We start from the raw sequence: 57,671 nt of genomic DNA, 5'->3' as shown, positions 1-57,671 counted from the left end.
TTGGACAGCTCGCGCCGCCCCGGGCCTTTTGCCGGTCGTGAGGTGCTCGAACAGTGTGGTCGCAGGCCGACAGTCGAGCAGTTGGCGGAGTTTTGGACGTCCCCGGCGAGTCACCCGAGTACGCGCGAAATCAGCGGTCGCTCGGTCTGCGCGCATCCGAAGAGGCGAGCATTGCCGCAGCCAGCTCACGCATTTCAGCCTTACGGATCTTGCCCGTGACAGTCATCGGGAACTCCTCCACGACGTGCACATAGCGCGGGATCTTGAAGTGCGCGAGCTTGCCGGTGCAGAACGCGCGGACCGCGTCGGCGTCCAATGGTGTTGTGCCGTCCTTCATTCGGATCCAGACCATCAGCTCTTCGCCGTATTTCGGGTCGGGGACGCCGACCACCTGAGCGTCGAGGATGTCCGGATGGGTGTAGAGGAACTCCTCGATCTCGCGCGGGTAGATATTCTCGCCGCCGCGGATCACCATGTCCTTGATCCGCCCGGTAATGGCCAGGTATCCGTCGTCGTCCATGACGCCGATATCGCCGGTATGCATCCAGCGGGCGGCGTCGATGGCCTCGGCGGTCTTCTCCGGTTCGGACCAGTAGCCGAGCATCACCGAATAGCCGCGGGTGCACAGTTCGCCGGGTACACCGCGCGGCACCGTCAAACCTGTTGCGGGGTCGATGATTTTGACCTCCAGATGCGGTCCGACCCGGCCGACGGTCGCGGTGCGGCGGTCGATGCTGTCATCGCGGCGGGTCTGCGTCGAAACCGGGGAGGTTTCGGTCATGCCGTAACAGATGCACACCTCGCTCATCCCCATGCGATCGATCACGCGCTTCATGACCTCGACCGGGCAGGGTGATCCGGCCATGATGCCGGTGCGCAGACCGGACAGGTCGACATCGGTGCCCGAATCCAGTTCCGTGAGCATCGCGATGAACATGGTCGGCACACCGTAGAGCGAGGAGCACCGCTCCGCCGCGACCGCGTCCAAGGTCGCGACCGGATCGAACGAGGGTGCCGGAATCACCACGGCCGCACCATGACTGGTGCTGGCCAGGTTGCCCATGACCATCCCGAAGCAGTGATAGAACGGCACCGGCACACAGATCCGGTCCTGTTCGGTGTAGCCGCAGAGTTCGCCGACGAAGTAGCCGTTGTTGAGGATGTTGTGGTGACTGAGCGTCGCCCCCTTGGGGAAGCCTGTTGTGCCGGAGGTGTATTGGATATTGATGGGGTCGTCCATGGACAGTGTCGCGGCGATCGCCGCAAGTCGCTCGGCATCAATATCGGTCCGCGCCACCGCATCCCATTCGGGAGTGCCGAGCACCAGCACCTGCTCCAGACCCGGGCATGCCGGGCGGACCTGCTCGATCATGGCAACATAGTTGGAGGTCTTGAACTCCGGCGCGGCGATCAGCAGACGCACTCCGGCCTGGCGCAGTACATATTCCAGTTCGCTGGTGCGGTAGGCCGGGTTGATATTGACCAGGATCGCACCGAGTTTCGCGGTGGCGTACTGGGTGAGGAACCACTCCGCGCAATTCGGCGCCCAGATGCCCACACGGTCGCCCTTGCCGATGCCACGCGCCGAAAGCCCGGTCGCGAGTGCGTCGATCGCGGCCGCGAGTTCGCGATAGGTCCAGCGACGACCGGTTGGACAGTCCACCAGCGCTTCCCGGTCTGCATAGGCGGCGGCCATGCGATCGAAGTCGTCGCCGATAGTGTCGCCGAGCAGCGGAGTTTCCGCGGTGCCGGAGGCGTAACTCGGGAGAGCGGACATCACCGAACCCCCTGCTGCCGCAGGATGAACCGCTGCACCTTGCCACTGGGCGTCTTGGGCAGTGCGTCCACGAAATGCACCTTGCGCGGATAGGCGTGCGCGGCAAATTTTCGTTTCACCAGGGCCTGCAATTCGGCCTCGAGTTCGGCGTTGCCCTCGAATCCGTTGCGCAGCACCACGAATGCCTCCAGCACCTCGCCGCGCAGTTCATCGGGCATGCCGACCACGGCGGCCTCGACCACCCGCTCGTCCAGTACCAATACGCTCTCGACCTCGAACGGGCCGATGCGGTATCCGGCCATGATGATGACATCGTCGTCGCGGGCCGAGAAGTGGAAGAAGCCATCCGCATCCTGTGATCCGGCATCACCGGTCAGATACCAGCGGCCGTCGGCGGTGTAGCGCTGCGCGGTGCGTTCCGGAGCGTCGAGATAGCCGAGGAACCACAGCAGGGGGCTGCGTTCGGTATCGATGGCGACCCGGCCCAACTCGCCGATCGGCGCTTCGACATCGGCAACGTCGGCGAGCACCGCACAATGCCAACCCGGCATCGTTCGCCCCATCGAGCCCTCTGGCGCGTCCACCCGCAGCGCATCGTGCCAGGAATTGCAGATGAGCATGCCGTGTTCGGTCTGCCCATAGTGGTCGCGAACCGCGCCGCCGAGGGTATCGATCGACCAGGTCACCACATCCGGGGTCAGTGGTTCGCCCGCCGATGAGGCCCGCCGCAGCTGGAGACCGGATGGGGCAGCGGCGCTATCGGCGCGCAAGGCGCGGTAGACCGTCGGCGCGGCGGTGAAATTGGTGACGCCGAACCGTTCGAGTACCTGCCAGGTCAGCGGTGCGGAAAATGCGGCGTGCAGCAGCAGACTGCGGATACCGGAGGCCAGCGGGCTCAGGATCGCCCAGTACAGGCCGTACGCCCAACCCGGGTCGGCGGCGTTCCAGTAGACGTCGTCGGCGCGGACGTCGAGCGAGAACTCCTGGTACGCATGGAATGCCGCGAGCGCACGCACCGGAATCGGCACGCCCTTCGGAGTGCCCGTTGTGCCGCTGGTGAACAGCTGAACCAGCAGCCCATCGCCACCGACGGTTGCGGCAGCGGCTCGCGGGTCGTCAGCGGAATGCTGCGCGAGCAAATCCGCGAACCTCAGCGGTGTCGCCGCCCGTACCTCGGCGTCGCGGCCCGCAATAGGCGCCTGCTCCTCGGCGACATGCCCCGGGACTGTCGCAGTGGCATCCTCGGCAGCCGAACTCGCTATCGGCTTTTCGGCCGAGTCCTGGGCTGCGACGGTCGCTGATGTCCGACCGTCCCCCGCGATGATGACCCGCCACGTCGGCTCGGCCGGGATGTCGTCACCGGGGACGAGCTTGCTCGCCTGATCCGCGTCCGCGATGACGAGCGCGGCACGGCTGGCCTCGAGGCGGAAGGCGATGGCAGGCGGGGCGAAGGCGGTGAACAGCGGAACGTGCACCGCGCCGCGGCGCCAGATGCCGAGCAGCGCCACCACCAGATCCGCGGACTTCGACATCAGTGTGGCGACCCGGTCACCCGGTTCAATGCCGAGGTCGGCGAGGGCGGCGGCAAAACGCTGAGAGCGTTCGCGCAGCTCACCGTAGGTGAGGTCCGTTGCGGTCAGATCGGGGTCGACGATGGTGAACGCGACCCGGTCGGCGGGATGCCGGTCGCACAGCAGATCCGCCGCGCTGGCGTCGGGTCCGTCGTAGGTCTCCAGTAACTGGCGCACGCGCGCGCTCAGGTCCGCAGTCATCTCGCCTCTCCTCATCGGTGATCCAGGCCACCTCGATGTCCAATAGGATGTGGGTCACATCACGTCCGGCACTACCCCCGAAAAGGGGTGAGTCTTTTGACCCACACCAACGCTCTGCTGCGCCCGCGCGACGGTGACGCGCTGCGCTCCGAGATCCGCTGGGTGGCGACCAAGGCGGGCGTGCCGGTGGTATTCGGCGGCGAGGTGCACGATGACGCATTGCTGCTCACCGAATTCGTCGGCACCGTTACCAACGGTCTGCGTGGACTCACCGTGCTGCGCACCTCCGGACTCGGCGGCCGGGTCATGGATATGCGTCGCCCGGCCTCGGTCGCCGACTACCGCAATGCCTCCTCGATCACCCACCACTACGACGGCCCGGTCTTCGGTGAACGCATCCGATCGGTCGTCGCGGTCCCCGTGGTGGTCGACAACCGCTCGCGCGCGGTGCTCTACGCCGCCAACCGCGGCGGCACACCGCTCGGCGACCGCACCGCTGATCTGGTCGTCGAGGCCAGCCGCCGCCTGGCCACCGAGATCACCATCCGCGACGAGGTCGACCGCCGCCTGCGCCTGTTGGAGATGACGACCCCCGCGCCCGATACCGCACCCGCCATCGCCGAGGAACTCCGCGATATCAGCGCCGAACTCCGCGGCGCGGCGCGCTCGGCCGCGGATGAGCAGCTCCGCGAACGCCTGCACTCGATCTGCGAACGCCTCACCCGGGTCCTGGTCGGCGACCCGCCGCCGGACGCCCCACGCCTATCCCGCCGCGAACTCGATGTGCTCTCCCAGATCGCCCTCGGCTGCACCAATCAGGAAGCCGCCCAACGCCTTTCCCTCGGCACCGAGACGGTGAAGAGCTATCTGCGCAACGCGATGACCAAACTCGACGCACACTCGCGCCACGAGGCCGTGGTCACCGCCCGCCGCCACGGTTTGCTGCCCTGACGGGGCTTTCGGCGCGCACAACATCACGGCGTGAAATTCTCGGGGTGGAAATCGATTGACATCGGCACGCGCGCACCGCTTATCGCGCGGTTGCGTGCCGGGCTCGCGGCCGGGCCGATGGCGGCATCGCTGCGTGCGGGTCCGATACGCCGGAACACCACGGGCCGACCTCGTCGGACACTCCGGCGGTGAACCTGTCGGGAATCGAGCCGTCGGATATTGGGCCGCATGACGCGGTCGGCATCACGGCAACGATCACCGATGACCGATTGACCGGTATCGACCCACCTTCCGGCAAACAGAAGTGGGTGGCAACGGCCCAGCCTGCGGCCCAACAGCAAGCCCATCTCGACGCTGGACAAGGGCCGTGGGCTATTGGTCGGTTGGCAGGGCGAATTCGGCTCGATGCTCGTCGATTTCCAGAGCACCCTGCTGAAGTCGGCACCGTGGGGCGCACTGATCCCCGGCAAGAACGGCACCTTCGCCATCATCCCGACGGCGTGGCCGCCGCAATGCGACGTGGTCAGCGTCCGCCGGTGCAAAACCCTTCGGGGGTGTACTGGCAGGGACGCTCGTCGCGTCCTTTGTACTGTCCATGGTTGCTGCTGAGGGCGCGCTGCCCCTCGCGACCGGAGTCCCGATCATGCGTATCTCGATCCGCGGCCACTCTGACTACGACGAGTTCTGGCGTACCAAGATCACATACGACCAGCACCGCGCCACCGATGAGAGTTGAGGCCATCACTCGACGCACCGTCCCGAGCCCAGCTGCTGTCCGCACAGTCACCTACCCGTCAGTCAATGTACCGTTAGTTAACGATATATTCATCGACGGGTTGATATCTGTTCATTCGGGTGCGACACGCGGATGAGCGCCGCGGCGAAGCTCAGCCGTCGTCCTGGTCTGCGAGCAGATCCGGACGCCGTTCGCGGGTCCGAGCCAGCGACTGTTCACGTCGCCATGCGGCGACCTTGGCGTGATCTCCGGACAGCAGGATCGGCGGAACATCCAGACCGCGCCAGGAGACCGGGCGGGTGTAGCTGGGACCTTCGAGCAGTCCATCGGAGAACGAATCCTCTTGGTGGGATTGCTGATTGCCGAGCACGCCGGGGAGCAGGCGGACCACCGCCTCGGCCATGACCAGGACCGCGGCCTCACCACCGATGAGGACATAGTCGCCGATGCTGACCTCCTCGACGCGAACCCGGCGGGCGGCATCGTCGAAGACGCGTTGATCGATGCCTTCGTAACGGCCGCAGGCAAATACGAGGTGTTCCTCGCTCGCCCAGCGTTGGGCGGTGGCCTGGGTAAAGGGCACACCGGCGGGCGTGGGCACCACGAGCAGCGCGTCGGCGGGGCATACCTCGTCGAGGGCGTCGCCCCAGACGGTCGGCTTCATGACCATGCCCGGCCCGCCGCCGTATGGCGAGTCGTCCACGGATTTGTGCACGTCATGGGTCCAGCGACGCAGATCGTGCACGTCGAGCGAGATAAGCCCCTTGTCGATCGCCTTGCCCAGCAACGCCGTTCGCAGCGGCTCCAGATACTCCGGAAAAATCGTGACGACATCGAGTTTCATGCTGCCCCCTGCTTCTGGCGGGAGATACCTATTGATCGCACCCATCGATGCGGGCGCACGCCGCTACTCGGGATCGAGCAGGCCTTCGGGCGGATCGATGACGACGAGGTGATCGGTCAGCGAGACGGTCGGCACGATGGCCGTGACGAACGGAATCAGAATCTCCCGGCCGTCGTCCGCGGCACGCACCGAAAGCAGTTCACCCGCGGCCGAATGCAGTACCTCGGTGACCTCGCCGACGACGGTGCCATCGGTGAGCTGGACGGTCAGGCCCTCCAACTCGTGGTCGTAATACTCGTCCGGATCCTCCGACGGCGGCAGATCCGCACTGTCCACGACGAACAGCGTGCCACGCAGCGCATCGGCGGCGGTGCGATCGGAGACCCCGACCAGCTGCACGAGAAGTCGGCCCGAATGCTCTCGGGCCGACTCCACGGTGAACTCACGCACTTCGTTGGACCGCGCCGCCCGACCGCGCAGCCGCACACCGGGTGCGAAGCGCGCGTCAGGATCATCGGTGCGTACCTCGACGACCAGTTCGCCGCGCACACCGTGCGATTTGGCGACCCGGCCTACGACGAGTTCCATCTAGGCGTCGGTATCGACCACGTCGACCCGGATGCCCCGGCCGCCGATACCGGCAACGAGGGTGCGCAGCGCGGTCGCGGTACGACCGCCGCGACCGATCACCTTGCCCAGGTCCTCGGGATTGACGTGCACCTCGACGGTGCGTCCCCGGCGGCCGGTGATCAGCTCGACGCGGACGTCATCCGGATTGGCGACAATGCCGCGAACCAGGTGTTCAACGGCATCGGCCACGACAGCGGACATTACTCGGCAGCCTCGGTCTCGGCGGCCTCGTCCTTCTTGGCGGCCTTCTTCTTGGGGGTGACGGCCTCGGCGACCGGCTCGTTATCGGCGGCGGCCAGCGCGGCGTTGAACAGGTCCAGCTTGGACGTCTTCGGAGCCTTCACCTTCAGGGTGCCCTCGGCGCCCGGCAGGCCCTTGAACTTCTGCCAGTCGCCGGTGATCTCCAGCAGGCGCTGCACGGCCTCGGTCGGCTGCGCGCCGACACCCAGCCAGTACTGCACGCGCTCGGAGTTGATCTCGATCAGCGACGGCTCTTCCTTCGGGTGGTACTTGCCGACGTTCTCGATGGCGCGGCCGTCACGACGGGTGCGGGCGTCGGCGATGACCACGCGGTACTGCGGGTTCCGGATCTTGCCGAGGCGGGTGAGCTTGATGCGAACAGCCATGTGCTGATCTGCCTTTCAGTGGTTGGTCACGGCACAATTCAGCGACCCGCACGGTCTGCGAGCCCGGTTTTGCGCTTGGAGTGTGTGACCGCCGCGCGGTACGTAACCGGAGACGGGCTGACACTTGTCCAGGAGGACGGTGGTCCATTCTGCCAGACCGGCCACCCTCCCCTGAAATCGCGATGTCAGGAAGCGATCGGCCCGGCGAGATTGCCCCGAGGCCGCCGCTCGACTCGGCGGCGACGCGGCCCTGGAATTGATCGCGCCCGGCCTGGTGCGGGCCATTGTCGACAGCATCCGCATTGTCGTCAGCGGTATCGCGCACCTGTCCAGTCGACGGCCGAGCCCCACCGCGCGCAGTTGCGGGCGGCCACGCCTCAGCGCAGGTCCGCAGTGTTCACGGTGACCGAAACGGGTCCTGGAGCAACGACCGCTTCGCCCGCCGCAGCGTATACCTCCTGACGGTATCCGCTCTCACCGAGCCGATAGCCCCAGAAGCGCGCTGGCTGGTCCTCGGGCAGTTCCACAATCCACAGGTAAGGGACCCGCGCGGCCGCGTATGCGGCGATCTTCGTGTCGCGTTCCTCGCGGCTATTGCCGGGAGACCACACCTCCACGGCAAGCACCAAGTCCTCCGGCGCGAAGCTGGTGTGGTTGATGTCGACATTCACCACAGCGATATCTGGAATGACACCGGTGCGGAAGGCCGTACTGATCCGTACGGCTACTGCAGGCAGAACATGCAAATCCGTCCGCCCCGCAGTCCGCAACGCATCGCGCAGCAGAATCGCCAACTCCAACGACGCATACTGATGCGGACCGCCGGGCGCCGGCGTCATGTAGAGGTACCCCAGGATGAGTTCGAGTCGAGATCCATCGGACGGCTGCACTTCAGCCAGCCAGTCTTCCACAGTCGTTGGCCCCAAGGGATGAATCATCGCAACCTCGGCGCTCATCGTCATATCCCGTCCGATCTCCGTCGCATGAGACCACCAATACGAGCATCACCATGCAACTTCGTGTGGTCCACTGTAACCCGGCCACCATCACCACTGGCGATATCGCAGCCCCGGCCGATCAGTGTGGCACTCGCTGATTCACGGGCTGGGCGCAGTGGCGGCGACTGCTTTCATGAACCCGCGTCGACAGCCGACGGTGGCGGACACCGGTCCGAGTGCCCGAGCTCGAGCAGCATCCGCGGGATCCCGCTGAGTCCAGACCCGGCCTCTCGGGCCGAGACCGCCCTAGCGAACCAGTGGCGCGAGCGTGCGTCCCGCGAGATCGACAGCGCCGGGTTCGTGACCGGTGGTCACCAGATTGACGATGAGGCCCTGGACTCCACTGTCGAGCACCCGGGTCTGCAGTTGCTCGGCGACTTCGGCGGGGGTGCCGACGAATTGGCGGTCGGCGATGGTCTGCTTGCGTTCGTTCTCGGAGAGGGTGGACAGGTCGACGCCGATGCCGCGCAGCATATCCTGCTGTTGTTTGCGCACACGGTCGCCGTCTTCATCGATCATCAGGAAGCAGAGGAAGCTGACTTCCAAAGTCGCCGGGTCGCGACCGATTTCGGCGCAACGCTGGTGCAGCGCCGCCATCTTGCGCGGGAGTTCGGAGGCGTTGGCGACGATATTGATGTGATCGGCGAAGCGGGCCGCAAGCGCGAAGGTCTTCTTCTCGCCGCCGCCACCGAGCAGGATCGGCAGATCGTTGCGCAGCCGGGGCTCGTTCATGGCGTTATCGGTGTGGTACCACTTGCCGTCGAAGGTCGAATGTTCGCCGCGCAGCATCGGTGTGATGATCTGCAGCGCCTCGTCGAGGCGCTGGAATCGTTCGGTAAAGGTGCCGAATTCGAAGCCGTAGGACTGGTGCTCGAGTTCGAACCAGCCCGCGCCGATACCGAGTACGGCCCGGCCGCCACTCACCAGATCGAGGGTGGTGACGGTCTTGGCCAGCAGCGCGGGATTGCGGTAGGTGTTGCCGGTTACCAACGCCGACAACTGAACTCGTTCCGTGGACGCGGCGATGCCGGACAGCGCGGTGTACGCCTCCAGCATCGGATCACTCGGCACACCGAGACCGGGCAACTGGTAGAAGTGGTCCATTACGAAGACGGTGTCGAAGCCAGCGGCTTCGGCCTCCCTGGCCTGCGCCACCACAGTCGGAAACAGTTCGCTGACGGGCCGACCATAGCTGAAGTTGGGCATCTGATAGCCGAGGCGAATGGTCACGGAACCGACCATACGCGCCCGCTGCCGCGAGTTCCGGTTCTTGCTCGTATCAACCCGCTGACCTGGGCAGCAGCACGTCCGGACCGGCCGTCACACGAGCTGTCCTACAGTACGCCCACCCGACACGCGGCAGTGGTCACCGGTGGCCGGTGACCGGGTTGCGGCGCTTGACGACCCGGCCCCGCAGGACGACGTACTGGGGATCGGTGAGCGCGGCCGGGCTGATACGTGGATCCTCCCGGTAGACAACGAAATCCGCCGGTGCACCAGCTTCGATGCCCGGTCGGCCCAACCAGCTGCGGGCATTCCAGGAGGCGGCGCCGAGCGCATCGTGTTCGGACAGCCCGGCCCCGGACAGCGCGGCGATCTCGTCGGCTATACGGCCGTGCCGAATGGAGGCGCTGGCATCGGTGCCCGCGAAAATCGGCACACCCGCATCGTGCGCATTGGCGACCGTGCGGCGGACCCGCGCGTGCAGATCACGCATATGCGCGGCGTAAATGGGGAATTTGCCTGCACTGGCGGCGATTTCGGGGAAGGTGTCGATATTGATGAGGGTCGGCACCAGTACGGTTCCGTGTTCGACCATCATCTCGATGGTGTCGTCGGTGAGGCCGGTGCCGTGCTCGATGCAGTCGATACCGGCATTGATCAGCCCCGGCAATGCGTCCTCGCCGAAGACGTGGGCCGTCACCCGCGCGCCATTGGCGTGTGCGGCGTCGATCGCCTCCTTCAGGATCGCGTCGCTCCACAGCGGCCGCAGATCGCCCACCGACCGGTCGATCCAGTCCCCGACGATCTTCACCCAGCCATCACCGAAACGAGCCTGCTCGGCGACGATATCCGGCAGATCGCGCTCATCGTCGACCTCGATGCCGAGCTCGCGGATATAGCGCCGCGGTCGCGCGATATGGCGGCCAGCGCGGATGATCCGCGGGAGTTCCTCGTGCTCGTCGATGAAGCGCGTGTCGACCGGTGAACCCGCGTCGCGCAGCAGTAGCGCGCCCGCATCCCGCTCGGTTTCGGCCTGTGCGATCGCCCCGGCCCGGTCCTCGTATCCCCCGCCGTACCGGACCCCGACGTGACAATGCGCATCGACCAGCCCCGGCACGATCCACCCCGCGTCGCAGAGGGTTTCGGCCCCCGCGACCGGCTCGAACGACACCACACCGTCGCGCACCCACAGGTCACGCACCTCGGCATCAGGGAGAACCACACCTCGCAGATGCACAAGCAACCTCCTCGACGTCGTCGGCCGCCTCCAACCTAGCGCCGACATCCATTGACGGTCACCTCGTCCGCCCGCACAACATTTCAGTCGGCGCAGACCGCGTTGGCATCCGTGCCGTACTCCTGCGCGCCGGGCACCCGGCCGTGCCGGACGAATTCATCGCCGCAGACCGCGCCCAAGTCCGGTGCCGAGCCGCGCGCAGCACGACCTACCCTGCGCCGCAACAACATTGGCTGCGGACCGGAGTGCTACTTCTTGGGGAAGTTCAGCTTCGAGATATCGAAACCCTCGAGCCCGGGCGGCAACTGGTCCAATCCGGCGGGCATACCGGACAGATCGGGCATACCGGCAGGCATGCCCGGCATCCCCGGGAAGCCACCGCGCACCTTCGGCGGCGTCGGCCCGCGGCCACCCTTCTTGCCCTTCTTGCCCTTCTTCGCATTGGCCCGCCGCGACCCGGGCAGGCCCATCTGGCGGCCCATCATGGTCATCATCTTCTTGGCCTCGAAGAACCGGTCCACCAGCTGGTTGACCTCGGACACCTGGACGCCGGAGCCATTGGCGATGCGCAGGCGGCGGGATGCGTTGATGATCTTCGGGTTCGCGCGTTCGGCCGGGGTCATGCCGCGAATGATCGCCTGCACCCGGTCGAGCTGCTTATCGTCGACCTGGGCGAGCACATCCTTCATCTGACCTGCACCGGGCAGCATGCCGAGCAAATTTCCAATGGGCCCCATCTTGCGGATGGCGAGCATCTGATCGAGGAAGTCCTCGAGCGTCATCTCGCCGCTGCCGATCTTGCGGGCGGCTTCTTCGGCCTGCTGCTGGTCGTAGACCTGTTCGGCCTGTTCGATCAGGCTGAGCACATCACCCATGCCGAGGATGCGCGAGGCCATCCGGTCCGGATGGAAGACATCGAAGTCCTCGAGCTTCTCACCGGTCGAGGCGAACATGATCGGCGCGCCGGTCACATTGCGTACCGACAGCGCCGCGCCACCGCGGGCGTCACCATCGAGCTTGGTGAGCACCACGCCGGTGAAGCCGACGCCGTCGCGGAAGGCCTCGGCGGTGTTGACCGCGTCCTGGCCGATCATGGCGTCGAGCACGAACAACGTCTCGTCCGGTTGCACGGCATCGCGAATGCCAGCGGCCTGTGCCATCAACTCGGCGTCGATGCCGAGGCGACCGGCGGTATCGACGATGACCACGTCGTACTGCTTGCTGCGGCCCTCGGCGACACCGGCCTCGGCCACCGCGACCGGATCGGCCGCCGAGATGCCGAGCGGATTCTCGCCGCCACCGACGGAGGTGCCGGGATGCGGTGCAAAAACGGGCACGCCCGCACGCTCACCGACGACCTGGAGCTGGGTGACCGCGCCGGGGCGCTGCAGGTCGCAGGCCACCAGTAGCGGCTGATGTCCCTGCCCCTTCAGCAATTTCGCGAGTTTGCCCGCCAGGGTCGTCTTACCGGAACCCTGCAGACCGGCGAGCATGATCACCGTCGGCGGGTTCTTGGCCAGCGTCAGCCTGCGGGTTTCACCGCCGAGGATGCCGACGAGTTCCTCATTGACGATCTTGACGACCTGCTGGGCCGGATTGAGGGCGGCCGAAACCTCGGCACCCTTGGCCCGCTCCTTGATCTTCGCGATGAAACCGCGCACCACGGGCAGCGCGACGTCGGCCTCGAGCAGGGCGAGACGGATCTCGCGACAGGTGGCGTCGATGTCGGCCGGTGACAGACGCCCCTTACCGCGAAGATCCTTGAGGGCACCGGTAAGCCGGTCGGACAGGGATTCGAACACCGATCGCGCTCCTGATCTCGTGGGACGTCACTTGGTATCCCAGGGTAATGGGACAGCCCACCAGTTCGCGCAAGTGGTGCACTTTCCAGGGACTATTCGAGTACGCGACGGCGCGGTTTGGCAGTTTTGCGGTAGTCGTGGTTCTCCAGCGCAACCATGAATACCGCCTCGCGGGCGGTCAGGCCCAGTTCCAGGGCCAGGTCGTCGAGCATGGCCCAATCGGTGCCGGTCGGCACATCGCGCGTGGCGACAGTGGTGGCGATCGTCATAGCGGTGACAGCCTGTTGTCCGGACAGGGTCCGGCCGGGTAGCCAGGAGACGACCCAGCGGTCACCGCCGACGCAGCGCGCCATATGCGTGGTCTCATCACTCGTCATCATCGACGCCGAAACGACTTCAATTGCCACCGACCTGCTCCCCTCATGCTCGCGATAGCCAGACGCTCTGATACTAGGGTGCGAGGGGGTCGGCGCCTACACTTTCAGCAAATGATCTGCAAATCCAAATTAGCTCGGTCAGGAGCCCGTGCTCGATCCGGGCGCCACGCCCTCGGGCAGCTTCGGCGCGGGCCGGGGGACCACCGCCAAGATCGCCTTCTCAATGGTCTCGCGGCGCTGCGGGGTGTCCTCGACCAGGTCGAGACCGAAGGCGTCGACCACCGCCGAACCCATGGTCACCACCTTCGCCCACCGCACGTCGGCACGACATTCGGCAAGCGCCGCCGCCAACCTGCTGAGCAGCCCGATCCGGTCCTCGGCGCGCAATTCGAGCACCAACTGGCCGGTCGAGTTGGCCGACCAGATCACCCGCGGCTGCGCCTGCGCATACGGGCTCGGCCGGGCGCCGGTGGCCTCGCGCTCGCGCTTGGCCAGCAGCGCGTGCAGATCCAGATCGCCAGCGGTCGCCCGGATCAGCTCCTGCCGCAACAGCCCGACATCCGGCGGATCACCGAATTTGGGCGACACCACGAAGGTATTGACGGCCGAATCGGCTTCGCCGCCGACGGTGGCCGAGAGCACCCGCAGCGAGTGCAGGGCCAGCACCCCGGCAGCATCCGAGAGCAGGCCCGGGGTATCCGGTGCGATCACCGTGACGGTGTAGATGTACTTGCCCTCGCCGGGCCGCAGATCGACATGCACACCACCGGCGGCGGCTTTGGCCAGCAATTCGGGTGCGATCGGCTCCGGCTCGGGCAGCTGGTCGCCCGCCATCACCAGGCGGCAGCGCCGCACTAGCTCACCGATCAGTGAAGCCTTCCAATCGCCCCAGACCCCGGGGCCGGTGGCCAGCGAATCGGCCTCGGCCAGGGTGTGCAGCAGTTCCAGCAGCTGCACGTCACCATCAAGGGTGTCCACGACGAACTGCACGGTATCGGGATCGGCGAGGTCACGTCGCGTCGCGGTGTCCGGCAACAACAGGTGGTGGCGCGCGATCGCGCTGAGTGTCTGCACATCCGACGGCCACAGCCCGAGCCGCCGCCCGATGTGGGTGGCCAGTTCGGCCCCGACGACGCTGTGATCGCCTGCCCGCCCCTTGCCGATATCGTGCAGCAGCGCACCCAACATCAGCAGGTCCGGACGGGCGACCCGAGTGCTCAGCGCACTCGAATAGGCGACTGTCTCCATCAGGTGCCGGTCCACGGTCCAGGTGTGCAGCACATCGCGCGGCGGCAGGTCCCGCACCGCGCCCCATTCCGGAAGTAGCCTGCCCCACAGGCCCGTTCGGTCCAGCGCCTCGACCGCATCGATGGCGCCACGGCCCGCGCCGAGCAGGATCAACAGGTCGTTGAGCGCATCCTTGGGCCAGGGCTCACGCAGCTCCGGCGCGTCCTCGGAGAGCCGATTCAGTGTCGTCGCCGACATCGGCAACCCCGTCTGCGCCGACGCCGCGGCCACCCGCAGGATCAGTCCGGGATCGCGCTGCGGCCGCGCGTCCCGCGCCAGCACGACCTCACCGGCATGTTCGACCACCCCCTCATCGAGTGGTCGACGCACCGGCATGCGGCGCAGTCGCGCGAGGCCACGACGCGGCAGCGCATTGGCGGCGGTGCGCAGACCGACATCGACGGAGTAGCTCACCGTCCGCGCGGAATCACTGAGGGTGCGGGCGAGGTCGAAGCGGTCACCGATGCGCAGTGCCGCGCCGATCTCGTCGGCATCCTGGGCACGCAGCTGATCACGCGCCCGGCCCGCCACCCGATGCAGCTCCGTGCGAACATCCAGCAACCGCCGGTGCGCCTGCTTCAGACCGCCGCCCGGCACGTCCGGACCGAGCCCTGGCATGGCGTCGGTCAGCTGGGCGATGGCCAGTGCGTCGAGCAGTTGGATATCGCGCAGTCCGCCGCGCCCGTTCTTCAGATCGGGCTCGGCGCGATGGGCGATCGCGCCGCTGCGCTGCCATCTGGTCTCGGCCTGTTCGATCAATTCGTCGAAGCGCGAACGAATTCCGGTCCGCCATTCCCGACGCACCCCACCGATGAGCAGATTGCTCAACTCGATATCACCGACGATATGCCTGGTCTCGAGCATGCCGAGGGCCGCGACGAGATCGCCGGACGCGACGCGCAGCGCCTGCGGAACGGTGCGCACACTGTGATCGAGTTTGATGTGCGCGTCCCACAGCGGATACCACAGCTGATCGGCCACCTCGGCCACCCGCGCCGGATCGACATCGTCGTGCAACAACACCAGATCCAGATCGGAATACGGCAGCATCTCCTTGCGACCGAGACCACCGACGGCGACCACGGCCAGACCGCTGTCGCGGGTGATGCCGAGTTCGGTGCCCTTGGTGGTCAGCCACAGTTCGAACAGATCGACCAGCGCCGAACGCAGGGATTCGGCATCCAGCCGTGGATTTCTGGGCAATCCGCCCTCGAGCAATTGATTGCGTGCCCGGACCAGATCGGCCGCGCCGTTGGAGACATTCGTGCCGCCGTCCTCGGTTACCTGTCCGCCGTTTTGCTCGTGACTACCCACAAACCCACCGCCCATCAAGATGCGTGCGGCCCCGCCCCGACCGGGCAATCCGGTGGGAGCGGGGCCGCCGCTCGATTTCGATATCTGCCTACAGAGCGTCGGTACCGCGTTCCCCGGTCCGGACCCTGATGATCGACTCCACCGGGGTGACCCAGACCTTGCCGTCACCGATCTTGCCCGTGCGGGAGGCCTCGACGATCACCTCGACGACCTTGTCGACCGAGGCATCGTCGACAACGACCTCGACGCGAACCTTCGGAACGAAATCCACGGAGTATTCCGCACCGCGGTAGACCTCGGTGTGGCCCTTCTGGCGACCGTAGCCCTGTACCTCGCTGACGGTCATGCCCAGCACACCCGCCTGCTCGAGCCCGGATTTGACGTCCTCGAGAGTGAACGGTTTGACGATAGCGGTGATCAGTTTCATGTCGTCATGCCTCCTTGACGGCGGTACGTGCCGTGCCACCCACAGCAGCGAAATCGTATGCCGTTTCAGCGTGCTCGGACTCGTCCAGGCCCACCGACTCGGCTTCCTCGCTGGCGCGCAGCCCAATTGTGAACTTCACGATATAGGCAATGATCAGGCTCGCGATGAAGGAGAACGCAAGTACCGCACCGGCACCGACGGCCTGGCGCCACAGCTGGTCGAAACCGCCGCCGTAGAACAGACCGGTCTTGCCCGCACCCGCCTCCGGCGCGGCGACCAGGCCGACCATCAGGGTGCCGATGATGCCGCCGACGAGGTGCACGCCGACCACGTCGAGCGAGTCGTCGAAGCCGAACTTGAACTTCAGGCCGACCGCCAGCGCACACACCGCACCGGCCACGAAGCCGATCACCAGCGCGCCGACCACGTTCACCGAGGAACAGGACGGGGTGATCGCGACCAGACCGGCCACCACACCCGAGGCCGCACCCAGCGAGGTGGGCTTGCCGTCGCGGAACTTCTCCACCAGCAGCCAGGCCAGCATCGCCGCGCAGGTCGCGAGGGTGGTGGTGATGAAGGTCGAACCGGCCAGACCGCCCGAGGTGACCGCGGAACCGGCGTTGAATCCGAACCAGCCGAACCACAGCAGACCGGCGCCGAGCATCACGAACGGCAGGTTGTGCGGCCGGAACGGGGTGCTCGGCCAGCCCTTGCGCTTACCGAGTACCAGCACCAGGGCCAGGCCCGCCGCACCGGCGTTGATGTGGACCGCGGTACCACCGGCGAAGTCGACCGCGAGCAGTTTGTTCGCGATCCAGCCGCCCTCGTGCACGAGGTTGCCGTCGGCATCCTTGACATCGAAGTCGAAGACCCAGTGCGCGACCGGGAAGTAGACGACCGTCGCCCAGATACCCGCGAACAGCAGCCAGGCACCGAACTTCAGACGGTCCGCGACAGCACCCGAGATGAGGGCAACCGTAATGATCGCGAACATCAGCTGGAACGCGACGAATACGGTCGCGGGAATGGTGCCCGCGAGCGGGATACTCACGGCTGCGGTGGTGACGGCGCCGCTGGCATCCTTCACTTCGGCAACCGAATTGCCGCCGATCAGACCCTTGAGGCCGAAGAACTGCGCCGGATCACCGACCACGCCGAATTTGTTGTCGCCGAATGCGGCCGAGTATCCGTACAGCGACCACAGCACGCCGACCAGGCCCATGGCGCTGATGCTCATCATGATCATGTTGAGCACATTCTTCGAGCGGACCATGCCGCCGTAGAAGAACGCCAGACCGGGCGTCATCAACAATACGAGTGCCGAACTCGCCAGCATCCAGGCGGTGTCACCGGTGTCCGGTGCACCGGTAAGGGGAAAAGCCACCTTAATGTCCTCCTCATCTCGGGCCCAGCCGACTCCGGCAAATGGACCTGCAGAGAAGGGTCCTCATTCGGTGTTTCATCCACAGAGCTGTGGTGTTTCACCTGCGTGAACGGATGGAGCAGTTGTGTTGCTACCACGTTTCGTAATGTTCGCCCCGGGTTTCCCGGAGGGTGTGAGGCGGTGTTGCCGGAGGTCGGGATGCGTTTACCGAGGAGTAGATACGGCAAACTTCCGGCTCTCAGCACTCGACCCCCGCTCCCTGATCGGTAGCGGGGGTCGAGCGGGCGCGCACCAGACGGTGCTGCGCGACGGCCTGGCTATTCGGTTCAGCCGAGAAGTGCGTCGACGAATGCGGCGGGTTCGAACGGGGCCAGGTCGTCGGCGCCCTCGCCGAGGCCGACCAGTTTCACCGGCACGCCGAGTTCGTGCTGGACCTGGAAGACGATGCCGCCCTTGGCCGTTCCATCGAGTTTGGTGAGCACCACGCCTGTGATATCGACCACTTCGGCGAAGACCCTGGCCTGCATCAGACCGTTCTGGCCGACGGTGGCATCCAGGACGAGCAGCACCTCGTCGACCTTGGCCTTCTTCTCCACCACGCGCTTGACCTTGCCGAGTTCGTCCATCAGACCGGTCTTGGTGTGCAGGCGGCCCGCGGTGTCGATCATGACGACGTCGACGCCGCGGTCGATGCCCGCGCTGACCGCGTCGAAGGCGACGGCCGCGGGGTCCCCGCCCTCCCTGCCACGGACGGTGTCCGCGCCGACCCGCTCACCCCAGGTCTGCAGCTGATCGGCGGCCGCGGCGCGGAAGGTATCGGCCGCACCGAGCAGCACCCGGCGGCCGTCGGCGACCAGGACGCGGGCGAGCTTGCCGGTGGTGGTGGTCTTTCCGGTGCCGTTGACGCCGACGACCAGCAGGATCGACGGGTGATCGTCGTGCGGGAGCGCGCGGACCGAACGGTCGAGCTCGGGGCGCAGGGCCTCGATCAGCACGTCGTGCAGGACGGCGCGGGCCTGTTCGGTATTGCGGACGCTGCGGACCGCCATTTCCTCGCGCAGGCGCTCGACCACCGCCGCGGTGCTCGCAGTGCCGAGATCGGCGAGGACCAGGGTGTCCTCGACCTCTTCCCAGGAGTCCTCGTCCAGGTCACCGCCGCCGAGCAGGCCGAGCAGACTCTTGCCGACGGCGTTCTGCGAGCGGGACAGGCGGCCACGCAGGCGGACCAGGCGGCCCGCGGTCGGCTCGATTTCCTCGAGCGCGGGGGCGACCGCGGCGTCATCGGCGGTGGGCTCGGGGGCGGTTTCGACCGAAGCTTCCGGGCCGGGCGCGGGAGTCGTCGGTGCGGCGGTGTCCGCAGGTGCGACCGTGTCGACATCCGCTGGGACGGCGGCTTCGGGTTGGGTGGTTATCACGCCCGAATCGACCGAGGTATCCGAATCAGTGGTGGCCGTTGCGGATTCGACCGCACCGTCGGTTTCGGCCGGGGTGGACTCCGCGGTGTCGACATCGCCCTCCGGCAGCGACACATTGGTTATGCCGCGCTTCGGCGCGTCGCGCGGAATCGCCGCGTCGTCGCCGACATGCGGCTGGCCCTCGGTATCGGTTCGCTCGATCGGTGCGGGTTCCGGGCGTGTCGCGGTGGCCGTGGCCCCCTGACTGAAGTTGAAGCCGCCCGAGGCCGTGTATCCACCCGACCGGTCGGTCAGTTCTTTCTCCACGGTGGGCGACGTCAGCGTGACGCGACGGCGTTTGTACAGGACGAATCCAGCGACAAACGCCACCACCAGCACGGCGGCGACAGCGGCAATCAGGATCCAGGCTTCGGAACTCACGTCGACCATCCTTGCAGAACCGGATTCTTCGCATTACCACGCCGTCCTGGCCCCGACACACAACCCCCGAGATTTCTTGTCCTGCGGAACTTCTCGCGAATGGACAATAGGATCGGCGACGTGACCGATCGAAACGTGCTTGGGGGGCCGCTGGAAGAGTGCGGCGCCGATCCTCTCACCGGGTTCTACCGGGACGGCTGCTGCAGCACCGGGCCGGAGGATCTCGGTAGCCACACCGTGTGCACCGTCGTCACGGCTGAGTTTCTCGAGCACCAGGCGTCCATCGGCAACGATTTGAGTACGCCGCGCCCGGAGAACAGCTTCCCCGGCCTGCAACCGGGAGACCGGTGGTGTGTGGTGGCCGTGCGCTGGCTGCACGCCCACGAGGACGGTGTCGCCGCACCGGTGGTGCTGGCGGCCACCCATGAAAACGCCCTGGAAGTGATCTCGATGGACATTTTGCGCAAATATGCCGTCGACGTTCCGGACGATGTGAGCGATCTGCTCTAGCGCTATACCGAGGATCCGCCGTCAACCTCTCGCGACTGCCCCGGCCAGGGCGGCGCGGGCGGTTCGTCGGCGGTGCGCCTTTTGGCGGCAGGCGGCGCCGCAGTAGCGGGCCGGGCGGCCGGTTCCGGTCGGTCGGATCGCGGTACCGCAGATCGGGCAGCGCGCGCCACCTGTTTCGTTACGCGAGTCCGTTTCGTTACGAGGGTTGGGCTCGACATCGGGTTTCGTAACGGTCCGGTTTTCCGGATTCACGCGCATTGCGTCGAGCATGATGGCGGCGGCCCGGATCATCGGGCCGTCCGGGCGCTGACGTCGTTGGATCGCCACGCATCCGGTGAAAATGTCCAGTACGTCGGTGATTTCGATATCGGGGCGGACCGCGCCCTGGCGCTGCGCGGCCGTCAACAGGGCGCCGAGTGCATGGTGGAACCGGTCGCCCGCGCTGCGTAGCAGTGCCTTCGGCCAGCCGTCGTCGGACTGGACGATATCGCAGAGCGCCTGGCTGCGCGGGGCCGAGACGACCACCTCGGTACAGAGCGCGAAGAACGCCGCACCCGGATCCGGCGCGTCGAGATGCGCGGCCGCACCGGCGGCGAGCCGGTCGATGCGGTGTTGCATAACCGCTTCCAGCAAATCGGTTTTCGTGGGGAAATGCCGGTAGACCGTGCCCGCGCCCACCCCGGCACGACGCGCGACCTCGGCCAGGGAGACCGAGGTGCCGTGTTCGGCGAAGGCACGTTGCGCGGCGGCCAGCACCAGCGCCCGGTTGCGGCGGGCATCGGCTCGCGCGGCGGCGCCGGGCTGCGCGGGCGGGGACTGCGGAGCAGACATTTCGTTACGGCCTTCCGTGCCGGGACCTGGCCAAGCGGGTGATCGCACCCATATCGTCCGAATACGGGTTATCCGACCCGATTGTATCGAGCAGAGTCCGATCGAATGAAAAGGCGAGCATGTCCCCTCAGCAGAACCCGATACTGATCACCGGCGCGACCGGCAAGCAGGGCGGCGCCACCGCGCACCGATTGCTGGCCGACGGCGTCGCGGTGCGTGCGCTGGTCCGCGATCCCGACGCGCCCGCGGCGCACGCACTCGCCGACGCGGGCGCCGAATTGGTGACCGGCGACTTCGACGCACCGGAAACGCTGGACGCCGCCGTCGCCGGTGCGCGCGCCGTATTCCTGGTTCCACCAGCCGCCTTCGGTCCGAACGGCTGGGACGCGGAGTTGGAGGCCACGCGTGGCATCGCAGTGATCGACGCGGCCGTACGCGCCGGTGTCGAGCAGATCGTCTTCACCGGTGTCGCCTCGATGACCGATGACCGCTCCTGGGGCATGGCCGGAAAGGGTCGCATCGAGGATGCGATCGCGGCCAGTGGTCTGCGCTACACCCTGTTGCGCCCGGTGCGTTTCATGGAGAACTACGTCCTGCGTGGCAGTCCGGTGGACGGCATCATCGACGGCGTGCACAGGCACCTGTTCCAGACGGACCGGCCGCTGCAGATGATCGCCATCGCCGATATCGCGGCCTTCGCCGCACTGGCCTTCGACGATCCGGACCGCTTCCACGGCCGCACCCTCGAACTGGCCGGTGACGCGATCACTCCCGTCGCGGCGGTGGCGGCGATCAACCGCGCCACCGGCCTCACGGTGCGCTACGTCGAGGCGAGCGAGGCCGAAGCGGATGAACTCGGCGAACAGATCGGCAATACCTGGCGGCTCATCCGCCAAAACGGTGGCTGGCACGCCGACATCCCGGCGCTGCGCGAGATATACCCCGCCCTCACCACGCTCGAATCCTGGCTCACCACAACCGGAGCCGCCCTGATCAAGGCGCAATTCGACAACGACCGCCACGTCGCCGCGCGCTGACCGAACAGCCGCACTCCTGTCGGCGCCTTCCCGCGGACGCAGTGCTGGTGGCCGTGGCAAGCTCCACGGGTGAACGCAGCGGCAGTAGCGCCCAGGTGCAAAGGCCGCAAGCGGGTGCGGCTGTATGTCACCGGCTGCGGCGTACGCTCGATGTGGTGAATCTGCGCGAAAGGTGGACCAACCGCAAGCGCCGCGATCCGATCGGCGCCGAGGTCGACGAGATATTCAGCCCCGCGCGCAAGCACATTCACGAGCGCAAGGAATGGGTGGCGGTGGCCAAGTCGGACGACCGCGAATCCGGCGATGATCCGCTCGTCGACCTCAACTCCGGCGTCGCCACGCTCACCCCTCGGGTGGGCCGATCGGCTCAGTAGTGCGGAAGGTGCGTGTCCGGATCGCCATTGGTGCGGCCGAGCGCGCGGCGGATCCGGGTGAGCACGTCGAATCTGCTAGTGCTGCTGGCGATTCCAGTGCGGCACGCGGCACCGGTGCGGTGGGTGTCGGGGTGGTCGGGACCGAGGACCCGCAGTTGCACTTCGAGCAGTTGCTCGAATTCGACTGCGGCGGTCGCGGTGGCGCCAGCGCGGTGGCGCGCGTGGGCCAGGTGGTAGCGGGTGGCGAGAGTGCGCGGGTGGTCGACGCCGAGTATTCGACGTTCATCGGCGAGTAGCCGCTCGAGCTCACCGACGGCGGCACGGGAATCGCCGGATTCACAACGCCAGCGGGCCAATTCATTGCGATTCAGCAGTGTGTCGGGGTGATCTTCGCCGAGCACCCGGATGCGATCGGTGAGCAGTCCGGCCAACTCCGCCACCGCGGTGGCCGGATCACCGTGCGCGCCACGCCAGCACGCGAGATCGTGGCGGGTGCGGAAGGTGTTCGGATGCTGCAGTCCGTGCACCCGGATGCGATTGGCGAGCACGTAGTCGAATTCCGCAAGGGCGGTGGCGATATCGCCGCTCTCGGCGCGGTAGTGCGCGAGATTGGCTCTGGTGCGCAGTGTGTCGGGATGGTCGGGGCCGAGTACCCGCTCGCGTGCCCGGAGCAGTTGCTCGAATTCGACTACGGCCGCGGCCGGGTCGCCGCTCTCGCCGCGCCAATATGCGAGATTGTGCAGTGAGGTCAGCGTGTCGTGGTGGTCGGCTCCGAGTATCCGGCGCCGGTCGTTCAGCAGTTCCCGGTATTCGGCTATGGCGGTGGCGTAGTGTCCCGCTTCACCGCGCCACCTGGCCAGATTGTGCCGGGTGCGCAGGGTATCGGGATGATCGGGTCCGAGCACACGCAGCCGGACCGGCAGTAGCTCCTCGAGTGCGGCGAGCGCGGCCGTGAGATTGCCGCACTCGCCGCGCCAGAGCGCGAGGCGGTGCCAGGTGTGCAGGGTTTCGGGGTGGTCGGGCCCGAGGATCGTACGTTCGTCGTCGAGCAGCTGCTCGTATTCGGTGATAGCGGTGCCGATCTGACCGCTCTGACCGCGGAAGAACGCGAGACTGTGCCGGGTGCTGAAGGTCTCGGGGTGGTGCGGACCGAGGACCGCGAGTTCATCGCGGAGCAGCTGCTCGTACTCCGCTACCGCGGTGGCGGGGTCGCCGCTTTCCCCACGCCAGTACGCCACGGCATGGCGGGTGCGCAGGGTATCGGGATGGTCGATCGGCAGCACCCGCTGCCGATCGGCGAGCAGTTGTCGGTACTCCGCGACCGCGGTGGCCGGATTACCACTCTCCCCGCGCCAGCAGGCCAGTTCGTGCCTGGTGCGCAGGGTATGGGGATGGTCGGGGCCCAGGATGCGGATCCGGATAGGAAGTATCTGTTCGAATTCGGCTACGGCGGTGAGGTAGTGACCGATTTCGCCGTACAGGTGGGCCAGGTTGTGGCGCGAGAGCAGGGTAATCGGATGGTCGAGGCCGAGGATGCGCCGCTCATCGGCGATCAGCGCCACGAACTCCGCGATGGCGCTGCGGTGATCACCGCTTTCGCCCCGCCAGTAGGCGATGTTGTTGCGGGTGCGCAATGTGCGCGGATGCTCGGGACCGAGAATGCGCGTCCGGTCGGTGAGCAATTGCTGGAATTCCGCGATGGCGGTGGCGTGGTCACCGCTCACCCCGCGCCAGCGGGCGACGTCGTTGCGGGTGATCAGGGTGTGCGGATGGTCGGGTCCGAGCACGCGCTCCTGCTCGGCCAATAGCTGTTGGAACTCGGTGATCGCCCGCACATGATCGCCGCTCTCGGCGTGCAACTGGGTAACCCGGTGACGGGTCTTGAAGAAGGCCGGATCGGCAGTGCCGGAGATGCGCTGCTGATCGACGAGCAGTTGGTGCAGCTCGATAATGGCGGTATCGATATCACCGCTTTCGCTGCGCCAGTAGGCGAGTTCGTAACGAGCGGTGAGCGTGTCGGGATGATCCGGCCCGAGTACGGCGAGTCGATCGGTGAACAGCCGCTGGAATTCGGCGATGGCCTCGGCCGTCTCGCCCTGCTCGCCACGAAAATGCGCGAGGTCGCCACGGGTCCGCAGGGTCGCCGGGTCATCGGCACCGAGCAGCCGGGTCCGGTCGGCGACCAACTGCTCGAATTCGGCTATGGCGGTGGGGAAAGCACCGCTCTCCCCGTGCCAGCGGGCGAGATTGGTGCGGATGGTCAGGGTGCCGAGGGCATCGGCGCCGAGCACCCGGGTGCTCTCGGCGAGTAGGTTCTGATGGTCGATGGTGGCGGTCGCCAGATCACCGCTCTCTCCGCGCCAGAACGCGAGATTGTTTCGGGCGGTGAGCGTGTCGGGGTGCTCAGGGCCGACCGACGCCTCGAACGCCGGAATCCAAGCGGCCCACAGATCGCGATTGTCCGCTGCGCGCGGGGTGTTCAACCGTTCCAGGAATATCAAGGCGGCGGCCGAATCGCCGTAGCCGAGATAGTGCCGCACGGCCGATCGACGGCCGTAATCAGTGATCTGGGGCGCGGGTCGGGTCGAGCGCGCGTCCTGCTCGAGTGCCTTTGCCAGCGCCCGATGCGCGTCCAGGCGCGCCACCGTGTGCCCCGCGGCAATGAGTGAGCGCCGAAACGCATTGTGCGCCAGGCCGAGCATTTCATCCGAGGTGCCCGGGTGACCGCGGCTGACCAGCACCCCGAGCCGAACGACGAGATCACGAATTCGGTTGGTGCTCAACCCGATGCCGAGGAAATCCAGGGCACGTTCCAGCAGTTCGAGCGGCAGGACCGGGCCCGCGCCCGCCGCCACCAGGATGCCGAGCAGCGCGGAAACCGCCTGTGCCGTTGCGGGATCCGCATTGTCGACCACATCGCGAACCCGCCGCCGGACCAGGGCGTCCAGGCCGATCCCCCGGTCCAGATCCGAGGACGTGATATCGGAGTGGATCTCGATCAGCAGCCGGGCCAGCAGCCACCCACCGGTGGGAGTCTGCTGCAGCAGACCGTCGATCCACTCGCGCCAATTGGTGTGCTCGGTGTGGCCGCGGGCCGCCGCGACGGTATCGGCGATATCCGCAGTCGTCGGAGCTGGCACGTCGATGCGCCGCATATGGGCCAGCAGCGGCGAGTTCTCGATGCCGGTTCCCTCGCGGATGCCGACGATGAGATGCACGTGCCCAAGTTCCGGACGACGGGTCAACTCGGCGACCGCGTAGGATAGCAGGGTGCGACTGCCGCGCTTCGGATGATCGAGTCCGTCGACCAGGATGTGCACCGGTTTCGACGGGTCGAGCCGGGCCAGCGGCCGGAGGATCTTGATATCGAACTGGTCGAGTCGGCTGCTGTCCTGTTCGGCGAGGTCGAATTCGACCATGCGCGTTGCGGTTTTGAAGCCGTCGAGCCGCCTGCCGAGCTGCTGCGCCAACTCGGCGGTGAACGATTCCAATGAGCTGGTCACGTCGAGAATCACCGCGGCCGTGATGTATTCGGCCTTGATCGGCAGCGTATCCACCCAGCCGGGCCGGATCAGCGTCGCGAGCAAGGTGGATTTGCCACAGCCCGCCGGGCCGACCACACCGCGCAACCGATCCGCCCCCGCGTCGACCACCTGGGCCAGCCGCTCGCGCAGTGGCTCCGAGACGACCAGACCGTTGATCAGTTGGTCGACGAACCCCGCGGCCGCGCTGCCGCTCACCGCATCCGCACGTCGTGCGACATTGGGCACCAGCCAGAGACCGGGATCGCTACTGGCCGTGCGTATTCCGGAGGTGAACGAGAACGATTGCGGCTCCAGCGCTGGGCATTGGCGCAGCGGTCGCACCAGATCCGAAGGCAGTAGGCTTTCGCCGCCGTGCGGCACCCCCTTGCCGAATGTGGTGATGATCGTTCGAGTGAAACACCCGAAATAGGCGGGTCCATTACCGGTGGCGACCAACAGTTCGACACGTCCGTTCGGACCGGACGCCTCCGGCCAGCGCCGGGCCGCACCGCGCACGCCCTCCCCCGTCTCGCAGGCGTCGACCAGCACGATCAAACCGTCCAGCGTCGCGGCGCTGTTCAGGTGTTCCTGGATTTCCTGGGTCAGATGAAAGGCATTGCGCAGCTTGGGCAGCTGTGGGGAATCGTGGGCGAGCAGATAGAAATTCTCCGAGGCGGTCGTCATGCCGTGGCCGATAAAGCTGATCAGCAGCGTCGCTTGATGATTCGAGGCGATCTCGAACGCATCGTCTACGGCGCGGGCCAAATCGTCGATCGTCGGATCCAACAGCGGCCCGCCGGTGCGGGTCGCCGATTGCCAACCCCCGAGCCCCCGCAGTTCGGTGTAGAGACCGGTGGCGAGTTCGCCGGTGAAACCCAATCTGGGCAGCGCTGCGCACTCCGAGCCGACTACCAGCGCCACCCTCCCGCCCATGTTCGGCAACCTACTCCGCCCGCGCCCGCCCCCGGGCAACAACGGGAAATCGAAAAGGCCACGATCACAACGGCTTTGTGAGCAATTCGGCCCGATCAATCGTTCGACCACCCCGTAACGGCGTGCTTCTACCTCCTGGATGTGCGCCGATTGCCCCGCTCAGCCCGCCGCCGCACCCACCGGGGCCAGATTCTCCCCGCGCAGGCGCTGACTGATCACCTGGGTAATGCCGTCCCCGCGCATGCTGACGCCGTAGAGGGCGTCGGCGATCTCCATGGTCGGCTTCTGGTGGGTGATGACGATCAGCTGACTCTTCTCGCGCAGCTGCTCGAACAGGCCGATGAGGCGGCGCAGGTTGGTATCGTCCAGCGCGGCTTCGACCTCGTCCATCACATAGAACGGCGAGGGTCGGGCGCGGAAGATGGCCACCAGCAGCGCGACCGCGGTCAGCGACTTCTCGCCACCCGATAGCAGCGACAGCCGCTTGACCTTCTTGCCGGGCGGGCGCGCCTCCACCTCGATACCGGTGGTCAGCATGTCCGACGGGTCGGTGAGTACCAGCCTGCCCTCGCCGCCGGGGAACAGTTTGGCGAAGACGCCGACGAATTCGCGTTCGACATCCTCATACGCCTCGGTGAAAACCTGCAGGATGCGCTCGTCCACCTCGGCTACCACATCCAGCAGATCCTTGCGCGCGCTCTTGACGTCCTCGAGCTGGGTGGCGAGGAAGTTGTAGCGCTCCTCGAGTGCCGCGAACTCTTCCAGCGCAAGCGGATTCACCTTGCCCAGGGTGGTCAGATCCTTCTCGGCGCGTTTGGCGCGGCGTTCCTGGGTCTTGCGGTCATAGGGCATCGGCGTCGGCGCACTGACCTGCTCACCGCGCTCCTTGGCCTGCTCGTATTCCTGCCACTCCAGATCCGATGGCGGCAGTGGCACATCCGGACCGTACTCGGCGATCAGATCCGACAGCGCGATGCCGAACTGTTCGGCGATGGTCGCCTCGATCTGCTCGATACGCAGTGCCGCTTGGGCTTTGGCGACCTCGTCGCGGTGCACCGCGTCGGTGAGCTGGGCCAGCTGGGTGGTCAGCGCCCGGGCCCGCTCCTTGACCTGCTCGACCTGGGCGGCGCATTCGGTGCGGCGGCGCACCAGTTCGTCGCGGCGCGCACCCGCTTGGGCTACAACGGATTCCAGTTCGGCGGCGACCTTCGCACCGGATTCGGCGACGGCGGCGGCGACGGCGGCGGCCTGTTTGCGCGCGGCCTGGGCGCGTTCGGCACGGGCCCTGGTCTCGCGTTCGGCGCGGGCCGCGCGGCGCAGCGAATCCGCTTTGCCGCGAACCGATTCCGCACGCTCCTCGGAGGTGCGCACCGTGAGGCGGGCCTCGACCTCCATGGATCGGGCCTCGGCCAGTGCGGCGGCGGCCTCCTCCCGGTCGCGACCCGCCGATTCGGTACCCGCCATGCCCATACCGTCGTCGACATCGGATTCGAGTTCGGTACGGCGCAGCCGTTCTTCGAGATCGGCGAGCGCCGCCAGCGCCTCGTCCCGACCCGATTCGGTTTCCGCGCGCTGACCGGTGAGCCGGTCGACGTCGGCCTGGGCGGTGCGCGCCACCTCGCCGAGCCTGCCGAGCCGGTCGTAGATCACCACCAGGGCCTGATCGGATTCGTGCAGTGCGAGCAACGCCTGGTCGCCGGCATCCTTGCGGTCGGCCTGCTCGGCCAGCGCACCGGAGAGAGCGGCCTCGAGTTCCTCCGCGCGGCGCTGGGCGGCGATCAGATCGGCCTTGGCGGTGTCGATATCGGCCTGGATCTCCAGCTGACTCGGTGCGCGATCGGATCCGCCGAGCACCCAACCGGTTCCGGTGAGATCGCCGTCGCGAGTGACCACACGCAATTCCGGCCGGGCGCGGACCAGTTCGGCTGCGGCGGCGAGATCGTCGACCACCGCGACACCGGCGGTCAGTGCGGCAATGGCGCCGCGCACGCTATCCGGGCCGTCCACCACGTCGGCGAGCCAGCGGGCCGCACCGGGCAATGCACCGTTGGACCTCAGCGAACCACCGTGGGCATCGAACACGAGCGCGGCGCGACCGCCGTCGGCCTCCTTCAGCGCGCGCACCGCGGCATGGGCGGAGTCTCCGGTGTCGGCGGCAACGGCGTCGGCGAGTGGGCCGAGGGTCGCAGCGACCGCGGCCTCGAAACCACCATGCACCCGGATCAGCCCGGACAGCGGACCGAGCAGTCCCTGTGCGCGATTCTCGACCAGCCAGGCCGCGCCGTCCTTGCGTGCCAGGCCCATGCCCAACGCTTCGATGCGGGCACTCAGCGAGGCGACGCGCTTGGTGGCGTCGCGGTCCTGTTCACGCAGTTCGGTGACGCGCTGATCGGCCAGTGCGAGCGCCTGCACCGCATGCTCGTGCTGGGCGTCCAGACCCGCCTCACCGGCCTCGAGTTCACCGAGTTCGCCTTGGACGGTATCGAATTCGGCCTGGGCCGCCTCGCCGCGCTGCCGGGCCTCACCGATCGCGACGGTCAGCCGGGTGATCTCCGCATCCACCGACTGCGATCTGGTGCGCAGGGTCTCGACCTGACCCGAGAGCCGGGCCAGCCCCTCGCGCCGGTCGGCGATGGCGCGCACCGCGGCCAGATGCGCCTGTTCGGCGGCCTTGGCGGCCTGCTCGCGTTCGGCGAGTGCGTCGCGTGCCGCCTCCAGGGTTTCGGCCGCGATCTCAACGGCCTCGCGCAGTTCGGCCTCCTCGGCCTCCACGCGGTCGGCCTCGGCCTCGAGCTGCTCGGGATCGCGGCCGCTGCCGACGGGCAGTTCGGTGTGCAGGTTGCGGGCCCGGTCGCCCGCGATGCGGATGGTGGCATTGACGCGCTCGGCCAGTGCGGACAGCTGGAACCAGATCTGTGCGGCGGCCTCGGCGCTCGGGGTGAGCCGGGACAGCTGGAACTCCTGCTGCGCCAGTGCGGCATTCGCGGCGTCGAGTTCGGTCTGCACGGTGATCTGCTGCTCGCGGGCGTAGGCCTCTTTGCTCTGCTGGCTCTCCAGCTCGTTGCGCCGGGTGACCAGATCGTCGGCGGCCAGGCGCAGGCGCGCGTCACGAAGGTCGGCCTGCACGGTCTGGGCACGGCGGGCCACCTCGGCCTGTCTACCGAGCGGTTTGAGCTGGCGGCGCAGTTCGGTGGTGAGGTCGGTGAGGCGGGCGAGGTTGGCCTGCATCGCCTCCAGTTTGCGGACCGCCTTCTCCTTGCGCTTGCGATGCTTGAGCACACCGGCGGCTTCCTCGACGAAAGCGCGGCGGTCCTCGGGGCGCGATTCCAGGATGGCGGACAGTTGGCCCTGTCCGACGATGACGTGCATTTCCCGGCCGATGCCGGAGTCGCTGAGCAGCTCCTGCACATCCATCAGACGGCAGGAGCTGCCGTTGATCTCGTATTCCCCCGCGCCGTCGCGGAACATGCGCCGGGTGATGGAAACCTCGGCGTAGTCGATCGGCAGCGCACCGTCGGAGTTGTCGATGGTCAGCGTGACCTCGGCGCGCCCGAGCGGCGCCCGGCCGGAGGTACCGGCGAAGATGACGTCCTGCATCTTGCCGCCGCGCAGCGCTTTCGCACCCTGTTCGCCCATCACCCAGGTGAGCGCATCGACGACATTGGATTTGCCAGAACCGTTCGGGCCGACCACACAGGTAATGCCCGGTTCGAAGCGCAAGGTCGTCGCGGACGCGAAGGACTTGAAACCCTTCAACGTCAGACTCTTCAGGTGCAAATTCGACGACCCTTCCGTGCGCGGTGGTCGGACATACGTCGTCCCATGGAGCGACCAGCCATGCTATCGGTGCCCCACCCTGGACACTCGTAGGGTATCGACTCGCCCCGCGATATCCAGTATTTCAATGTGCTCTGGGTTTGCTCGGGCAGGGGCTCGCGGTGGTGTGGCGGGCGATCCTGCATCAACGCCGCACCGGGCCCGCGCGGACCCTCAGCAGGTCGCCAGCGGGCAGCAAGTAGTCGATGGCTCGGCCGCTTCGATGCTGATCAGCCATCGAGCGCATTGCGGTTGGCTGTGCGGACGGGTTGCAGGCCTGGGCAGATATCGGTGCCGATGTGGAGTACTTCTCCGTTCTCGAGCCGATGTCCGATGGCTTCCGCAACCACCTCGGCGACGGCATCCACCTTGGCTGCTGTGTGTCCCGTGGACAAGCGATCTGCCGACCCGCATGGATATCGCGGACCGATATCGAACCCACGACCGTGAACAGTATGGCGGTCGAAATTCGCTGTGGCAGTGAACAACTCGGCGATAGCCGCCTGGTTCGAGCTGCAGCGATATCACCGCTGCCGACGGCCGGTTCCGCAACCTCGAGGCCGATCATTCCCGGCTGAATCAATCGGATCGCGCTTGCGCTATCGCCGAACTCCCGGGACGCATACGATCCAGTCTGATTCGCCAGGGAAACGTTCGTCGGGGAGTGCAGCGCATGCCATCGGCCAAGACCAGCACCATGCTCGGCCTGGTCCGTCATGCGACGACGCTGCGGCTGACCCGGATCGCCACGCTGGTCGCGGGCAGTCTGGTCTTTCTCTACGCATGTGAGGTCAGCCGGAAAAGCGATCTGTCCGATGTGTGGACCCAGCTCGCCATCGCCGCCGTGCTCGCCCTGACCGGCCTGATAACCGCCTGGTTCGAGGTGCGAGCCGCCGACCACGCGGTACTCCGCGCCCGCACCGAGATCCGCGGCTTCCTCATCGAATCCGATGACATATCGGTGCGTGCCCGCATCACCCGCTCCGGCGACCTGGTCTTCCACGGCCACGATTCCAGCGGCACCCACCCCGCGTACGAATGGGACTGGGCCTTCCGCGCCGGTACCTTCCCTGCCATCCGCGCCGCCCTCGGCGGCAAGGGTGACCTGCTGGAACTCCTGGAGCGCACGGTTCCGCACTGGGATCGCCGGGATCGCTACGACCCCGGCGCCTGGCTGCACAACCAGGGCATTCCCGCCGCCTTCCGCGAACGCGGCGACTCCTCCAGCCGCACCACGCGCGTCCTGCCCGTCATCGAGCCCGAAATCGCCGACCATGATCCAGACGCCCCACCGTCCGGCGAATTCTCCGGACCACAAGAACTGACGAGCACCCGACGCACCACATCGCCACACCGACGAACCCGCGCCGCAGACCACGATCGGCCCGAACGTTCGGGCCGCCGCCGCGAGCCAGCACCCGAGCAAAGCGCACCAACGCCCACGCGCCGCAGAGCCCTCGCCGACCAACACCGCCCCACCCCCTCGGCCGATGACCGCGCCGACCAACCGGCCACACGCCGCGGCGAACTCCCAGCACGAAGACGCAACCAGCCGCCGAAAACCCAGCGATACGCGCCCGCGAGCGACCGCTGGGATGCACCACTCAACGACGACTTCGACGAGCCACCCAACCCCCGCTGGCACGAACCACCTGGTGACCGTTGGGACGCACCATCGAGCGACCGCCACAACGAAGCACTGGGCGATCGCTGGGACGCACCGGTGAGCAGCGACTGGGACGCACCATCGAGCGACCGCCGAAGCGAACCATCGAGCGCCCGCTGGAATGCACCCCCGAACTCCCACTCGGATGCCCCGGCGAGTGACCGGTGGGAGGCGCAGCGGAGCGCCCGCTGGAACGAACCACCGAGCGACGGGTGGGACGTATCGCCGAGCGACCGCCGGAACGAACCCCAGGCGTCCCGCCATGCGCGATCGGACACACCCGGCTACGCGCCATCGAACGATCGCCGCGCGGACCCAGCGAACCGACGCCGCGACGACTCACCACACCCTCGCAACACCGAAACCCCAAGTGGCGGCTGGCCCGAGACATCGGACGCGCACCACCGCAACCTCGCGCCGCGCCCCCGAAACCAAAACTCCGGCGCACACCGTCATGCCCGATCCGGCGCCAATAACCCCGAATCGCCGCACACGTCCGAATCGCAGAGCCAGCGATGGACCGAACCACCCGAACGTCGTCGCCGCAGATAAATCTCGTCACCCACCGCCCGGTCCCCACATCGGCCGGGCCTGCGAACGCGGCTTGCTCGGTGGCCAACAGACCTGGGAGGCCCTGAGCCGGGCAGGCGTGGATCGGGTTCTGACATCGCACTGACGCGCTGCGCCCGAAACGGGCTTGACATTCCACAATGGAGGATGCATTCTGATTTCACCTTCCAATGTGGAATATGGATCTAGCTGTTAGGACCTGGACATGGAAATCTCGCCTGGTACTCGGGCCTCCGATGCGGAGCGCGAGAAGGTTGTGCGGCTGCTCGGGCGGCATATGGCCGATGGTCGGATCGACCTCGCCGAATACGATCAGCGTGTCGCCCGCGTGTACGAGACCGGAGTGCGCGACGATCTGCAGCTGGTGCTGTCGGATCTGCCGAAACTGCCGAAAGAGTCCGCAGTACAGAAGAATTCGACCGCGCGCTTCCCGATCTGGCAGCAGATCGAAGGCACATCGTGGCTCGGCGTCAGCGTGCTGGTGCTCGCTATCTGGGGCGCGATCTCGATCAGCGTCGGTGAATTCACCTACCCGTGGCCGATCTGGGTCATCGGCCCGTGGGGTGCGGTGCTCGCCTTCCGGATGCTGGCCGGTTTCGAATCCGGCCGATTCGGGCGCCACACCAACTGACGTGTGGTCGCGGTCAGCAGCCGGGCACTGCTCGAGCCTTCAGCCGTGCCACACGGATGATGGTGTCGCACATCGGGTTTGCGTATCGATCCGCTGTGGTATTACGGAATCGTGAGGGCTTCAAAGTATTTGGCCTCGCTCGTGAGTGTGCTGGTGGCCGGTTTTGCGATTTCTGTTCTGACCGTTCGCCCTGCCGTCGCGGCGCCGCATGTGGTCGATGAGGCTCCGCTGGATGGATCGGTATCGCGGGTGGATATCTATTCGCCCGCGATGGACCGGGTGGTGAGCAACAGGGTGATCCGGGCCGCGGGCGGTCCGGCACCGACGCTGTACCTGCTCACCGGTATCGGCGGTGGCACCGACGGCATCTCGTGGTGGGACGATACGGATGTCCGGCAGTTCTTCGCGGACAAGCATGTCAATGTGGTGATGCCGATCGGCGGGGCCTACAGCATGTACACCGACTGGCTCAGCGACGATCCGGCGGTCGGCCGCAACCGGTGGCAGACCTACCTCTCCCGGGAACTCCCCGCGGTCCTCGACCCCCGGCTGGGCAGCACCGGTCGCAATGCGATCGCGGGTGTGTCGATGAGTGCGGGATCCGCGGTCGACCTCGCGATTCAGTCACCCGATGTGTACAGCGCCGTGGCGGCCTACAGCGGCTGCCCGTGGACCTCGGACGCGCTCGGGGTGGCGATGATCAGTGCGCAGGTGATCCGCGGTGGCGCCAATCCGGTCAATATGTGGGGCGAGCTGGGCCAAGGAATTTGGCGGGTGCACGACGCATTCACCAATGCCGCCGCACTGACGGGCAAGACGATCTACCTGTCGGCCGCCACCGGCACCCCGGGCCCGATCGATGAGGGCGGGCTCGGCTTCCCGCCGATCGAGGCGATCGCCAGCTCGTGCACGGACGCGTTCGCCGACCGACTCCGCGAGCTCGGGCTACCGGTCGTCCACGTCAACCGGCCCGAAGGGTCGCATACCTGGGGTCAGTTCGAGACCGACCTGCACGATTCCTGGCCGCATCTGGCCCGCGCACTCGGCGTTTGATCGGGATTCGCCAGCCCGGCGACGCTACGGTGGGATGTCATGGACACCGTCGCCCTCCCGGAGCGCGCCGACGTCCCGTCCCCGCAGACCTCGCGAATGATCGGGCCGGTCCGGCCGGTTGTCGTCGCGGCCGGATGTCTCATCCTGCTGCAGTTGGCAGTTCGCTATTGGGTGGCCGATAGCGGTTACTTCTACTGGGACGACCTCATTCTGGTCGGCCGGGCAGGAACCTATCCGCTCTGGTCGACGGATCTGCTGCTGTACAACCACGATGGACATTTCATGCCGCTGGCCTTCGCCACGGCCTGGGTGGTGACCGCGGTGGCGCCGTTGACCTGGGCGGGGCCGGTGCTGTCGCTGCTGGTCCTGCAACTCGGGGCGTCGGTGGCGGTGCTCCGGATGCTGATCGTGCTGGTCGGCGCGCGCTGGGCGATTCTGGTCCCGCTGGTGTTCTACCTATTCTGCCCGCTGACACTGCCGGCATACGCATGGTGGGCCGCCGCCCTCAATGCGCTGCCGCTGCAATTCGCCCTCGCCTGGGTGATCGGCGATGCGGTGCGGCTGACCGACAGCGGTCGGCGCCGGTACGCGCTATCGGGGACCGTGGTGTTCGCAGTAGCGCTGCTGTTCTTCGAGAAGTCGGCAATCGTCCCGTTTGCCGCCTTCGCCGTTGCCGTACTCACCCGCCACGTCGATGGTCTCGGATCCGCGATCCGCATGGTTGTACGGCGTGGCGCGGCGCTGTGGGCCGGATCCGGTGCGGTGATGGTCTGTTGGCTGGCCGGATATCTCACGGTCGTGAATGTTTCGGCGCTGCACAGCAGTCCGGGGGAACTGCGCGAGTTGCTGCCCGGCGCAACATCATTGGGCATTGTGCCGACACTGTTCGGCGGGCCGTGGAGCTGGGAGCGCTGGCTGCCGTCGACGCCGTGGGCGAATCCGCCGGGCTGGGCGGTGGTGTTCGCGTGGGTCTGTTTGTCGGCCCTGGCGGTGCTGTCGATGCGTGCCCGGCTTCGTATCGGGCCGGTGTGGGTGGCGACGGCGGTGTATGTGCTGGTGGCCCAAGTGCCGGTGGCGCTGGCCCGCAGTGGGCCGAATACCGCGGGCGAACTGCTGCAGTCCCTGCGCTACTTCGCCGATATGGCGGTGGTGTTGACCGCGGCAGGTGCGCTGATATTGCGTGCCCGCCCGCGTGACGTGTTGCATGCCCGCCCGCGTGAGAACGTACGCGTGTTGCGTCACCAGGCGCCCGTGTTGGTTCCCGGCCCTGACGCCGACGCGCACCTCTCGCGTTTCTGGCCACGTGGCCGCGCCCGTTTGCTGTTGTCCAGCTTGTGTGGCCGCACCTACGCGTTGCGGCGCGGTCCGCGCACCACCGCCGCGCTGACGGTGCTGTTCCTAGTGAGCAGCCTCTGGTCCACAACCACGTTCGTGCGCTCATGGCACATAAACCCGACCAAAACCTATGTCACCAACGTGAAGTCGGCGCTGGCCCACTCCGACGGTGCACCCATGCTCGAACAAGAAGTGCCGTGGACCGTCCTGAATCCAACGACATACCCCCAGAATCTGACCAGCCACGTCCTCGCACCGCTCGCGTCCGCCACCACCTTCGCCGATTCGACAACACATCTGCGCATGATCACCGACAGCGGCACGATCGTCGAAGCGGCCGTCTGGTGGAACCGCAGCATCCTGCCCGGTCCGGACCCCAACTGCGGCTACCGAGTGCGAGGCCCCCAACCGACCGACATCCCGCTCGACGGCCCGATGCTCGAACACGAATGGACCGTCCAACTCAACTACCTCGCCAACCGAGACGACCGCATAACCGTCTCTTTCGAACACGGCACCCCGGTCTCCGCCCCCGTCCGAACCGGCCTGAACACCGTCTACATCCGCGTAACCGGCAGCGGCTCCACCCTCCGAATCAGTCCCCGCACCCCCGGCCTCGACCTCTGCATCGGCGTCGGCCCCGTAGGCGTCGCCTCCTACGACAACTGACCACCCCACGGCGCGTGCCTCATCTACCAGGAGCAACAGCTCCTACCACGGTATTCGCTACGCGCTTCAGCTCCGCACATAATTCGGGCCGCCTACCGTTCTCGTGCACCGAAGCCTCGAATGTCCCCGTTCCCGCTGCCAGGCCGGGCTGCGGATTCCGAGCCACCTCGAATGCGATGTCGCAGAAGTAATCCGACTGCGCCCAATACAGCTGGACCGCAGGCCGGTCGCCGATTGTCAGCGGCGTACTCGCGCGACCGGGCGGACCGAACTACAGAATGGCGAAGGCGACGACCAGACCGAGCGCGAAGTGCGCCGCCGCCACCACGAGAACTTCGGTGGTGTAGGCATCGGCAGCCAGCGCCGCACCGATATCGATGCCGAGTGCCCGCTCGATGACCCGGACCGAGATCACCTGCGCGACAATGCCGACCAACCCGTAGACGCTGGCGGCAATGAGCCCCTCGGACAGTTTGCCCGCCGAGGCGTAGGTCGCGAGCACCACGATGAGGGCCATGCTGACCATGCCCGCGGCGGTGACGATAATGGCATTGGGCTTACCCGCGGCGACCAGCGCGCGCAGTTTGCCGGGTGTGGTCAGATCGATGGCGTAGAAGCCGAAGAGCATGAGGGCCAAGCCGACAATGGCGTAGAGGATGATGGCTCCGACGCCGGTGCCGAGCGAGTTCCAGTAACCCGATTCGAGGGCAACTGCGGTCATCGTGATCCTTCCGAGGTGAGGTCGCGTGCTGGCTTATTGCGTAATGCGGTGCGGGACAAAGGCGGAGCCATCGTCGGTGATCAATCCCGCGGTCTCGCGGATGCCGAGTCCGGCCGCATTGTCACCGACGATCCAGGCACCCAGAACGGGACGCATATCGTCGAATTCCGGTAGCGGGTCCAGCAATTGGTAGACGAAACCCTCTTCGCCATAGACCCCGCCCGTCGCGGTCTCCAGCCCCGCGCCGACAATGGTCATATTCGCGCCCTCGCGCCCGAGTTTCGGCTTGCGGATGTATTCGGTGAGCTCATTGGGCTGATCGAGGTAGGCGGGCAGCAGATTCGGATGTCCGGGGTACATCTCCCACAGCACCGCGAGAATCGCCTTATTGCTGAGCAATGTTTTCCACAGCGGTTCGACCCACATGGTCTGCGGCAGACTCGCGACCACCCGCTTGCCGAAATCGTCGTCGAGCACCCACTCCCACGGATAGAGCTTGAAGATCGCATCGATCGAGCCCTCGGCCAGATCGACGAAACGCTCCAGCTCGCTATCGAATCCGACCTCCTCGATCGGCAGCGCGATGGTGTCGAATCCGGCCTCGGCGGCGGTCTCCTGCATATACGCGGTGGTGACATTGTCCTCGCCGGTGGCATCCGCCCCGGACCAGGTGAAGTGCAGTTGCGACGAGGGCAGGATGTCGCGCAGCTCGGTCCAGCGCTCGACCAGCTTCTCGTGCAGTGAATTCCACTGATCACCATCGGGATACAGCGCGGTCAGCCAGTGCCACTGCACAATTGCGGCCTCGAGCAGTGACGTCGGCGTATCGGCGTTGTACTCCAACAGTTTTGCGGGACGGCGCGCGTCATATCTCAGATCGAAGCGCCCGTAGACATGTGGGTCACTGCGCCGCCATGATTCGGCGATCGGCCCCCAACTCCACTCGGGCAGACCGAAATCCTTGTACCGCTCGGTGAGCACCACCTGCTCGACCGCATTGAGGCACATCGAATGCAGCAATTCGACATCGGCCTCCAGCGCGAGAATCTCCGACATCTCGAATTCGTAGTGCACCGATTCGTCCCAGTACGGCCGGGGCAGACCACTCGCATCCCGTCCCGGTGCGCCGTAGACCAGCCCCTGCCCTTCGATGATCTGCTGCCACCCCGCTCGTGGGGCACTCCGTACTCGCCGCATTACGAACCACCGCCGCCGCTCTTGCTACTGGTGCCGAGGCCGCCGCGGGTAACGGTGCTGCCGCTCTTGGTGGTGATCTGAGCGCCCTTGGGCTGCACCGTGGTTCCGCCCGTCGGCGGTTTGCCGACGGTATTGTTGCCGCCGTAGTAGTAGCGGTATTGGCTGCCGTTGTAGATGAATATCCCGTTGCTGAGCAGGTGCGCGCCGCCCGCCCCGGACCCGACGGCGTTCGAGGCCGTCTCGCACTGGTCGTCGGGTGTGACGATCTCCTGACCGTTCTGATCGATCACGGTGCAGTATGCGGTCACCTCGTCGGGCTTGGTCAGCGCCTTGTAGGCGAGGTAGCCACCGCCGACCAATCCCGCGACACCGACGATGGCGACACCGCCGATGAGCACGCGCTTGCGGGTGCGCTTCTTGTGCTCGGCGGCGGCCGCGGCGGCCTGCTGCGCCTCTTCGGCGCGCTTGCGGGCCTTGTCCCGCGCCCGCGCCTCGGCCACCGTCGGCGGACGAGGCTGGGTTACTCCGGACTCTTGGCGCTGGATGCTGCCCGCTCGCGGCGGTGTTCCGAACCGACGGGGTTCGGTGCCCGGCGGTACCGGTGGGGGTGTTTCTGATTCGAAGCCTGCGGAGCCGGGAGCTGCCGCAGAGTCGGCTGGACTCGGCTCTGCTCCCGCCCCGGTTGATGATGCACCGGCGGCCGGTGCCGAAGGTACGACGCCCGGTGCGGATTCCGGTGCGGCCGACCGCGATCCAGCGGCATCAGCGCCCGGCGCCGAATCGGGCGCACCGGACTGCTCCGCATCGTCTCCCGTACCCGGACCCCCCGTACTCAACGATCACGTCCCTGGGTCGTCGCACCTACCACTAACGCTCCTCGAATCCGGACAAATCGCCCCGCGGGGGTTCCCAGCTTTCCACAACCAGGTCAACCCGACCAGGTGTATCACCCGAACGCAAGAGATCCAGCAGCATTTCGCATGCGGGTCGCGGCCCCTCCGCCACCACATGCACCCGGCCGTCGCGCGAATTGGTGGCATATCCGACCACACCGAGCGCCAGCGCCCGCGAACGAGTCCACCAGCGGAAGCCAACGCCCTGCACGTAACCGTGCACCCACGCGCTCAGCCGGACCTGTTCCGGGTGCGGCGCCGCCATCACGCCTCGATATCGAAGGTCAGTGTCACCTTGGCACCCGCCTTCAGCGTCCGGCCGACGGTGCAGACCTTGTCGATGGCACGCTGGACAGTGACCAGCAACCGCTCCCGCGCCTGCTCGTCCAGGTCGCTGAGGTCGAGTTCGAACACCTCGTCGAGCTGCGGGTACACCTCGTTCTCGCGGTCGGCGTCGCCGGAGACACGAATGGTCGCGTCGAAACTGTCACCCAGCTTGCGCGCGAGCGGGACGTCCGCGCTCAGTCCGGAGCAGCCCGCCAGGGCGATCTTCAGCAGCTCACCCGGGGTGAACGCACCCGGTACGCCCTGCGATGCGATCAATACCTCGGCACCGCGCGAGCTGCGGCCGGTGTACGCCCTGGTCCCGGTGCGCTCGACCCACAGCGTGGTCGGCTCGGTCGCGGCGGGCGCGCTGGTCGGGGTCGCGGATGCGGTGGTCTGGTCAGCCATGGTTTCGATCCTGCCAGTTCCGCCTCTCCGAATATTCAGGCCATACCAGTTGGGTGCCCCTCGAGTCCCGCTCAGGTCCTGCGTCGTGTGCCTGGTCGGGTCTTGGGCGTACCCGACGAGTTACCCATGTTCTTCCGAAATCAGTTGTCATGTCGCTCGCAACAGCTGCCGCTACCGTCGCTATTCCTGGAAGCGGTACCCCATACCCGCCTCGGTCAGCAGATGCTTCGGATTCGACGGATCGACCTCGAGCTTGCGCCGCAACTGCGCGAGATATACCCGCAGATAATGGGTTTCGGTGGCATACGACGGTCCCCACACCTCGCGCAGCAGTTCACGCCGCCCGACCAGCTTGCCCCGATTGCGCACCAGCATCTCGAGCATCCCCCATTCGGTCGGGGTCAGATGCACCGGCTCACCGTTCTTGGTGACCTTCTTCGCGGCGAGGTCGACGGTGAACGAGGAGGTCACCACCACCGGATCCGCGGTATCGGTATCGGTGGCACCGCGCCGGACCGCGGCCCGCAGCCGCGCCAGCAGTTCGTCCATACCGAACGGTTTGGTGACGTAGTCGTCCGCGCCCGCGTCCAGCGCCTCCACCTTGTCGGTCGAATCGGTCCGCGCCGAGAGCACGATCACCGGCGCGGCGGTCCAGCCGCGCAGCCCGGCCAATACCTCGATACCGTCCATATCCGGCAGGCCGAGATCCAAGATGACCACATCGGGATGCTTATCGGCGGCCGCGCGCAGTGCGGCGGCACCGGTGCCCGCGGTGATCACCTCATAGCCGCGCACCGACAGGTTGATGCGCAGGGCGCGCACGATCTGCGGTTCGTCATCGACCACCAGCACCCTGGTCGACGGTGCATCCTGCTTCTTGTCGGTCATCACGACTTCCTGTGCGGTCCGGGGCAGCGGTGCTTCCACATCGGTTGTGATCATCATCGGCCGCTCACTTCGGTTTCGTCGGCAGGCAGGTCCACGATCATGGTCAATCCTCCGCCTGGTGTCGGTTCGGCGTGCACAGTGCCGCCCATCGCCTCGACGAATCCGCGCACCACCGACAGGCCGAGCCCGACTCCGGTGGTGTTGTCGCGATCGCCGAGCCGCTGGAACGGCTCGAACAATTGCTCCTCGGCCCCCGGCGGCACACCGGGGCCGACATCGATCACGGCGATCGACACGCGGTCGCCGTCACGTTCCGCGGTCACCCGCACGGGTGTGTCGCGCGTCGAATGCCGCAGCGCATTATCGATCAAATTGGCGAGCACGCGCTCGAGCAGACCGCTGTCGGCCCGCACCGAGACCTCGCCGACCTCCACCTTCACCCGATCCATGGCCGCCCGCCGCAGCCCGCGCGCGCCCATCCCGACGCTCACCAGGGCCTGGTGCACCACCTCGTCCATATACACCCGACGGAACTGCGGCTGTACGACACCGACCGCCAGCCGCGACGAATCGAGCAGATTGCCGACGAGCGCGGTCAGCTGATCCACCGATTCCTCGATCGTTTCCAGCAATTCGACGGTGTCCTCGGGCGAGAACTCGATGTCATCGCTGCGCAGACTGGACACCGCGGCCTTGGCCCCGGCCAGCGGTGTGCGTAGGTCGTGGCTCACCGCGGACAGCAGCGCCCGACGCAACCGGTCGGCCTCGAGCAATGCCGCGGCGGCGCTGGCCTCCTCGGCGAGCCGGGATTGCCGGACCAACCCGGCCGCCTGGTTGGCGACCGCGTTGAGAACGGGTCGGTCGGTTGCGGCCAGTGGGCGTCCTGCCAGCAGCAACCAGCTCGTCGCATCGCCCGCCTGGATGGCGGTCTCGGCCTCCGATGCGCGCTGCGGCGGACTGGTGCCGACCGCGGCGATCACCTCATCGCCGCACAGCATGCTGACCGCGCGCAGACCATAGGTCTCGCGGACCTGTTCCAGCAGATTGGGCAGATCCGCTCCGTGCAGCACGGCACCGGCGAACAGTGTCAGCAACTCGGCCTGGTGGGAGGCCCGGCGCGCCTGGCGGGTCTGTTTGGCGGCCACATCCACCAGCGCCGCGACCGCCACCGCCACGATCAGCAACACCACAACCGTGACGAAACTGTCCGGTTCGGCAATCGTGAGGCTGTAGCGCGGCTCGACGAAGAACCAGTTCAACAGCATGCCCGACAGCAACGCCGACAGTGCCGCGGGGACAACGCCACCCAGCAGCGCGACCGCGACGACGCCGATGAAAAACAGCGCGCTGAGACCGCCGAGTTCGAGATAACCGTCGACCAAGGAGCAGATGACCGAGACCAGCATCGGCACCAGGACGGCCGCCAGCCAGGCCCGGATCGGCTGCCGCGGCATCAGCGAATAGCGGCGCATGCCACGGTGAGCTTCCTCATGCGTGACCATGTGCACGTCGATCTTGCCGGAGGCCTGCACCACCGCGGAGCCGATGCCCTCGTCGAGCATGCGCGCCCAGCGCGAGCGCCGCGACGTGCCGAGCACCAACTGCGTCGCGTTCACCTCGCGGGCGAACTCCAGCAGCGTATTCGGCACATCATCACCGGTGACCGTATGCAGCGACGCGTCCAGACTGGCGGCCAGTTCTCGCAATCGAGCCAGCCGCTCTGCCGACACACCCGCCAGTCCATCGCCGCGCACCACATGCACCAGCATCAGCTCGGCACTGGATTTCGTCGCGATCCGGCTGGCCCGGCGCACCACGGTCTCCGACTCCGGACCGCCGGTCACCGCGACGACGACGCGTTCGCGCGCCTCCCACAGATCCGTGATCTTGTGGTCGGCACGATATTTCGCCAGGGCGGCGTCGACCTGGTCGGCCAGCCATAGCAGCGCCAACTCGCGCAGCGCGGTGAGGTTACCCGGCCGGAAGTAGTTGCGCAGTGCCGCATCGACCCTGTCCGCGGCGTAGACATTGCCGTGGGACAGCCTGCGCCGCAACGCTTCCGGTGTGATGTCGACCAGTTCGACCTGGTCGGCGCTGCGCACCACGGCGTCGGGCACCGTCTCCTTCTGCTGGATGCCGGTAATCTGCTCGACGACGTCGTTGAGGCTCTCCAGATGCTGCACATTGACCGTCGAGATCACATCGATCCCCGCGTTCAGCAAATCCTCGACGTCCTGCCAGCGCTTCTCGTGTTTGCTGCCGGGCGCATTGGTATGGGCGAGCTCGTCGACCAGCACCACCGTGGGCTGACGCCGCAGCACCGCCTCCACATCGAGTTCGGGCAGCGTGGTGCCGCGGTAGGCCACCATGCGCGGCGGAATCCGCTCGATACCTTCCAACAGCTCGGCGGTCTTGGCCCGACCGTGTGTCTCCACTACCCCAGCTACCACGTCGCGGCCGCGTTCGAGTCGGCGATGGGCCTCGCCCAACATCGCGTAGGTCTTACCGACTCCCGGGGCCGCACCGAGGTAGATGCGCAGTTGGCCGCGTTTCACTCGTCCATCATCGCGCGCCACGGCGTGTCGCCGGAGATCCGTACTGGGTCTGTTACGGCGGCGGATTGCCATGCCCGCGCTTCGCGCCCCTCCACCACCGTCGATAGCGCGCGGATGGCCAGCGCGCACAGCACAAATCCGATGATCACCGCGACCGCGACAGCCGACATGAGGACCCTTTCACCAATCGACAGAACCCCGGCCGCGCTGGATTGCTCCGCATGACCGGACCATGACTTTCTACTCCCGTATAGGCCGCCCATCTCGATCTTTACGGTGTGTTGACGGCTTGTCGGCCGACCTTGACGGCATCCTTTCAACCGTGGTCGAACGGTTCGCGTAAATGAACCGTCAATGCTGTCCAATGGTCCGCTAAGGACCCGTAAACACACTCGGCACCAGCTCGAATGACCGCTTGACTCACCCTGTCGCGCTCCGTACATGGAGCGCCATTGGAGGTTGTGTAAATGTCTGTCGTGGTGTTCACGGTGCTCACCGTGGCGATCTTCGCGCTGCTGGGTCTGGTCCAGCGGGGGGTGGAGAAGCTGTGATCGCGAACCTGATCGGTTTGGTTCTGGCCGTCCTCGTCGCTGTCTACATGGTGGCGGCGCTGCTTTTCCCCGAGAGGTTCTAGGTGAACACGACCACAGCGGGGATCGCCTTCCTGGCGGCCCTGATCATCGCGCTGGCCCTGGTTCATGTGCCGCTCGGCGACTACATGTTCCGGGTCTACAGCGCCAAGAAACACTCCCGCGCCGAGCGGGTCATCTACAAGGCCATCGGCGTGCACCCCGAGGTCGAACAGAGCTGGGGCGTCTACGCCCGCAGCGTGCTGGCGTTCTCCGCGGTCAGCATTCTGTTCCTGTTCTTCTTCCAGCTGATCCAGGGCAAACTCCCACTGCATCTCAACGATCCGGGCACCGAGATGACCCCGGCGCTGGCGTGGAACACCGCGATCAGCTTCGTGACGAATACGAACTGGCAGAACTACTCCGGTGAGTCGACCCAGGGCCACCTGGTGCAGATGGCCGGGCTCGCGGTGCAGAACTTCGTCTCCGCGGCCGTCGGTATGGCGGTGGCGGTCGCGCTGGTGCGTGGCTTCGCCCGCAGGCACACCGGCGATCTGGGCAACTTCTGGGTGGACCTGGTGCGCGGGACCATCCGCATTCTGCTGCCGATCGCGTTCGTTTTCGCGATCGTGCTCGTCGCCGGTGGCGCGATCCAGAACTTCCACCTGCACGACCAGATCGCTCAGGCGCTCAACGGCACCGAGCAGACGATCACGGGCGGGCCGGTGGCCAGCCAGGAGGTGATCAAGGAACTCGGCACCAACGGCGGCGGCTTCTACAACGCCAACTCCGCACACCCGTTCGAGAACCCCAACGCGTGGACCAATTGGCTCGAGATCTTCCTGCTGCTGGTGATCAGTTTCTCGCTGCCACGCACCTTCGGCCGGATGGTCGGCAGCAAGCGCCAGGGGTACGCGATCGTGGCGGTGATGGGCACCATCGCGCTGATCAGCGTGACCCTGCAGAACTATTTCCAACTGCAGCACCACGGCACCGTCCCCACCGCAATCGGCGCATCCCTCGAGGGCGTCGAAACCCGTTTCGGTGTGGCCGATTCTGCGACGTTCGCCACCGCGACCACGCTGACTTCGACCGGTGCGGTGGACTCGTTCCACGATTCCTACACCAGCCTCGGCGGCATGATGACGATGTTCAACATGCAGCTCGGTGAGGTCGCCCCCGGTGGTACCGGTTCAGGTCTGTACGGCATGCTCATCCTCGCGGTGATCACCGTCTTCGTCGCCGGTCTCATGGTCGGCCGCACCCCGGAGTACCTCGGCAAGAAGATCACCCCACGCGAAATCAAACTCGCCGCTTCCTACTTCCTGATCAGCCCGCTCATCGTGCTCGTCGGCACGGCCGCCGCGATGGCCATGCCCGGACAACGCGCCGGCATGCTCAACTCCGGACCACACGGACTCTCGGAAGTGTTGTACGCCTTCACCTCCGCAGCCAACAACAACGGCTCCGCTTTCGCGGGCTTGAGCGGCAACACCGAGTGGTACAACACCGCCCTGGGTCTGGCCATGGTCTTCGGCCGCTTCCTGCCCATCATCTTCGTACTGGCCCTCGCCGGTTCACTCGCCCAACAGGGACAGACCCCCGAATCGATCGGCACACTGCCGACGCACCGGCCGCAGTTCGTCGGCATGGTCGTCGGCGTCACTGTGATCCTGGTCGCGCTGACCTTCCTGCCCGCACTCGCACTCGGGCCGCTCGCCGAAGGAATCCACTGATATGTCCACTACGACAACCGAACCGAACACCGCATCGGTCCACAATCGCGAGCGCAAACGTGGCGTCCAGCGGGGCGTGCTCGACCCGAAGATGCTGCTGACATCCATTCCCGACGCGGTGAAGAAGCTCGATCCGCGCGTCATGTGGCGCAATCCGGTGATGCTCATCGTCGAGATCGGCGCGGTCTGGTCGACCGTGCTCGCGCTGACCAAGCCGACGTTCTTCTCCTGGGCAATCGTCGTATGGCTCTGGCTCACCGTCATCTTCGCCAATCTGGCCGAGGCGGTGGCGGAGGGACGGGGTAAGGCGCAGGCCGATACCCTGCGTAAAGCCAAGACCGACACCATGGCTCGGCGACTGGTCAACTGGTCGCCCGGCGCGCGCATCGTCGAGGAAAGCGTCGGGGCTCCTGCGCTGCAACGCGGCGACTATGTCGTGGTGGAGGCGGGCCAGGTCATTCCGGGTGACGGTGATGTCGTGGACGGCATTGCCTCGGTGGACGAATCGGCCATCACCGGCGAATCCGCACCGGTCATCCGGGAATCCGGCGGTGACCGATCGGCGGTCACCGGCGGCACCACGGTGCTCTCGGACCGGATCGTCGTCAAGATCACTCAGGAGCCGGGTGCGAGCTTCATCGACAAGATGATCGCCCTCGTCGAGGGCGCATCACGGCAGAAGACGCCGAACGAGATCGCGCTGAACATCCTGCTCGCGGCTTTGACCATCATCTTCGTGTTCGCGGTCGCCACCCTGCAGCCGTTGGCGATCTTCGCCAAGTCGAACAACCCAGGGGTGCCCGATACTTCGGCATTGGATGTACACGGCGTCACCGGAATCGTGATGGTCTCGCTGCTGGTATGTCTGATCCCGACCACCATCGGCGCGCTGCTGTCGGCCATCGGCATCGCCGGTATGGACCGCCTGGTCCAGCGCAATGTGCTCGCCATGTCCGGACGCGCCGTCGAGGCCGCCGGTGACGTGAACACCCTGCTGCTGGACAAAACCGGCACCATCACCCTCGGCAACCGCCAAGCCTCGGAATTCGTACCGATGCCCGGCATCCCGGATGACGAACTGGCCGATGCCGCACAGCTTTCCAGCCTCGCCGACGAAACCCCCGAGGGTCGCTCCATCGTCGTCTACGCGAAGCAGGCGTTCAACAAACGTGAGCGCACCCCGGGCGAGCTGACCGGCGCGACCTGGGTGGAATTCACCGCCCAGACCCGCATGTCGGGCGTGAACCTGGCCGACGGTCACCGGCTACGCAAGGGAGCGGCGAGCGCCGTGACGGAATGGGTCCGCGCGCAAGGCGGGGACGTACCCAACGAGATCGGCGTGATCGTCGACGGCATCTCGGCCTCGGGTGGTACCCCGCTGGTCGTCGGCGAGGTCAACGACGGCAAGGCCCGGCTGCTCGGCGTCATCCACCTGAAAGACGTTGTGAAGCAGGGCATGCGGGAACGCTTCGACGAAATGCGCCGCATGGGCATCCGCACGGTGATGATCACCGGCGATAACCCGTTGACCGCCAAGGCGATTGCCGATGAGGCAGGTGTGGACGACTTCCTCGCCGAGGCCACACCGGAGGACAAGCTGGCGCTGATCAAGAAGGAGCAGGACGGCGGTCGGCTGGTCGCCATGACCGGTGACGGCACCAACGACGCCCCCGCACTGGCCCAAGCCGATGTCGGTGTCGCGATGAACACCGGCACCTCCGCAGCCAAAGAGGCCGGAAATATGGTGGATCTGGATTCGGATCCGACCAAGCTCATCGAAATCGTGGAGATCGGCAAACAGCTGCTCATCACCCGCGGTGCGCTGACCACGTTCTCGATCGCCAACGACATCGCCAAGTACTTCGCGATCATTCCCGCGTTGTTCGTGGCGCTGTTCCCGGGCCTCGACCTGCTCAATGTCATGCGTCTGTCGAGCCCGCAATCGGCGATTCTGTCGGCGGTCATCTTCAACGCGCTGGTCATCATCGCGCTGATCCCGCTGGCGCTGCGCGGGGTGAACTACACCCCCACCAACGCCTCGAAACTGTTGACCCGCAACCTGACGATCTACGGCCTGGGCGGCATCATCGCGCCGTTCATCGGCATCAAACTCATCGACCTCGTTGTCCAACTCCTCCCCGGGATGTCCTGATATGCGAATGTCAACTTGGATCCGGCAGCACCTGGCCGCGTTGCGTGCGCTACTGGTACTCACCGCGATCACCGGAATCGCCTACCCCATTGCGGTCTTCGCGGTCGCCCAGATTCCCGGCCTGCACGATAAGGCGGACGGATCGCTGATCACGGTCGACGGCAAGGTCGTCGGCTCCAGCCTGATCGGGCAGTCGTTCACCGATAAAGACGGCAACGCGCTGGCGCAGTACTTCCAGAGCCGCCCGTCGGCCGCGGGTGACGGCTACGACCCCCTCTCGACCGCGGCGAGCAACCTCGGCCCGGAGAGCATCGTGGACACCCTCGACGCGGATCCGGCGAACGTTAAGTTGAGCCTGCTCTCTACCGTGTGCTCGCGCAGCAAGGCGATCGGCGACCGTGAGGGGGTCGACGGCAGCCGTCCGTTCTGCACCAAAGACGGTGTCGGCGCGGTGCTCTCGGTGATCGGACCACGCGATGCCGACGGCGAGGTGTCGCATCCGGTGCAGGTCGTCAGCGTCAACGAGGCGTGCCCGACGACACCGTTCCTGGCCACCTACAAAGGTGTCCCGGTCGAATGCGCCAAGCCTGGCGAGGACTACTCGGTCGGCCGGATCATCCCGATCCGCGGTGACGCCTCGACCGACACCCCGGTGCCCACCGATGCGGTCACCGCGAGTGGTAGTGGCCTCGACCCGCACATCTCGCCGGAGTACGCCGCCATCCAGGTGACGCGAATCGCCAGGGCCCGCAATATCTCCGCAGATCAGATACGTGAAATCATCGACGCCCACACCGACGGCCGCACCCTTGGCTTCCTCGGTGAACCGCGCGTCAACGTGGTCGAACTGAATATCGACCTCGACAGCAAGTACCCGTTCCGCGGGTAGGCCCGACCTCGGCACGAGCGCCCATTCCCGAACGAAATCCACTGGATCACACCGGGAATGGGCGCTTCGCGCATTCCGGTCAGCTGTCCTCGACGCAACCGAAACAAAACGCCGCGGCGGCGAGATATTGACGGCATTCCGGGCCGTGCCCCGCGTGTGTACTGCAGATGAACCGCGCCCGGTCCAGATCGAGATCCATGATGGGCTCCGCGCTGCAATCACGGTGCTGTGTGATCCACAGATCCCTGATATCCAGTGATGTCTGCATCGTGCACCTCCAGCCTGTGAGTATCAGTGGAGAAGCATGGCAATTACATGGCAGGCATACCCGATCCCGCGCGATTCATCCACATCAGGTGATCAACTGCCAGTCATCGGGCACGCGCGCGGCAGTGATCTGATCACCCTCCGCGACCAGATCGACCGTCACCGAATCCAACTTCAGATCGCTCAACGCGACCCTCCCCCACACCGATGGCAGCTGCGGATGCACGGTAAGCGTGCGGGCGGGTACGTCGGGATCCAAGCCGAAGAAGGCGCGCACCAGCAGCAGCGGTGCCGCACTCGCCCAGGCCTGCGGTGAGCAGGAGGTCGGATACGGGACCGGAACCGCGAACTGGTCGCGCGGAAATCCGCAGAACAGCTCGGGTAGTCGACCGCCGAAAGACGCCGCCGCATCGAGTAATCCGCAAGCGAGCCGGGTGGCGAGCTCGACCGCGCCCGGTATGTGCCGGTAGCGCAGCAGACCCGCGACAGCGATCGCGGTGTCATGCGGCCAGACCGAGCCGCAGTGATAGCTCATCGGGTTGTAGGCGCCCATCGTCGAGGCGAGCGTGCGCAGCCCGAAGCCGGTGTCCATCTCCGGGCCCGCCAGCCGCTCGATGAGTTGGGCGGCATGCTCGTCACTGGCGATGCCGGTCCAGAGACATTGCGCCGCATTGCTGGTCAGGGCGTCGACGTGCTGTTTGCGGCCGTCCAGCGCGACCGCGTACCACCCTCGGCCCGGCAGCCAGAACTGTTCGGCGAATTTGCCGCGCAGTTCGGCGGCGCGCTCGCGCAACCGAGTCGCAGCACTGAGGTCATCGAATGCCTCGGCCAACTCCGCGCGAGCCTGCAATGCGGCATACGCATAACCTTGCACCTCACACAGCGCGATCGGCGCCTCCGCGAGATGTCCTGCGGCATTGTTGATTCCGTCGAAACTATCCTTCCAACCCTGATTGGCCAGGCCGCGGTCGGTGGCGCGACGGTATTCGATGAAGCCGTCGCCGTCGCGGTCGCCGAATTCGGTGATCCACTGCACCCCGGCGTCGGCGGCGGGCAGCAGTGCCTTGATCACCTCCGGATCCGCACCCCACCGATGACATTCCGCCAGCAGCATCACGAAAAGTGGGGTGGCGTCGGCGGTTCCGTAGTAGGTACTGCCGCCGAGCACGTGCCCGCTGGCCGGGCCGCGGCGCATTTCGTGCATGATCCGCCCCGGCTCCTCCTCGGTGAGCGGATCGACGCTCTGACCTTGCAATTCGGCCAACTGCTGCAGTGTGCCCAGCGCGAGATCCACTTCCAACGGCAGCGCCATCCACGCGGTGAGCAGACTGTCCCGACCGAACAGGGTCATGAACCACGGCGCACCCGCCGCGACGAATGGACGGCTCTCGCCGCTTTCGTCGTGGATCTGCAAGGCGCCCAGGTCACTTTCCGAACGCCGCAACACCTGAGTGAGCACCGGATCCGCCGCGGTGATCTTCGTCGCGGTATGCCGCCAGGCCGCCATCTTCCGGCTCGGCGCACTGAGTCCATGGTGCTCCCCCGGCGCCAATGGCGCCTGCACCCGCTGATTGCCGACCGTCGGCTGGGCCACGATCTCGGTCTGCCAGGTTTCGCCTGGCGGCACGACAACCCGCCAGATCAGCGTGCCGGGCAGGAATACGGGCTCGACGGTCGCCGAGACCGAGAGCCCGCGGGTTCGATCGGCGCGGTCGTGCAGCAGCAATTCCCCTTCGACCACCGTGACCTCGGCCCGACCGTGCGCGGCACGGCCTTCCTTGACCGCGAACAGGTCGACGAAATCGGAGTCGACATGCAGTTCCAAGGCGACCGCAGTGGACTCCCTGCCCATATTCTGCAGGCTCAGAATCTCGTGCATGCCGTCGGCGACGAGACGTTCGCGCACCACCAGCAGTGTGCTGTCGGCCATTCCCGCCTGCGGCGGCCGGCGCAGCACAAATCTGGCGGCGAACGCCTCCGGGCTCAGCACCGACAGCGATTCGGCGGGTTTGCCGTCCACCAGCAACTCCCAGCGGGAGATGACGCGGGTGTCCCGGAAGAACAGCCCGTGCGGTCGCCCCGGTTCGACATCGCCGAGCCGGTCCGACAGACAGAAGGTGCCGCCCTCGACCAAGGTCACCGACCCCCCGCAGCCGCCGAATCCCGATGGCTCACCGGCATTCAGCGGCGCGGGACTCGGCGTACTGCCGACTTCTGCGGTCATACTCGTTCGCTCGCGGGAATCCGGACCGGCATCGTCTCCCCGAGCAATCGGGCCGCACGAGCCTGTCGCCGCGAACGCAAGAGCTGGTGATAGACCTGCTCATAGCCGCGGCCCAGCGGACCAGCGCCGAAGTTCGCCTCGACGTGCGCGCGGCACACGGCCGGATCCACATCGCGCACTTCCTCGATCGCGGCGGGCAATTCGGCGGGATCATCGCAAATCCGGCCCGTGACACCGTCGATGACGACCTCCTCGACGGCGCCGCCGCGCAACGCGACCACCGGCGTGCCGCAGACCATCGCTTCGATCATCACCATGCCGAACGGTTCCTCCCACCTGATGGGGAACAGCAGGCAGCGCGCATTCGCGAGCAGTTTGCGTTTGGCCGTTGCGTCGGCCATGCCGAACAGATGATCTCGTTCGGTCAGTAGCGGACGCACCTCCTTCTCGAAAAACGCCTGCTCGGGCGGTTCACTGCACTTGCCAGCGAGCACCAGCGGAATACCGGCTTCATGCGCGGCCTGCAACGCCAGATGCGGCCCCTTGGCCTCGGTGAAGCGCCCGAGGAACAGTGCGTAGTCGCCCTTCTCCACTTGGAACGGCCACTGATCGACATGCAGGGCGTTGTGTACGCGACCGACCCAGTTCAGATCCGGAGCCAGTTCGCGCTGCCGGTCGCTGATGGCCACCAGCGACACTTCCTGGCCCAATTCGCGGTAGTACCGGCGGGAATCGCCCTCGTCGACCGGCCCGTGCACGGTCACCACCGTGGGCAGGCCGAGGCCCATATAGGCCGGGGCGTTCAGCGGTCCGGCAAAGGTGTGGTCGTGCACCAGATCCACCCCGGAGGTGCTCGCGATCTGCTCGATCGCCCTTCGCACCTTCAATGCGTGGACCACCTCGGGGAACGGCTCGCCGAGCCGTTCGGGCAATGCGCGATCCCAGACCGGGATGAATTTAGCCTTGGTACCAGGTTCACCGGCACCGAACAAGGTCACGTCGTGGCCGCGGGCAACCAGTGCATCGACCAAATCGGCGACAACCGCCTCGACGCCCCCATAGGCCTTCGGCGGTACGTCGAAGTAGGGCGGAACAACCATGGCAATGCGGAATCGTTCACCGACGTGCTCAGTGGACAGCAGATCCGAAGAGGCAATGGGCGCCGCAAGCGGCGCGAATAAGCCTGCGCTCATGACCATCCTTCCAGGGACAACCTTGGGCACATCCACCCAGCGACTCGGTGCGCTGGGCGCCGAACAAGCTGGCCGCCGCGGCGGAGGTGGAGACAAAGCCTGCACCGCCGTCCATCAGGGCTCGGTTGGCCTGGTCACGCAGATCGGCGTTAACAGGGGGGCCGCACCAAGACGTACCTCATCGCGACCCATTCAAACCAGGCAGTTTGTCCGAAATCTTACATAGTGAGATTTCAGACCGCGCTGACCGCCCTCGCAATCAAGGGGCCTTGCATGGTCTTGACATATATCGAAATGGTAGTGACGCCGGAGGCGGCTGGTCAGCGCGCAACCGTATCCGCGATGCCGCGCCGGACCTCGCCGGGGCTGTGCTCGACGCGCGGCAGGGCTCGAGCGGCCGAGGAACGAAGTTGCCAAGGCACACTGGTCACCATCACCCCCGGCTCGAAGAGCAGGCGGGCCTTCAGCCGCAGCGAGCTCTGGTTGTGCAGCAGGTTCTCCCACCAGTGCCCGACCACGTACTCGGGGATGAAGATGCTGATCACATCGCGCGGCTGGGATTTGCGCATCCGCTTGATGTAATCAATGACCGGACGGGTGATTTCGCGGTAGGGCGATTCGATCACCTTGAGCGGTATGGCGACATCGTGGCGCTCCCAATCCTGGTGCAGCTGACGGGTATCGGCGTCATCGACATTGACGGTGATCGCCGTGATGGTGTCCGGCCTGGTGGCACGGGCGAACTGAACGGCGCGCCGAGTTGCCTTGTGCCAGCCCGATACCAGCACCAGGGCATGTACCCGGGCGGGCAGGGTCTCCGACTCGTCATCGACATCGAGTTCGGCACGCACGGCGGTGTAGTGACGGTGGATCAGATACATCAGCACCACCAGGATCGGCATCGCGAAGACGACCAGATACGCGCCGTGGGAGAACTTGGTGATCATGACGACGACCAGAACGACGCCGGTGAAGCAGGCGCCGAACGCGTTGATCAGGCGCCCGCGATGGATGCGCAACTTCTCCGATGATGTTGTCGCGGTGGCCAGTTCGCGGTTCCAGTGCCGGACCATACCGGCCTGGCACAGGGTGAACGAGGTGAATACGCCGACGATATAGAGCTGGATCAGGCGCGTTGCCGAACCGTCGAAGGCGTAGATGAGTACGCCCGCGGTGACCGCGAGCAGGATGATGCCATTGGAGAAGGCCAGCCGGTCGCCGCGGGTGTGCAACTGCCGCGGCATGTATCTGTGTTGCGCCAGAATCGAATTCAGCAGCGGAAAGCCGTTGTAGGCGGTGTTCGCCGCGAGGATCAGGATCAGCGCGGTCGTCACCATGAGGAAGTAGAACGGAATACTGTTGCCGCCGAAGACCGCGGCGGCGATCTGTGCGATCACGGTGCGTTGCGGATCGGTATTGCAGTCGCCCGGAAATCCGATGAGATCGCAGGTGTTCTCGGTGACCCTGGTGTGGGTGATCATCGCGAGCGCGGTGACACCGCCGAACATGGCGATCGAAATGACACCCATCGCCGTCATCGTGCGGGCGGCATTGAGCGCCTTGGGCTTACGGAATGCGGGTACCCCATTGGAGATGGCCTCCGCGCCGGTCAGCGCGGTACAGCCGGACGAAAAGGCACGCAGGACAAGGAAGGCCAACCCGGCCGCGCCGAGTCCGAACTGTTCGGCATGGATTTCGTAGTGTGCGCTCTCGGCGACCGGCGCGTGCCCCAGCGCGGTCCGGCCGAGTCCGACGACAACCATGACCACTACCCCGACCACGAACGCATAGGTCGGCACCGCGAACGCCCGCCCGGATTCCCGCACGCCGCGCAGATTCATCGCGGTCAGGAAGGCAATGAATCCGATATTGATCGCGACCCGGTGTGCATTCAGATCGGGCACCGCGGAGATGATGTTGTCCACCCCAGCGGCGACCGAGACCGCCACCGTCATCACATAGTCGACGAGCAGCGCCGCCGCGACCACCAGGCCCGGCACCGCGCCCAGATTCTTGGCGACCACCTCATAGGAACCACCGCCGGACGGATAGGCCTGCACCACCTGCCGATAGGACAGCACGACGACGGCCAGCAGCACGATCACCGCACCGGCGACCCACGGCGCCAAATGCAGATATGCCAGCCCGCCGAGGGTGAGAATGAGCAGGATTTCCTGTGTCGCATATGCCACCGAGGACAGCGGGTCGCTGGCGAAGATCGGCAGCGCGAGTCGCTTCGGCAAAAGCGTTTCACCGAGCCTGTCACTCCGGAACGGTCGCCCCAGAACGAGACGTTTGACGAGGTCGATCGGTGAAGCCACGATGGGCCAGCCTAAGGCCGCAGGATAGGTACGACCGTGCCAGCAGCCGTATTGATTTCGTAAAAATCGGTAGGGCGCCGCACAAAGATCTCATCAGGAACGGCCGCGTCGAGGGCCGCGCGACTCGATCGATAGTCGCTCTACCATGCGCGGTATACGCATACATATAATATAGCCATGTTCGATCCGATCAGCCTCGCCGTCGGGGCCGCAATCGCCGGTGTCGGCTGGGCGGCCGGGCGCTTCGGGCGGCGCACGCCCGCCGAACCAGTCAAAGCGCGCTGCGGCTGCGGCCACGACCTCGCGCTACATGATCCCGAGGCGGGCGTCTGTCACGTCGAGACAAGTCGAAAGACCGGATACGGCATGCGCGCATGGGTTCGATGCGGTTGCCGCCGCTACACGGGTCCGATACCGGTCGAGGAATTCTTCAGCCGACCGATCATGCCGTCGACCGACTGATCAGGCATCGATCACCACCTTGCCGGTGGCCTCCGGTGCGATGAAGCCGAGCAGGTGCTGCGCCTCGGCATGTACGGCGTCCTCGTCCGCCGCCGAGAGCGGATGCCATGGCTGGATGCGCACGGTATCGCCGACCAGCGACCAGCGACCGTGCACGAATCCGTCGACCAGATACATCGGCACACCGGCCGAGGCCACCTTGGCGATCCGGTTGCGGTCCTCGTCACCGATCACCCGGCGGCGGTCCTTGTGGCCGAGCAGCGCGTTATCGAAGGCGGGCAGAAAGCGCACGGGCACTTCGAGATTCGCGTCCGCCAGCGGTGCATCGGGCAGGTCGAAGAGCTCCTTGCCGAACTCATCGCGGAAGACGTGCAGGCGCGGGCGCAGGCCGTCCATCACCCCGGCCAGTTTGGTGACACCGGCCCATGCCTGCACATCGGCCACGCTCGCCGGACCGAAGGCCGCCAGATAACGCAGGATCAGCGTCTCGGGTTGCGCCTCGACCATGGGTGCGCCGATCCACTCCTCGGCGATATTGATAGTGACCGACCGATTACGCCACGCCCCCCAGGCCCCCGTGTCCGGACCGTGCACCACCGGAACCATCACCTCCACCGACTCCGCCAGCCGGCGGGTGTGGCGATCCGGAAAGCGTTCGGCGAGTAGCCTGCCCAGCTGCGCACGCGGCATTTCCCGACCGGACAAGAGCTCGCGGCCAGCCGCGGCGAGCTCGTCGAGATCGATGCCCTCGATCTCGTCGCGGTAGTACGGCGCCTGCAGCGCCGCATGCACGATCGGCCGCACGGTCGGGCGCAACCAGCGGAAGTCCTCGGCGGCGGCCAGATGGACGGTGCGACGGATCATGGTGGAGCGCACCAGCTTTCGATCCCGCAGCAGTGCGGCGAGATCCTCGTGCCGGAACCCGTTCAGCCGCGCCCACAACCCGACGTACGGCCAGTTCGGCTCCTGCCCCTGCACAGCGACCAGATGCCGGACGAGTTCGAACGGGGTCAGCTCGACCCGTTCCACCAGCATCTGGCGCACCAGCAGGGTGCGGTTGAGCTGTCGCAGTGATAGTTCCGTCACGGCGCCCATTCTGGCCTAGGCGTGGCGATCGCTTGCGGGTCGCTCGAAAAGGCCAGCCACCGACACATTGATCAGACGGCGGCGGGCTGCATGCGCAGCGGCACGCCGATCCGGTTCCACAGGTTGATCATCGCGGTGACCGCGACCAGACCGGCCCGCGCGCCCTCATCGAAGTTCTTCTCGACCTCGGCCCAGATCTCATCGCCGACACCGTGCTCGCCGAGCTTGGTGACCGCTTCCGCATAGGCGAGCGCGGCCCGTTCGGCCTCGGTGAATTTCACCGACTCCCGCCAGGCGTTGAGGTAATAGATCCGCTGTTCGGTCTCCCCTGACATCCGCGCGTCGGTGGTGTGCATATCGATGCAGAACAGGCAGCCGTTGATCTGGGAGACGCGAATCTTGACCAGTTCCCGCACGACCGGGTCCAGCGGTCCGCGGCGGATGGCTTGTTCGGCGGCGAACCAGGCCTGATAGATCTCGGGTGCCACCTCGGCGAGCTGCATGCGTGACATAGGTCGTCCTCTCTCGATATCGCTTACCCGAGTTAGACGGGATGGCCGCCGAGTCTGTGACAACGTCACGAAGTCGGCAGACAGCGACCGCGATCCGGCAGCTCACCGCATGGCTCATTGCCGTGCTCGCGCAGCACATCCTTACCCGTGAGATCGGTCAGGAAGTGCAGGAAGCTCGCGCCGAGCGAATCGCCGGGGAGTTCGCCGTAGCTGTAGGCGTATTCGACGCCCCAGAACGGATAGGTGCGGTTGACGGCGGCGGCACGGTCGGCGGTTACGCCGCCGATGGCCAGAGTCTTGGCACCGGACTTCACCGCCTCGGAGAACTCGCTGTAGCCGATGGCGCCCGGAATCTCGCTCACCGCCTTCTGCATATCCTTGGTGACCTGCACATCGCAATATCTGGCCGCCGAGGGCACCGAATCCTTGATCGCGACACAGCTCACATGCGGGCGATCGGGCTGCGGACCGCCGAGTATCCGGCGCTCCAACGTATTCCGGGTGCCGGATCCCGGTATCCGATTGACCAGCACAACGGGCAGGTCGGGACCCCCGAGTTCGCGCCAATTGGTGATCCGGCCCTGATACAGATCCTGGATCTGCGCCACGGTCAGATCGGTGATGCCGACATCCTTGTGCACGATCACGGTGAACAGCGACAACGCGAGCGGACGGTCCAGCAGCGGTTGATAGCCATCACCCTTCGGGCCGTCGCTGATCGTCAGCAGATCGGGATCGTCCTTACCCGCTTCGGCGAGCCGGTCCAGACCGCGTTCGGTGCCCTCGAATCCGAAGGCGAATTCCGCTCCGGTGCAGCGCTTCCCATACTGGGCCGCCGCATCTCGAATGACAGGTTCGAACGCCGACGAACCGACCAGCGTGAGTTTGCCAGCGGCACAATCCAATGGCGTCGGATCGGGCTCCACCGCGGATACGACCAGCTGGACGCCTATCACCGCGACCAGGAAGGCGACGAGCGCCACCATTACTCGCGAAATACCGGTGCGACTCTGGGTTTCGATGATCCGCCCACCCCTGATGCCACCGCGCAGCACCGGTGTCGGATACTCCCCTGTGCCCTCCGAGCGCTGCAGAATCGCCAGG

At 66.3% G+C, this 57,671-nt stretch carries 49 protein-coding genes; 13 read left to right on the top strand and 36 right to left on the bottom strand.

Going from position 1 to position 57,671, the window contains the following annotated elements; genetic code table 11:
- Positions 1-130: 130 nt before the first annotated feature.
- Together ABZW16_RS18575 and ABZW16_RS18570 are read right to left on the bottom strand one after the other, a co-directional pair.
- Positions 131-1,777 carry an AMP-binding protein gene (locus tag ABZW16_RS18575; protein ID WP_354957137.1) on the bottom strand — a complete coding sequence of 549 codons (1,647 nt, stop codon included), beginning with the start codon at positions 1,775-1,777 and terminating at the stop codon, positions 131-133.
- Positions 1,777-3,549, bottom strand: a complete 1,773-nt coding sequence (locus tag ABZW16_RS18570; protein ID WP_354957135.1) for an AMP-binding protein — start codon at positions 3,547-3,549, stop codon at positions 1,777-1,779. Before ABZW16_RS18570 ends, ABZW16_RS18575 begins: the two co-directional genes overlap by 1 nt.
- A gap of 96 nt (positions 3,550-3,645) precedes the next feature.
- On the opposite strand from ABZW16_RS18570, the gene ABZW16_RS18565 reads away from it, so the two are divergent.
- A complete protein-coding gene (locus ABZW16_RS18565) occupies positions 3,646-4,500 on the top strand; it encodes a LuxR C-terminal-related transcriptional regulator (protein WP_354957134.1) in 855 nt (284 codons plus the stop codon).
- Between the two features lie 23 nt (positions 4,501-4,523).
- Here ABZW16_RS18565 and ABZW16_RS18560 read toward each other — a convergent pair whose 3' ends face one another.
- The 15 genes from ABZW16_RS18560 to ftsY form a co-directional block, all read right to left on the bottom strand.
- The gene (locus tag ABZW16_RS18560) at positions 4,524-4,991 is read right to left on the bottom strand and encodes a hypothetical protein (RefSeq protein ID WP_354957133.1); all 468 of its coding nucleotides are present in this window, start codon (positions 4,989-4,991) and stop codon (positions 4,524-4,526) included.
- Between the two features lie 396 nt (positions 4,992-5,387).
- Complete coding sequence (gene trmD, locus ABZW16_RS18555) at positions 5,388-6,080, bottom strand: tRNA (guanosine(37)-N1)-methyltransferase TrmD (protein ID WP_354957132.1); 693 nt, start codon at positions 6,078-6,080, stop codon at positions 5,388-5,390.
- A gap of 63 nt (positions 6,081-6,143) precedes the next feature.
- Complete coding sequence (rimM, locus tag ABZW16_RS18550) at positions 6,144-6,668, bottom strand: ribosome maturation factor RimM (RefSeq protein ID WP_354957131.1); 525 nt, start codon at positions 6,666-6,668, stop codon at positions 6,144-6,146.
- Entirely contained in the window at positions 6,669-6,911 is a 243-nt protein-coding gene (locus ABZW16_RS18545; protein ID WP_327101130.1) for an RNA-binding protein, read from the bottom strand.
- Positions 6,911-7,336 carry a 30S ribosomal protein S16 gene (gene rpsP / locus ABZW16_RS18540; RefSeq protein ID WP_354957130.1) on the bottom strand — a complete coding sequence of 142 codons (426 nt, stop codon included), beginning with the start codon at positions 7,334-7,336 and terminating at the stop codon, positions 6,911-6,913. Before rpsP ends, ABZW16_RS18545 begins: the two co-directional genes overlap by 1 nt.
- Positions 7,337-7,713: 377 nt before the next feature.
- The gene (locus ABZW16_RS18535; protein ID WP_354957129.1) at positions 7,714-8,292 is read right to left on the bottom strand and encodes a Uma2 family endonuclease; all 579 of its coding nucleotides are present in this window, start codon (positions 8,290-8,292) and stop codon (positions 7,714-7,716) included.
- Positions 8,293-8,580: 288 nt separating this feature from the next.
- A complete protein-coding gene (locus ABZW16_RS18530) occupies positions 8,581-9,564 on the bottom strand; it encodes an LLM class F420-dependent oxidoreductase (protein WP_354957128.1) in 984 nt (327 codons plus the stop codon).
- A 136-nt stretch (positions 9,565-9,700) separates the two neighbouring features.
- Complete coding sequence (locus tag ABZW16_RS18525; RefSeq protein ID WP_354957127.1) at positions 9,701-10,843, bottom strand: amidohydrolase family protein; 1,143 nt, start codon at positions 10,841-10,843, stop codon at positions 9,701-9,703.
- Positions 10,844-10,878: 35 nt separating this feature from the next.
- Positions 10,879-11,019, bottom strand: coding sequence for a hypothetical protein (locus ABZW16_RS18520; protein ID WP_354957126.1), 141 nt, complete (start codon positions 11,017-11,019; stop codon positions 10,879-10,881).
- Between the two features lie 24 nt (positions 11,020-11,043).
- Positions 11,044-12,597, bottom strand: a complete 1,554-nt coding sequence (ffh, locus tag ABZW16_RS18515; protein ID WP_354957125.1) for a signal recognition particle protein — start codon at positions 12,595-12,597, stop codon at positions 11,044-11,046.
- A gap of 92 nt (positions 12,598-12,689) precedes the next feature.
- The gene (locus ABZW16_RS18510; protein ID WP_354957124.1) at positions 12,690-13,004 is read right to left on the bottom strand and encodes a hypothetical protein; all 315 of its coding nucleotides are present in this window, start codon (positions 13,002-13,004) and stop codon (positions 12,690-12,692) included.
- A 108-nt stretch (positions 13,005-13,112) separates the two neighbouring features.
- On the bottom strand, positions 13,113-15,575 hold the full coding sequence (locus ABZW16_RS18505) for a [protein-PII] uridylyltransferase (RefSeq protein WP_354957123.1): 2,463 nt from the start codon (positions 15,573-15,575) through the stop codon (positions 13,113-13,115).
- Positions 15,576-15,663: 88 nt separating this feature from the next.
- The gene (locus ABZW16_RS18500) at positions 15,664-16,002 is read right to left on the bottom strand and encodes a P-II family nitrogen regulator (RefSeq protein WP_040868325.1); all 339 of its coding nucleotides are present in this window, start codon (positions 16,000-16,002) and stop codon (positions 15,664-15,666) included.
- Between the two features lie 4 nt (positions 16,003-16,006).
- Positions 16,007-17,386, bottom strand: coding sequence for an ammonium transporter (locus ABZW16_RS18495; protein WP_354957122.1), 1,380 nt, complete (start codon positions 17,384-17,386; stop codon positions 16,007-16,009).
- A 326-nt stretch (positions 17,387-17,712) separates the two neighbouring features.
- Positions 17,713-19,230, bottom strand: a complete 1,518-nt coding sequence (gene ftsY / locus ABZW16_RS18490) for a signal recognition particle-docking protein FtsY (protein ID WP_354957121.1) — start codon at positions 19,228-19,230, stop codon at positions 17,713-17,715.
- Between the two features lie 111 nt (positions 19,231-19,341).
- Between ftsY and ABZW16_RS18485 the strand changes: the two genes are divergently transcribed.
- Positions 19,342-19,731: a DUF2237 domain-containing protein gene (locus ABZW16_RS18485; RefSeq protein WP_354957120.1), complete on the top strand. Its 390-nt coding sequence runs from the start codon at positions 19,342-19,344 to the stop codon at positions 19,729-19,731.
- A 21-nt stretch (positions 19,732-19,752) separates the two neighbouring features.
- Here the strand turns inward: ABZW16_RS18485 and ABZW16_RS18480 are convergent, their stop codons facing one another.
- On the bottom strand, positions 19,753-20,562 hold the full coding sequence (locus ABZW16_RS18480) for a TetR/AcrR family transcriptional regulator (RefSeq protein ID WP_354957118.1): 810 nt from the start codon (positions 20,560-20,562) through the stop codon (positions 19,753-19,755).
- A gap of 119 nt (positions 20,563-20,681) precedes the next feature.
- Between ABZW16_RS18480 and ABZW16_RS18475 the strand changes: the two genes are divergently transcribed.
- Positions 20,682-21,599, top strand: coding sequence for an NmrA family NAD(P)-binding protein (locus ABZW16_RS18475; RefSeq protein WP_354957116.1), 918 nt, complete (start codon positions 20,682-20,684; stop codon positions 21,597-21,599).
- A 155-nt stretch (positions 21,600-21,754) separates the two neighbouring features.
- A complete protein-coding gene (locus ABZW16_RS18470; RefSeq protein ID WP_354957115.1) occupies positions 21,755-21,973 on the top strand; it encodes a hypothetical protein in 219 nt (72 codons plus the stop codon).
- Here the strand turns inward: ABZW16_RS18470 and ABZW16_RS18465 are convergent.
- The 3 genes from ABZW16_RS18465 to ABZW16_RS18455 form a co-directional block, all read right to left on the bottom strand.
- The gene (locus ABZW16_RS18465) at positions 21,967-26,430 is read right to left on the bottom strand and encodes a tetratricopeptide repeat protein (RefSeq protein WP_354957113.1); all 4,464 of its coding nucleotides are present in this window, start codon (positions 26,428-26,430) and stop codon (positions 21,967-21,969) included. The two genes, ABZW16_RS18470 and ABZW16_RS18465, sit on opposite strands and share 7 nt — an antisense overlap.
- 159 nt (positions 26,431-26,589) lie before the next feature.
- A complete protein-coding gene (smc, locus tag ABZW16_RS18460) occupies positions 26,590-30,207 on the bottom strand; it encodes a chromosome segregation protein SMC (RefSeq protein WP_354957112.1) in 3,618 nt (1,205 codons plus the stop codon).
- A gap of 269 nt (positions 30,208-30,476) precedes the next feature.
- Positions 30,477-30,641, bottom strand: coding sequence for a hypothetical protein (locus ABZW16_RS18455; protein WP_354957111.1), 165 nt, complete (start codon positions 30,639-30,641; stop codon positions 30,477-30,479).
- A gap of 278 nt (positions 30,642-30,919) precedes the next feature.
- Between ABZW16_RS18455 and ABZW16_RS18450 the strand changes: the two genes are divergently transcribed.
- From ABZW16_RS18450 to ABZW16_RS18435, 4 genes are all read left to right on the top strand, one after another.
- A complete protein-coding gene (locus ABZW16_RS18450) occupies positions 30,920-32,464 on the top strand; it encodes a hypothetical protein (RefSeq protein WP_354957110.1) in 1,545 nt (514 codons plus the stop codon).
- 223 nt (positions 32,465-32,687) lie between these two features.
- Positions 32,688-33,113, top strand: coding sequence for a DUF1707 domain-containing protein (locus tag ABZW16_RS18445; protein ID WP_354957109.1), 426 nt, complete (start codon positions 32,688-32,690; stop codon positions 33,111-33,113).
- Between the two features lie 111 nt (positions 33,114-33,224).
- Entirely contained in the window at positions 33,225-34,166 is a 942-nt protein-coding gene (locus tag ABZW16_RS18440; RefSeq protein WP_354957108.1) for an alpha/beta hydrolase family protein, read from the top strand.
- Positions 34,167-34,205: 39 nt separating this feature from the next.
- Positions 34,206-36,170, top strand: coding sequence for a hypothetical protein (locus ABZW16_RS18435; protein ID WP_354957107.1), 1,965 nt, complete (start codon positions 34,206-34,208; stop codon positions 36,168-36,170).
- Positions 36,171-36,441: 271 nt separating this feature from the next.
- On the opposite strand, the gene ABZW16_RS18430 is transcribed toward ABZW16_RS18435, so the two are convergent.
- The 8 genes from ABZW16_RS18430 to ABZW16_RS18395 all read right to left on the bottom strand — a co-directional run bounded on the left by ABZW16_RS18430 (position 36,442) and on the right by ABZW16_RS18395 (position 43,326).
- Positions 36,442-36,891 carry a DUF350 domain-containing protein gene (locus tag ABZW16_RS18430; protein ID WP_354957106.1) on the bottom strand — a complete coding sequence of 150 codons (450 nt, stop codon included), beginning with the start codon at positions 36,889-36,891 and terminating at the stop codon, positions 36,442-36,444.
- Positions 36,892-36,924: 33 nt separating this feature from the next.
- Positions 36,925-38,088, bottom strand: coding sequence for a glutathionylspermidine synthase family protein (locus ABZW16_RS18425; RefSeq protein ID WP_354957105.1), 1,164 nt, complete (start codon positions 38,086-38,088; stop codon positions 36,925-36,927).
- Positions 38,088-38,633 carry a hypothetical protein gene (locus ABZW16_RS18420; RefSeq protein WP_354957142.1) on the bottom strand — a complete coding sequence of 182 codons (546 nt, stop codon included), beginning with the start codon at positions 38,631-38,633 and terminating at the stop codon, positions 38,088-38,090. The genes ABZW16_RS18425 and ABZW16_RS18420 overlap by 1 nt, the downstream gene beginning before the upstream one ends.
- A 322-nt stretch (positions 38,634-38,955) precedes the next feature.
- Positions 38,956-39,246, bottom strand: a complete 291-nt coding sequence (locus ABZW16_RS18415) for an acylphosphatase (protein ID WP_354957103.1) — start codon at positions 39,244-39,246, stop codon at positions 38,956-38,958.
- Entirely contained in the window at positions 39,246-39,713 is a 468-nt protein-coding gene (locus ABZW16_RS18410; RefSeq protein ID WP_354957102.1) for an OsmC family protein, read from the bottom strand. Before ABZW16_RS18410 ends, ABZW16_RS18415 begins: the two co-directional genes overlap by 1 nt.
- A 180-nt stretch (positions 39,714-39,893) precedes the next feature.
- On the bottom strand, positions 39,894-40,601 hold the full coding sequence (locus ABZW16_RS18405) for a response regulator (protein WP_354957141.1): 708 nt from the start codon (positions 40,599-40,601) through the stop codon (positions 39,894-39,896).
- Positions 40,602-40,654: 53 nt separating this feature from the next.
- Positions 40,655-43,156, bottom strand: coding sequence for a sensor histidine kinase KdpD (locus tag ABZW16_RS18400; protein ID WP_354957101.1), 2,502 nt, complete (start codon positions 43,154-43,156; stop codon positions 40,655-40,657).
- Positions 43,153-43,326: a hypothetical protein gene (locus ABZW16_RS18395; protein ID WP_354957100.1), complete on the bottom strand. Its 174-nt coding sequence runs from the start codon at positions 43,324-43,326 to the stop codon at positions 43,153-43,155. Before ABZW16_RS18395 ends, ABZW16_RS18400 begins: the two co-directional genes overlap by 4 nt.
- 377 nt (positions 43,327-43,703) lie before the next feature.
- On the opposite strand from ABZW16_RS18395, the gene ABZW16_RS18390 reads away from it, so the two are divergent.
- Genes ABZW16_RS18390 through ABZW16_RS18375 form a run of 4 tightly spaced genes read left to right on the top strand, consistent with a single transcriptional unit; the run spans position 43,704 to position 48,502 of the window.
- Positions 43,704-43,790: a potassium-transporting ATPase subunit F gene (locus ABZW16_RS18390; RefSeq protein WP_354957140.1), complete on the top strand. Its 87-nt coding sequence runs from the start codon at positions 43,704-43,706 to the stop codon at positions 43,788-43,790.
- On the top strand, positions 43,791-45,461 hold the full coding sequence (gene kdpA, locus ABZW16_RS18385; RefSeq protein ID WP_354957099.1) for a potassium-transporting ATPase subunit KdpA: 1,671 nt from the start codon (positions 43,791-43,793) through the stop codon (positions 45,459-45,461).
- Position 45,462: 1 nt separating this feature from the next.
- Positions 45,463-47,613, top strand: coding sequence for a potassium-transporting ATPase subunit KdpB (kdpB, locus tag ABZW16_RS18380; protein ID WP_354957097.1), 2,151 nt, complete (start codon positions 45,463-45,465; stop codon positions 47,611-47,613).
- Position 47,614: 1 nt separating this feature from the next.
- Positions 47,615-48,502, top strand: a complete 888-nt coding sequence (locus tag ABZW16_RS18375) for a potassium-transporting ATPase subunit C (protein WP_354957096.1) — start codon at positions 47,615-47,617, stop codon at positions 48,500-48,502.
- A 79-nt stretch (positions 48,503-48,581) separates the two neighbouring features.
- Here the strand turns inward: ABZW16_RS18375 and ABZW16_RS18370 are convergent, their stop codons facing one another.
- The 4 genes from ABZW16_RS18370 to ABZW16_RS18355 all read right to left on the bottom strand — a co-directional run bounded on the left by ABZW16_RS18370 (position 48,582) and on the right by ABZW16_RS18355 (position 54,507).
- Positions 48,582-48,770 carry a hypothetical protein gene (locus ABZW16_RS18370; RefSeq protein ID WP_354957095.1) on the bottom strand — a complete coding sequence of 63 codons (189 nt, stop codon included), beginning with the start codon at positions 48,768-48,770 and terminating at the stop codon, positions 48,582-48,584.
- 84 nt (positions 48,771-48,854) lie between these two features.
- Positions 48,855-50,993: a glycogen debranching N-terminal domain-containing protein gene (locus ABZW16_RS18365; protein WP_354957094.1), complete on the bottom strand. Its 2,139-nt coding sequence runs from the start codon at positions 50,991-50,993 to the stop codon at positions 48,855-48,857.
- Complete coding sequence (locus ABZW16_RS18360) at positions 50,990-52,093, bottom strand: glycosyltransferase family 4 protein (RefSeq protein ID WP_354957138.1); 1,104 nt, start codon at positions 52,091-52,093, stop codon at positions 50,990-50,992. The genes ABZW16_RS18365 and ABZW16_RS18360 overlap by 4 nt, the downstream gene beginning before the upstream one ends.
- Before the next feature lie 413 nt (positions 52,094-52,506).
- On the bottom strand, positions 52,507-54,507 hold the full coding sequence (locus ABZW16_RS18355) for an APC family permease (protein WP_354957093.1): 2,001 nt from the start codon (positions 54,505-54,507) through the stop codon (positions 52,507-52,509).
- A gap of 177 nt (positions 54,508-54,684) precedes the next feature.
- On the opposite strand from ABZW16_RS18355, the gene ABZW16_RS18350 reads away from it, so the two are divergent.
- Positions 54,685-54,969, top strand: a complete 285-nt coding sequence (locus ABZW16_RS18350) for a hypothetical protein (RefSeq protein WP_354957092.1) — start codon at positions 54,685-54,687, stop codon at positions 54,967-54,969.
- Here the strand turns inward: ABZW16_RS18350 and ABZW16_RS18345 are convergent, their stop codons facing one another.
- The 3 genes from ABZW16_RS18345 to ABZW16_RS18335 form a co-directional block, all read right to left on the bottom strand.
- Complete coding sequence (locus ABZW16_RS18345; protein WP_354957091.1) at positions 54,970-56,055, bottom strand: winged helix DNA-binding domain-containing protein; 1,086 nt, start codon at positions 56,053-56,055, stop codon at positions 54,970-54,972. It lies immediately after the preceding gene.
- A 71-nt stretch (positions 56,056-56,126) separates the two neighbouring features.
- Positions 56,127-56,567 (bottom strand): carboxymuconolactone decarboxylase family protein, encoded by a 441-nt coding sequence (locus tag ABZW16_RS18340; RefSeq protein ID WP_354957090.1) that lies wholly within the window; start codon positions 56,565-56,567, stop codon positions 56,127-56,129.
- Between the two features lie 65 nt (positions 56,568-56,632).
- On the bottom strand, positions 56,633-57,671 hold a 1,039-nt coding region (locus ABZW16_RS18335), incomplete at its 5' end, for a substrate-binding domain-containing protein (protein ID WP_354957089.1).

This window comes from Nocardia sp. NPDC004604 (genome assembly GCF_040609795.1).
Classification (GTDB): Bacteria; Actinomycetota; Actinomycetes; order Mycobacteriales; family Mycobacteriaceae; genus Nocardia.
Note: the sequence above shows the minus strand (reverse complement) of the source record. Positions and strands in the feature narration are given on the sequence as shown.

Excerpts from the sequence above, each read along its gene's own strand:
- ABZW16_RS18575 (WP_354957137.1), bottom strand. The coding sequence starts at position 1,777 with ATGTCCGCTCTCCCGAGTTACGCCTCCGGCACCGCGGAAACTCCGCTG.
- ABZW16_RS18570 (WP_354957135.1), bottom strand. The coding sequence starts at position 3,549 with ATGACTGCGGACCTGAGCGCGCGCGTGCGCCAGTTACTGGAGACCTAC.
- ABZW16_RS18560 (WP_354957133.1), bottom strand. The coding sequence starts at position 4,991 with ATGATGGCGAAGGTGCCGTTCTTGCCGGGGATCAGTGCGCCCCACGGT.
- trmD (WP_354957132.1), bottom strand. The coding sequence starts at position 6,080 with ATGAAACTCGATGTCGTCACGATTTTTCCGGAGTATCTGGAGCCGCTG.
- rimM (WP_354957131.1), bottom strand. The coding sequence starts at position 6,668 with ATGGAACTCGTCGTAGGCCGGGTCGCCAAATCGCACGGTGTGCGCGGC.
- ABZW16_RS18545 (WP_327101130.1), bottom strand. The coding sequence starts at position 6,911 with ATGTCCGCTGTCGTGGCCGATGCCGTTGAACACCTGGTTCGCGGCATT.
- rpsP (WP_354957130.1), bottom strand. The coding sequence starts at position 7,336 with ATGGCTGTTCGCATCAAGCTCACCCGCCTCGGCAAGATCCGGAACCCG.
- ABZW16_RS18535 (WP_354957129.1), bottom strand. The coding sequence starts at position 8,292 with ATGAGCGCCGAGGTTGCGATGATTCATCCCTTGGGGCCAACGACTGTG.
- ABZW16_RS18525 (WP_354957127.1), bottom strand. The coding sequence starts at position 10,843 with ATGTCGGCGCTAGGTTGGAGGCGGCCGACGACGTCGAGGAGGTTGCTT.
- ABZW16_RS18500 (WP_040868325.1), bottom strand. The coding sequence starts at position 16,002 with ATGAAACTGATCACCGCTATCGTCAAACCGTTCACTCTCGAGGACGTC.
- ftsY (WP_354957121.1), bottom strand. The coding sequence starts at position 19,230 with ATGGTCGACGTGAGTTCCGAAGCCTGGATCCTGATTGCCGCTGTCGCC.
- ABZW16_RS18480 (WP_354957118.1), bottom strand. The coding sequence starts at position 20,562 with ATGTCTGCTCCGCAGTCCCCGCCCGCGCAGCCCGGCGCCGCCGCGCGA.
- ABZW16_RS18475 (WP_354957116.1), top strand. The coding sequence starts at position 20,682 with ATGTCCCCTCAGCAGAACCCGATACTGATCACCGGCGCGACCGGCAAG.
- ABZW16_RS18465 (WP_354957113.1), bottom strand. The coding sequence starts at position 26,430 with ATGGGCGGGAGGGTGGCGCTGGTAGTCGGCTCGGAGTGCGCAGCGCTG.
- ABZW16_RS18450 (WP_354957110.1), top strand. The coding sequence starts at position 30,920 with ATGCCATCGGCCAAGACCAGCACCATGCTCGGCCTGGTCCGTCATGCG.
- ABZW16_RS18445 (WP_354957109.1), top strand. The coding sequence starts at position 32,688 with ATGGAAATCTCGCCTGGTACTCGGGCCTCCGATGCGGAGCGCGAGAAG.
- ABZW16_RS18435 (WP_354957107.1), top strand. The coding sequence starts at position 34,206 with ATGGACACCGTCGCCCTCCCGGAGCGCGCCGACGTCCCGTCCCCGCAG.
- ABZW16_RS18430 (WP_354957106.1), bottom strand. The coding sequence starts at position 36,891 with ATGACCGCAGTTGCCCTCGAATCGGGTTACTGGAACTCGCTCGGCACC.
- ABZW16_RS18425 (WP_354957105.1), bottom strand. The coding sequence starts at position 38,088 with ATGCGGCGAGTACGGAGTGCCCCACGAGCGGGGTGGCAGCAGATCATC.
- ABZW16_RS18415 (WP_354957103.1), bottom strand. The coding sequence starts at position 39,246 with ATGGCGGCGCCGCACCCGGAACAGGTCCGGCTGAGCGCGTGGGTGCAC.
- ABZW16_RS18410 (WP_354957102.1), bottom strand. The coding sequence starts at position 39,713 with ATGGCTGACCAGACCACCGCATCCGCGACCCCGACCAGCGCGCCCGCC.
- ABZW16_RS18405 (WP_354957141.1), bottom strand. The coding sequence starts at position 40,601 with ATGACCGACAAGAAGCAGGATGCACCGTCGACCAGGGTGCTGGTGGTC.
- ABZW16_RS18395 (WP_354957100.1), bottom strand. The coding sequence starts at position 43,326 with ATGTCGGCTGTCGCGGTCGCGGTGATCATCGGATTTGTGCTGTGCGCG.
- kdpB (WP_354957097.1), top strand. The coding sequence starts at position 45,463 with ATGTCCACTACGACAACCGAACCGAACACCGCATCGGTCCACAATCGC.
- ABZW16_RS18375 (WP_354957096.1), top strand. The coding sequence starts at position 47,615 with ATGCGAATGTCAACTTGGATCCGGCAGCACCTGGCCGCGTTGCGTGCG.
- ABZW16_RS18370 (WP_354957095.1), bottom strand. The coding sequence starts at position 48,770 with ATGCAGACATCACTGGATATCAGGGATCTGTGGATCACACAGCACCGT.
- ABZW16_RS18365 (WP_354957094.1), bottom strand. The coding sequence starts at position 50,993 with ATGACCGCAGAAGTCGGCAGTACGCCGAGTCCCGCGCCGCTGAATGCC.
- ABZW16_RS18360 (WP_354957138.1), bottom strand. The coding sequence starts at position 52,093 with ATGGTTGTTCCGCCCTACTTCGACGTACCGCCGAAGGCCTATGGGGGC.
- ABZW16_RS18350 (WP_354957092.1), top strand. The coding sequence starts at position 54,685 with ATGTTCGATCCGATCAGCCTCGCCGTCGGGGCCGCAATCGCCGGTGTC.
- ABZW16_RS18340 (WP_354957090.1), bottom strand. The coding sequence starts at position 56,567 with ATGTCACGCATGCAGCTCGCCGAGGTGGCACCCGAGATCTATCAGGCC.